Below are 56552 nucleotides of genomic sequence, written 5' to 3'. Positions count from 1 at the left end.
GAAGGCTGGGCACCCTTCCTGATCGGCATTGGGGCCTTCCTTGGCTGCGGCCTGATCGTGCTTGTTGTCGCCCAACGCCTGCCTGACATGCCCGGCGAAGGCGAAGCAATATCGGTCGGCGGCTTCCTTTCGCGGGCGCCGCTGCTGCTGTTTGCGGTTTTCACCGCCGCCGCCTTCGAGCAGATCCTGCTCTCCCTGCTTGCCGTCTATGGCGCGGCACTCGGCAGTACCGAAAGCCGCATCGCTTCGCTGATCACCTGTTTCGTTGCCGGCAATGCCGCGCTGCAGATCCTGCTCGGGCGCGTGGCGGAACGGTTCGGCGCAACGCGGACCATGTTGTTCTGCGTCCTCACTTGTCTTTCAGGCTGCCTGCTGCTGGCGTCAACCTTCACCACCTGGCTCATCTGGCCGCTCGTTTTCATCTGGGGCGGCGTCTCGTTCGGGCTCTACACCATGTCGCTGATCCAGCTCGGCGAGCGTTTCAACGGTCAAGCCCTGATCGCCGGCAATGCGGCCTTCGCCTTCGCATGGGGCATCGGCGGCATGGCGGGCTCGCCCGCGGCCGGACTGGCAATGCAGCTGGTCGGACATCAGGGGTTGCCGTCGTCCCTCGCCCTACTCAGTTGTGTCCTGGCGATTTCTCTGTTGGCCGCGAGACGGCGTGAGCAATAAAGGACCTCGCGTGCCTTCGATAAGTCCCTCCGGCCGCGAGATCCCTACTCTTGAATTTCGCCCGCTACTAAATATATAACATGTTATATAACATTCTATGGAATTGGAGAGATTGAATGGTCGAAGATGTGGTGCGAACGCTTGGCTTTTTGTGCCTGGGCAGCCGGTTGCGTCGCATCGGCGAGAGACTGCAAGCCGATACGCAGCAGGTCATCGACGAGGCCGGCGTCGGCATCCAGGCAGGTCAGTATCCATTCCTCGCAGCGATCGACCGGGCCGGGCCGCTGACGATCGGCGAGCTTGCGCAGGCGGTGGGCATCACCCAGCCCGGCGCGACGCGGACCATCGGGCAGCTTCTCGAACTCGGCTTCGTCGATATGCAGCCGGCGCCGGACGATCAGCGCCGCAGATTGGTGTCGCTATCCGACAAGGGACAGGAACTCGTCGATCATTCGAAGGCAACCATCTGGCCGCGCGTTGCGGCTGCGGTTGCGGATCTCTGCGGCGACCTCGACGGACCGATCCTCGAGCAACTCGCCGCCATCGAAGACGGGCTTGCGGCACTGCCGCTCATACGCCGGAGCACGGTTACAGGTCCGCACGCCCTTTCCAACGCGCAATAGGGAGAGAAAGACGATGAATCACGTGCTTGACCGGCCGATCTGGAGCGCGCTCAAAACCACGCATGCCGCTCTTGCCGAAGGCAACAGCTACGCACGGCGATACCCGCCCTCCATCGTCCCCTTCGCTGCCTCTGCCGACGATAGCCCTGAGAGCCTCGATGCCCTGGAGAAGCTGCCGTCGGCGGAAGAGAAGATGTTTCTCGTCGAGGCCGGGCCGATCGGCATTCCAGCGGGTCTTGCCGTCGTCATGGAGGCGCCGGTGACCCAAATGGTTGCCGAGCGGCCTCATGAGAGGATTTCGGATTCCCGCATTGAGCCGCTGACCGAGGCCGACGCCGCCGACATGCTTGATCTGGCGAGCTTGACCAGACCCGGGCCGTTCACCCTGCGCGCCCAGAGCCTCGGCAGCTTCTGGGGGATCAGGCATGAGGGCCGTCTGGTGGCGATGGCCGGGCAGCGTATGCGGCAGACCGGTTTCATCGAATTGAGTGGGCTTTGCACCCATCCCGAATTCCAAGGGCGTGGCCTCGGCACCCTGCTGTTCCGTTTCGTTGCCGGCGAAATCGCTTCCAGCGGCGACACGGCCTATCTGCATGTCTATGCGGGGAACACCTCCGCCATTTCCCTCTACAAGGCGCAAGGCTTCACGCTTCGCTCGGAGATGAACATGCGGGTGGTCAAACGCCGCGCCTGAGCTGCTGCTCAACGGCCGGGACGGTGTCTCCTCCCCGGCACCGTCCAATTTAAGGGGCTTCGGTTCGAGACACTACCTTACGACCGCCGGCAGCACTTCGAATTTCCAGAATTTTTCCGGGCTGAAATAGGTTGTGGCGAATTCGCGGATAGTTGAGGCCGTAACCTCGTCGTAGCCGCTGAGATTGCCGCGTATGCGGTCCAAACGACGCGGATCCGTCTGGGCGCCGCGCAGATATTCAATCCAGTATTCGTTGCCCTGCCGCTGGTGCTTCAACGTCTCGATGATGGGTTCGCGAGCGCGTGCGAGCTCGTCGGCGGAGACATCATGCGACCTGAGATCATTGGCGATCTCGTCGACAAGTGCATAGAAGCGCGCGAGCTTTGTCGGATCCGTCTCGACATAGAAATAGGCGTAGCCATAGCCGGGAATTTCCCTCGACAGATTAACGTCGCCCTCCAGCGCGTAGCTTGCCCCTTCTGCAATGCGAAACTGGTCGGTCAGCCTATTCTGGAAAATCTGGGTGACAACATTGGCTGTGAAGGAGCGCGGGAGATCGGAGAGCAAATCGCCGATGGGAGCCCCGACGACGGCGGCGGCGCTATCTGCCCTTCCCTTATGGGTCTGCAGAACGGGCTTCTCGGTGGCCGCCGGAAAACGCACGTTACCCCAATCATTGCTCGCCGCCGCCTCCGGGCGTGGCGGCAAAGCGCCGAATGTTTCAGCTGTCAGCCGGATGGCGTCGTCCACCGTCACATCGCCGACGATGGTGATATCGATCGGGCCATTGGACACCACCGGCCGGAACAGCGCCTCGAAATCGCCCGGCTTGGCGGCGGACAACTGGGCGCGATCGGGAAAGGTCCAGCGCGGGTCGCCGGAGTGGACGAGACCTCCGAGGTTACGGCTGACAACGCCGCCAGGGGTGGCCTCATACTGATCGAGGCCGCTCAAATAGGCCTGCTGCACCCGCTTGAACGCCTCGGGGCGGTATGCGGGATCGGAGGTGTATGCCGACATGAGTTGCAATTGCGTCGCCAGATCCTCAGTCCGCGTACGACCGTCGAACTTCAAGGAGCTGTCGCCTACCGAGACGTCGAGGCCGACGATGTTGGCGGTCAGCGCCTTCTGGATATCCTGGTAGTCCATGGCCTTCACGCCGGACAGCGCGACCGCCGGCGATGCCCAGATCGGGAGGGGACGGTCATGCGGCAAGTCCAGCCGGCCGCGGCCGATATCCTCGCGCACCAGCACTTCATTGGCGCGCAGCTTGGTTGGCTTGACGGTAAGCCGTACGCCGTTGGAAAAGCGCACCATGGTCAGGCCGAGATCTTCGACGGCGCGGCGTTCGACCACAGCGCCCGGCGCGCCGAAATGGGTGTAGGGCCAGGCGACATCGGCTGCACTGGACGGCGCCGAGACGGCAATCGCCTTGGAAGCGTGATAGACCTGCCGGAGCGCGTCGGCTCCGCCCTGCGGCGATTGGGCGGTCTGGAGCACGATCTGCGGACCATTGCCGGAGAAAGCACGCTGCAGGGCCTGATTGACCTCGGCCGCGGTGACGCCGTTCGTCACCCTCTCGAACAGCGAGAGGTCGTCGGCAGGCGACGTGAAGACCTGATTGTCATCGATGCTGCCAGCCAGCGCGGAAGCGATGTCGGTGGTCGTGCGCGTCGCGGCTCCGGCGGCAGCAGCCTTCAGGGCCGAGCGATATTCGAGGATTTCGCGATCGATCTCAGCCTGGGCAACGCCGAACTGTTGAATACGACGCTGTTCCTGGTCAATGGCCCCGAGTGCCGCCTGCCATTTGTCCGGTTCGGAATTCGCCGTGACCAGGACGACGTGAGCGGAATCGAGGAGATCCTGGGAGCCGACGCCGGCGCTGATGAAAGGCGCGTCCGCCTTGCTGGCGATGGTGCTGACCCGGCGTTTGAGCACCATCAGACCGAGATCTTCAATAAGCTGGGTGCGGCGCTTGCCCAAGGTGTCGGGCGCCGCGTCATAGGGACGCGTCCAGGCGATCTGGACGCTGGTCATGCCGCCGGGAACGACGACGACGTCCGCGCTTTCGCCTTTCGTCCGCAGCGCGCCGGTATCCTGACTTGCAGGCGTCGGTCCTATGGCCTTCCAGTCGCCGAAGCGCTGCCGGATTTCGATTTCCATGGCAGCGGGGTCGATATCGCCCACCACGATCAGCGTCGCCCGATCGGGCCGGTAATTGGCCCGATAGTAATCGCGGACGAGGTCCACAGGCGCATTGCTGATAATATCGGCTTTACCGATCGGCGGGCGCATGGTCACGCGCCGGCCGGCGAGCAATGAATTCATGATTGCGAGCCCCGCGCGGTACTGCGGTGTATCGCGCAGCCGCTCTTCCGACAGGATGACGCCGCGCTCGCGATCGAGGGCGCCGGCATCGAGGGTCAGCTCGCTCGCCGTTTCTCGCATCAGCATCAGGCCCGTGGAAAGCGTCTCTGGATCGACCTCGGGTAAATCGAGTGCATAGACAGTCTCGTCATAAGAGGTATGGGCGTTGGTGTCCGGTCCAAAGGCCAGGCCCTTGCGCTGCAGGATACGGATCATCTCCCCTTCGGCGACATGCGTCGAACCCTTGAAGGCCATGTGCTCGAGAACATGCGCCAGGCCCTGCTGGTCGTCGTTTTCCTCCAGTGAGCCGGAGCCGATGCGAAAGCGGATCGCTGCCTGTCCTGATGGCGTGGCGTTGCGCATGATTGCAAAGCGCATGCCATTGGCGAGCAGGCCGAAATGGACATTGGAATCGGCTTGAATGTCGCTTTGCGTTTGCGGCCAGGGGGTGGACGGCGTGTCGGCATAGGCCGGCGATGCGAAAATTGCGACAAGGGAGACCGTCGCGAGAAACCGCCAAGCGGCGGCGCATTCCATTTGATTGGGAGACATTCTTATCCAGGCGATGAGCATGAAGAGAGGAAACGACTTTGACCCGACCATTCCATAAGTTGCATATTGCTTCAACTTCCATGTGTGAATGGATAAGACGCAGATAATTCGGGTTAGAGCTCGCGGGAGCTCCATAGAAATCTTAGAATTATTGTATAGGCTGTTGATATTTAAATCTTATGATCTTGCTTCCGTCGTCATTCCCGATGAATTCCCCACACCTCGTCAATTGTCAGATCACTGTCATCGAGCCCGACTAAAAGATTGCGCTTCGACGCTGTGACCAGGAGGGCGCATTCGATGGCGACATTGCAGCAAGTCGCATTCCGGGCAGGATGTTCGCTGGCGACGGCAAGCCGGGTTCTCAATCGCAACGGACCGGCCAGCGATCTGATGGTGCGCAAGGCGCCGTGCCGCCGCCGAACTCGGTTATCGCTCGGCCGGCCATGCTGTCGGGCGCCTCGGGCGCAGGCCGGTAATCGGCGTCTTGATCCCGAGCATCACCAATCCGGTCTTTGCCTCGTCGCTGTCGAGCATCCAGAACCGCATGCTGGTCGCCGGCCATGGGGTATTGATCGCCCAGTCGAATTACGATCCGGCACGCGAGGCCGATGCCGTCGCCGCACTTCTGAATGACCGGCCGACAGGGCTGATCCTCACCGTCTGCGACCCCTCGACGAGCGAGGCGCTGCTCCCCAAGCTGCCGCCGACCGTGCTTCTCAACAACCTGCCGACGGCTCAGTTTCCGGCGGCCGTCACCGCCGATAATCGCGGCGCCGGCCGGGAGATCACGACGTTCCTGATCGGCATGGGCCACCGCCACATTCTCTTTCTCTCCGGCAATTTCGCCGCCTCCGATCGTGCTCGTCTTCGCTACCAGGGCTACCTCGACGCCATGGCCGAGAACGGCCTGACGCCGCTCGACGCTATTCAGATCTCCTTCGTCGGCGGCTATGACCAGCTCGATCTCAGTGCGGCGATGACCTCGCTTTCGCCGACGGCGATCATCGCCTCCAACGATCTTCTGGCGCTCGGCGTCATCGGCGCGCTGAAGCGCGAGGGGCTTTCGATGCCGGGGGATGTTTCGGTCGCCGGCTTCGACGGCATCGCCATCGGCCGGCTGATCGATCCGCCGCTGACAACCATCGAAATGCCGGATGCCAGCATGGGCGCGACGGCCGCCTCGCTGCTGCTCGACATGGCAGAGAATGCCGCCCCTGCCCGCCACCTCGACGTCGCCTATACGCTGCGCCGCGGCGGCACGGTGCGCGCCATCTGAACCACCCTGATATAAAGGGCCGCCGCGCGCTCGGCGTGGCGGCTCCTTCTTCTGACGCGGAAAACGATCAGCTGCGCGGCAGCATGCCTTCGACATCGGCGGCTGCATCGTCGAGCGCTTCCTTCGGCTCGGCCGACTGGTCGACGATGCGCGAAAGATTGTCGACGATCGTCTGGGTGACCTTGACACCGTTGGAGCCGGGGAAGGCATACCAGGGGATCATGACCGGCATCTGGCTGAGGCCCGCCTGGAACAGCGGGTTCTGCTTGTAGAAATCGCCGAGATATTCGGGCGACTTGGCGGCAAGCTCGTTGTTCGGGACATAACCGGTGCCGGGCACGACGACCGAGGCGCCGTAAGGGCCGGCGGCGAACTTGGCGAACTTCCAGGCGGCGTCCTGCTTGGCGGCGTCATGGGTCAGGATGACGACGGCATTACCGCCTGTGGGAAGGCGGCCGTTCACCGGATCGATCAGCGGGATCTTGGCGGTGCGCAGATCGAATTTGTTGCCGACATTCTTGATCGTGTTGCGCAGAGCGCCTGTGGTCTGGAATTCGAAACCGACCTTGCCGGCGGCGAAAGCCTGTTCGCCGGCGGGCTTGGTGAAGACGGGCATGCCGCCCTCGGTGACCAGACGATGCAGGACCTCGACGGCCTTCTGACCTTCCGGACCGTTGAAGGCGACCTTGCTTTCGTCATCGCTCAGCATCTTGCCGCCGGCGCCGAAGAGCAGCGCCGAAAACATCCAGTCGTCGCCCTGCCAGCGGAAATCGATGCCGTCGACGCCGTTGCCGAGCGCCTTGATCTTGCCGCCGAGCGCAATGACCTCATCCCAGGTCTTCGGCGGATTGTCGGGATCGCCGCCGGCCGCCTTCACGAGATCGGCGTTGTAATACATGATCGGGTTGGAGGTCGCGAAAGCGAGGCCAACCTGCTTGCCCTTGACCTGGGCGAGCTTGAGGATCGTGTCGGAGAAGCCCTGCTCGGCCATGTTGCCGTCCTTCTTGACGAGCGGGCCGAGGTCGACGGCGACATCGCGTTCGTCGAGCATGCGCAGGCGGTTCAGGCCGATGAAGGTGATATCGGGCATTTCGCTGGTGCCGGCCTGGCGAAGGATCGTCTGGATGCCTTCTTCATAGGTGGCCGAGGGGCTGGCGAACTGGATCTTGATATCGGGGTTCTCAGCCATGAACTTCTTCGAGATCGTGTCCATCACGTCCTTGAAGAAACCCGGCATCGGGTAGTGAACCGTCAGCGTCGTCTCGGCATGCGCGGGAAGCGCGATTGCCATCGATACGGCCGCTGCGGCGAGAAGCTGGGTGATATGTTTCATCGCTCGTTCTCCTGGTTGAAGCCGGTCAGCCTTTGAGACCGGTCATGGTGATGCCCTCGACGAAACGCTTCTGCGCAAGCAGGAAGGCGGCGACGAGAGGAAGGGTAATGATCAGGGTCGCCGCCATCAGCGCGCCGTAGTCGTCGCCGGCCTCGGCGGCGCGGAAATACATCAGGCCGAGCGGCGGCGTGGCATAGTCCTGCTTGCTGATGACGATCAGCGGCCAGTAGAGATCGTTCCAATGGGCGACGACCGAGAAGATCGCGAAGGCGGTGACCGCCGGCCAGGCATTCGGCACGATGACGCGGGCGACGATGCCGAGCTCCGACATGCCGTCGAGACGGGCGGCATGGATGAGATCGTCGGGCATGGCACGGAAGAACTGCAGGAACATGAAGATCGCGAAGACCGAAATCGTAAAAGGCGCGACCAGGGCGGCATAGCTGTTGAGCAGCGCGGCGCGGTCGAAGGCGACATAAAGCGGCAGCGCGGTCGCATGGATCGGCACGAGAAGTCCGAGCATGACCAGCACCATCATGGCCCGCGCCGCGCCGAAACGCAGCTTCGCCATGGCATAGGCGCAGGGGATGGCCACCAGCACCTGAAAGAAGAAGATCAGCCCGCAGACGACAACGCCGTTCCACAGGAGCCGCGCCATCGGCACCCGGCTCAAGGCCTTGGCGAAATTCTCGGCATAGGCGAGATGCGCCGGGATGAGCGACAGCGACGAGGTAAAGATGTCGCTCTGCGTCTTGCCCGCCGCCGAGATCATGAAGACGTAGGGCGACAGGAAGATGATTGCGCCCAGCGAAAGCAGCGTCAGGCGGATGATCCTGCCAAGGGAAAATGCGCTCGTCATGTGTAATGCACCCGGCGATCGAGAATGCGGTATTGCAGGAACATCAGCACCACGAGGATCAGCAGGAAGACTACGGTCATCGCCGAGGCGTAACCGACGCGTAGGTAGACGAAACCCTCCTGGTAGATCGTGAAGAGCAGCACTTCAGACGCCTTGTTCGGGCCGCCCTCGGTCAGCGTTTTGACAGTCTCGAAGACCTTGACCGCATTGGTGATGCTAATGGTGATGACGAATAGCGTCGTCGGCCCGAGCATCGGCCAGGTGACCAGCAGGAAGCGATCGAAGGCGGATCTGGCGCCGTCCACTTCGGCCGCTGCGTAAAGCTCCCGCGGGATCGCCGTCAGACCGGCCAGAAACAGCACCATGTTGAAGCCGGCCGATTGCCAGACGCCGATGATCGACAGGCTGTAAAGCACGGTGCCGGAGCTGCCGAGCCAGTTCGGGCCGGCCAGACCGACGAGTGACAGCAGCGCGTTGAGTGGGCCGATCGTCGGGTGGAACATATATTGCCAGACGGTCGCCATGGCGACGATCAGCGAGGCGACCGGCAGGAAATAGGCGGTGCGGAAGAAGCTGCGGGCCGCGGTCTCGCTCTCGATCAGCATGGCGATGCCGAGGCCGAGCAGGATCGAGACCGGCGCCACGATCGCCGTATAGACCGTCGTATTCCAGAGCGATTTGCGAAATGTGCGGTCGGTGATCAGATACGCGTAATTCTCGAATCCGACGAAACGGAACTTGCCGTAACCGAGTTCGAAATCGGTAAAGCCGAGCACAACGACAGCCGCGACGGGCAACAGCACGAAGAGAAAAAGCAGGATCATCGCCGGCAGCACCAGCACCCAGGCGATGCGGGCCTCGCTGCGGCGATGAGCAAGGGCGGAATTATCGGGGATGGCCAGGGAGGCGATACTAGCCATGCGCCCTCTCCCGCTGGGCATCGGAAGCGCCAGCGAGCCCGGCATCCGCAGCGCTGAGCAGGGCATCAGCGTTGCTGAGCCCGGCATCAGCAGAGCTGAGCCCGGCATCGCCGCCGGCGACGAAGCCGGCCAGCCGGCTGCCGTCCTCGGCAAAGATCAGCGTCCGGCCGGGCGACAATCGCAGTCCCACGGCATCGCCGGCCGCAAGCCCGGAGGCTTCGGACGGCTGTACCTTGGCGATGACGGTCTCACCGATCGCGTCGAGCCGGCAATGGAGGATAACCTCGGACCCCAGGAATTCGACGCGTTCGATCCGGGCGGCAAGGCCGTCATGCCGGCTCTTGGCGAGAAAGACGAATTCGGGGCGAATGGCGAGCGTGACCGGCATCTTCCCGGCGGGTGCATTTTCAAGCGTCAGCCGCAGGCCGCCGCAGAGAACGACGCCGCCTTCGGCAAAGGCCGGAAGCAGGTTGATGCGCGGCTGGCCGATGAAGCGGGCGACCTCGATATGGGCGGGATCGTCGTAGATGAGCTGAGGACTTGCGATCTGCAGCAATCGGCCGCCCATCATCACCGCGACGCGATCCGCCATCGACAGTGCTTCCGCCTGGTCATGGGTGACATAGAGCGTCGGCACGCCGGCGCGGCGATGCAGGTCGACGATTTCGCCGCGGGCGTGGACACGCAGGTTGGCGTCGAGGTTGGACAGCGGCTCATCCATCAGGAAGATGCTCGGCTGGCGCACCATGGCCCGAGCGAGCGCCACGCGCTGGCGCTGGCCGCCCGACATCTGGCCGGGTTTGCGGTCGAGCAGATGGTCGATCTTCAGCGAGGTCGCCATATCGCGGACGTCGCGGGCGATCGCCGCACGGATGGCGCGCTGGCCGGGTATCAGCGATCCGATGAAAGGCAGCCGCTGCATCCTTGAGAGCCGGCGCATCGACAGCGGCACGGCGATATTCTGAGACGCCGTCAGATGCGGATAGAGCGCGTAGGACTGAAAGACCATGGCGATGTTGCGCTCGGCGGCCGCCACACCGGACATATCTTTACCGCCGATCAGGATCTCGCCGCTATCGGCGTGGTCGAGGCCGGCAAGGACGCGCAAGAGCGTGCTCTTGCCGCAGCCGGAGGGGCCGACCAGGGCGATGAATTCACCGGCCCCGACATCGAGGCTGACGCCGTTGAGGATCTGGTTGCCGCCGAAGGCCTTGGTGATGCCGCGAAGCGAGAGCGCGCTCATTCGACAGCCTCGCGCGGCTTGACCGCCTGCGGATAGACCTCGAGCACGACATCGTCGAGCACATGCGCGGTCATCCCGGGAACGGCGACGATCTGGCTTTCGACCGATGTATCGAACTCGTGGACGACGGCGCCGATCAGGCGCTCGCCCGGCATCTCGCGCTCCATCTTGTCGATGATGAAGGCAGCCGACGGGCCCCAGGTCAGCTGGGTGCTGTCGAAACGACCCTGCCAGGCCCAGTGAAGGTGCCCGCTGGCAAACAGCGCCACGTCATGGGCTGCTATCAGATCATAAAGCCGCCGGCGCTGAGCCGGGCGAACGCTCCAGTAGCCGGTATCGCCTTCGTCGGGTGCATCGACGAACAGCGGCTTGTGCGCGAAGAGAGCCACGCGCCGCCCTGCCCGGTCTTCGAGCGCCTTGGCGAGCCATTCGAACTGCGCCTCTTCCTCCTCATCCTCATGACCGAGAAGCAGCGAATTCAGGCCTATGAAGCGCCAGCCGGCCGCATCCTCCAGCCAGCGATCGTCACCGGCAAGGCTGCGCCAACGGGCCAGCCGCTCGGCGTTGACCGGCTGGTCGGACCCCTTGAGATGGCCGACATCGTGATTGCCGGGCACGATCAGCATCGGGATCGACACTTGCCGCATCAGATCCATCGAGAAGGTGATGTCCTCGTCCTTGTCGGCGCCGTCGACGGTGAGATCACCGGTATGGACGATCAGATCGGCGCCGGTCGCTTCGATCCAGCTCAGAAGCGGCGCCCAATTGCCGTTGAAATGCGGCTTGTTCGGGCTGAAATGGGTGTCGGTGATCTGAATGATTTTCATGAGGGCGCGTCTCCGAGACCTGGGAAGCGCGTCACGGACGCTCCCTTCTCGGACCCTCTCTAGAAGGCTCGCATGTCAATCAGACATCCGCGGTTTTCAGCTGTTTTTCAGTTTTGACATCAATCCGTCATGCAGGCGCAGACCGCCCCCGAGAATGGGGGCGGCCAGCGGCAGGGTCTGCGGCGATCAGTGCCTCGGCGCGGTGGCGGGAATAGACGAAACCGTTGCCGAAACGGGGTCGCTTGCCGGAAAGCTATCTTCCAGGCCTTCGTTCAGCTCCTCTTCCAGCGTTTCGCTGTCATGGGTCGAACGCGCACTCGGCTGGCCTTTCAAACCCTTGCTGCCTTCGTCGAAGTTGCCGTTGCTCAAGGCGTCGTAACGGTTGATGCTGCCGTCTGCGCCGCGGCCCGGAAAGGCGGTCAGCTGAACCATCATCACCTTGGCGTGGTCGAGCACCGTCGAGGCGTCGAGCTCGCCATGGGAGTTATCGATTTTGACGGAAACCGATTCGCCGCCCTCGCCCAGGAATTCGACGGTGAAGAAGTCGCCGGACTGTGTCACGCGTGTATCGATCAACTGCATGGAAACCTCCTGTGTTCATGCCGGATCAACGGCGGGCGGCATCAGGAGTTCCAGCGACGATACCATTTCAATCGGAGTGCATCTTGCGCCGGAGGTGCAGCGGCTGAGCCTCGGCCGGAATTTATGGTTAATTTATTAATAATTCAGCTTCTATAATTGGAACCACGCGGCCTTTCCGCGTGTTGATGCTCCGCCGTGGAGGAACCCCGATGATCCTGAAAATCTTTGCTCCTGAGATCGACGTCGATTGCCCTGATACCGGCACCTATGCCGATGGAATCTTCGCCGAAAACCGTATCGACCTTTCCTCCCGCCGCAGCGGCGGCCGCCGCTCGTCACATGAGCGCGATTACGGCTCCGACAGGAAACTGGAGAACCTGCCGCTCGGCTTCGCATGACATTCTGCACGATTAGCGTTCGCCATGCTGGGTGAGCGTCGGGGCTGGGTGAACTTTGTCATCGCCCTCCTGCTGTTCGGCACGCCGGGTGAATTAGTCGCGGCCGGCATTCTCAAAGCAGTCCTGCTCGCGCGGACTTTCGCCGGCGATGCGAACTAGCGCAAATCGGTCGGGAAGCCAAGCTTGACGGTCGTTCCGTGCCCGAGAGAGGAATAGATGGATGCCTCTCCGCCGCTCTGACGGACGAAGCCGTAAACCATGGCCAGACCAAGCCCTGCTCCGCCATGTCCGCCTCGTGTGGTGAAATAGGGTTCGAAAGCTTTGTCTACGACCTCTGGGCTCATGCCTATACCGCTGTCGGTCACCGAGATCAGCAATTTGTCTTCCTTTGCCGTTGCACCGATAGCGATGACGCCTCCCGTCGGCATCGCTGCCGAAGCGTTGAGACAGAGGTTCAGAACGGACTGCTCCAAGAGGGCCGCGTCGAGCGATACGACCGGCAGTCCGGCATCCAGGTCCAGCTTGATATGGCACTTTGCGCCGATGGCGATCTCCAGGATATCGGCCATTCCACGAAGGAGGCTGGCGACATCCACGGGGCTTGGATAGAACGGCTGCTGGCTGCCGATCGACAGCATGCTGCCGGCCAGCGACCGTCCTCGCTCGGCAGCCTTGCGAATTCGCGCAATGTTGCGTTTTTGCCGATCGTTGAAGCCGGTTTCACGCTCGAGAAGGCCGAGGCTGCCGGTGATGATGCCGATCATGTTGCCCACTTCGTGGCTCACCTGATGCGTCATGCGCATGATGCCGTCCAGTCGCTGAACCTTTGCCGCTTCTGCCTCCTGCCGATCCATCAGCGTGACGTCGCGTGCTAGAAGAACGATGCCGCCCTCCGGCTGTCGTGACATGGAGATCTCGATCACCCGCTGGTCGCCGGTGCGATGGCGGACGACTGCGCGTTCCGACAGAGTGCCGCGCTCCGGATCGGAGGGCAGCAGGGCGGGATCGATCTCCGGCACCGGCTCGACAAACCGGCGCAGCGGCAATTTGCGCGCGGAACCCGAATGGCCGAACAGTTCGATGATCCGCCTGTTCATGGTGATCGGTCGCCCGATCCTGTCGAAAAGCGCAATCCCCTCGTTCATATTGCGAAAGGTTGAACGGATGGTGCGAGCGGCGGCTTCTGCCGTGCGTCTCAATCGAGACACACGATCCACGCTGTCCTTGAAGGCGCGGAAGGCGTCCAGCAGACGCACAAGCTCGGTTTCATTTCCACGGTAGGCTGGCGGACCCACTTCGTTCTCGCCCTTGGCGAGCGCATTCATGCCGTTCGACAGCGCCACGATGCCCCGTGACACACGCATGACCGACCGAATGGAGAAAATCGCCATGATGAGCACGAGCAGGAAAGCCAAGCCTACGGTTACCAGAAGCCGGCTCAAAGCATCGGAGGTCGAAAGCAGATCGTCGTTCAGCTGGCGTGCAACTGCATCACTTTGCGTCTCCGTTGCATGGGAGAGGTCGCGGGAGACGGCATGCAGCTTTGCGACCGCCGCCCGGATGGCGAACATGTTCAAGAGATATCGTGTCTGAGCTTCGAACACGCGCTCATACGGCTGAAGCTCGGCGGCCTCGGTTTTCCCCTGCGCGGCCGTCGTATCCGCCACGTATCGTCTGCGAAGTTCACCGAGCTGGAAAAGACTGTCGGAGGTGGAAGCCGCTTGCACGATTCCATTCACTTGACGGCGCAGATCCTGATCGACGATGCCTTTCCCGGTCGCGACCTCCCCCAGCGCCACGGCAGCTTCAGCCTTGTGATTCTGGGCGGCGTCGGCATCCCTGGCAAGCACAAGCGTCTGTGTCCTGATAAGATCGAGAAGCTCAATCATCCTCGGGCTCGCAAAGCCGCGGGCAGCCTCGCTTGCTCCGTGAGGCGCGGCCGTCTTCAGCAGGCTGTCGACCTGCAGCACGACAGCGCGGCTCTCGCTCGCCACCCGGTATGGCGAGGTCGAGTTCATCAGGAAGGGCGCGCTCGACACCAGATCGGAGACTTGCCGGGAAACGAGCGAGGCCTTGGCGAGGCTCGTGAAGGCCTGCAGGCCGTAAGCTGCCATTTCGTCACGGGCGCGCTGCAGCCCGTAGATCGCGATCGCCGACAGGCTGAACACCAGGAAGCAGATAAAGGCAATCGCGAACGGCAAGCGAAAGGCAATCGACGACAGAAAGGAGCGGCAGATCACGCGGACGGCTCGCCGTCGCCGGTGTGCAGGACATAGCCCTTTCCGCGTCGTGTCTTGATATGGCGCGGGAGGTCGGGATTGCGTTCGATTTTCCGCCGGAGCCGCAGAACCAGGACGTCGACGTTGCGGTCGATGTAGCGATCGCTTTCCGAGCCAAGCCGCTCGAGGATCTGCGCCCGGCTCACCGGCTGGTTGGGGGTCTGCGCAAGGATTTCAAGCAGGGCGAATTCGGCCGTCGTCAGCGTTTTGCTGCGGTCGGCGAGGCAGACGGCTTGCCGGCCCATCAGGTCGATGGCCCAATCGCCAAGCAGCAGAGAGGGACGTTCGTGCTCCCGCTCACTCTCCTTTTCCTGTTTCAGTGAGGGCACGGTTCGCCGCAAGACAGCTTTGATGCGGGCCGTCAGTTCGATCGGTTCGAACGGCTTGACGACATAGTCATCCGCAGCGGTTTCCAGGCCGAGAACACGATCGGCGGCACTGCCGGCTGCCGTCACCATGACGATACCGATATTGGCATCCGACCGCAGTTTTTGGGCGAAAGCCCGGCCGGATGTCCGCGGCAGGTTATGGTCGACCAGCACCAGATGCATCTGCTCTCGTGCCAGAATATCGGTCGCCTCTTCGGCGGATCCCGCGCAGGTCGGAATCCACCCCTCGGCCTCGACGAGATCGGAGATAAGTTCCGCCATATCCGGATCGTCCTCGACGATCAGAATTCGAACCTTCTGATTCAGCACCGCGTGATCCTCCCGGCGCCATCATAGGCATGCCGCCGCCAATGTTCAAAGACACTCTGATGATGAGGTTTGTCACATTTGTAATGAATGTAACGTCGCTCCGCCCGGCGATGAAAAATCGGTAACCATTCTTCGATTGCGGTGACGCGAAGATCTGACATGCTGGCTGTGGATATTGGAACGGGAGGTTCCAAGGGAGGCTTGCGTGAGGATATTGACCGCTTTTGCTGCGGGCATGGCTTTCTGGCTGTGCGGCGCAAGCCAAGGCATGAGCGAGGCGCGATTGAACGTCCTGTGCGGCGTCGACGAAGCCTGGTGCATGGCCATGGAAAAAGCGTTCGAAGCCCGCGCGGGTATCGATATTTCGATGGTTCGCAAGAGCACCGGTGACATACTCGATCAGATCCGGGCCGAAAAATCACATCCGACAGTGGATGTCTGGTGGGGTGGAACCGGTGATGCCCATCTACAGGCTGCCTCAGAGGATCTGCTCGATCGATACCAGCCCGACCATGAACACGATATGCTGCCTTGGGCGCAGAACTTCTTTGCTATGTCCGGCTCCCGTTCGGCCGCCATATATGCGGGGGCTTTGGGTTTCGCCTACAATTCCGACCTGCTCGCAGCGCTGAAGCTTCCGGCCCCGACCTGCTGGCAGGACCTGACGAAAGAGGCCTATCGCGGCCATATCCAGTCCGGCAATCCGAATTCCTCCGGAACCGCTTTCACAATGCTGGCCACACTCGTGCAGCTCCTCGGCGAAGAGGAGGCGTTCCGTTACATGGCCGCGCTCAACCGCAACATCGTCGAGTATACCAGGTCCGGCTCGGCGCCGGTAAAGGCTGCGGCCCGCGGTGAAATCCTGATCGGCATCTCGTTCATGCATGACGCGGTAACCCTGAAGGAAGCGGGCGCGCCGCTGGTCATCGTCGCTCCCTGTGAAGGAACGGGCTACGAAATCGGTGCGGTCAGCATCGTCAAGGGTAGCCGCAATGCCAGGGCCGCCCAGGCATTCGTCGATTTCACGCTTAGTCCCGAAGGCCAGGCGACAGGCGCTGCGGCCGGCCAGAACCAGGTTCCGTCGAACGCCAAAGCGGCTCTGCCGCCGGCTGCGCCCGACATCACCATGATCAAGATGGTGGATTATGACTTTGCAACATTCGGCTTGTCGGATGAGCGAAGTCGGCTGTTGACCCGCTTCGACACCGAGATCTCCCCGACCCAATAGGCCGGTATCCGACTTTCATCCGAACTCGACAACACGGTGCGATCGACGCGCCGCGACGGGCAGCGCTTGTGCCGCTGACCCAACACCCTCTCAGACGCAAGCAACAGGAGGATACCCATGCGACTGACAGTTCTTTCCACGCTTCTCTTTGCCGGAACGGCGCTGGCTGCCGGTTCGGTCCAGGCCGTCGGCGAGCTTAACCTCATCTGCTCGGCCGATGTCGTCATCTGCGAGCAGATGCAGGGCGACTTCGAAAAGGCTCACGACATCAAGGTCAATATGGTGCGTCTGTCGTCGGGCGAGACCTATGCCAAGATACGCGCCGAGGCTCGCAACCCGAAGACCGACATCTGGTGGGCCGGCACGGGGGATCCGCATGTCCAGGCAGCATCGGAAAACCTGACGCTGGAATACAAGTCGCCGATGCTCGACCAGTTGCAGGATTGGGCAAAGAAGCAGGCGGAGAGCACCGGCTTCAAGACGGTCGGCGTCTACGCCGGTGCGCTCGGCTGGGGTTACAACACCGAGATCTTCAAGACCAAGGGTTACAAGGAGCCCCGCTGCTGGGCCGATCTCCTGGCGCCGGAATTGAAGGGCGAAATCCAGATCGCCAATCCGAACTCCTCGGGCACTGCCTATACGGCTCTCGCTTCGCTGGTGCAGATCATGGGTGAAGACCAGGCCATCGACTATCTGAAAAAACTGAACGCCAATGTCTCGCAATACACCAAGTCCGGATCGGCTCCGGTCAAGGCGGCGGCGCGGGGCGAAACCGCCCTCGGTATCGTCTTCATGCATGACGCCGTCGCCCAGACCGCCGAAGGCTTTCCGGTCAAATCGGTCGCGCCATGCGAGGGCACCGGCTATGAAATCGGCTCCATGTCGATCATCAAAGGCGCCCGCAATCTCGACAACGCCAAGGTCTGGTACGACTGGGCGCTGCGGCCCGAAGTGCAATCGCGCATGAAGGATGCCAAGTCGTTCCAGCTGCCGTCGAACAAATCGGCGGAGGTGCCGAAGGAGGCGCCGAAGTTCGAGGACATCAAGCTGATCGACTACGACTTCAAGACCTATGGCGATCCGGCAAAGCGCAAGGCCCTGCTGGAGCGCTGGGACCGGGAAGTCGGCGCCATTGCCAACTGAAGATCGATAAGTGGCGCGGCATCCCGGACGGATCCGGGGTGCCGCTCCATTCTCCCATTTCATCAACGTGAAATAAGCGAGGTATGCCATGAGACGTGGCAATCGCCGATTGGACATCGTCCTTGGCCTGGGGGCGGCTGCCCTGATCCTGGTCCCGTGGTATCGCATCGAGGGCGGCTTCTTCGGATTCAAGTGGCTGTCTGCCTTCCCGTTCTCCGCCGATACGGCGCCCGGGCTGCTGCAAATCCTGCAGCATGGACGAACCTGGCTTGCCGGCGTGGTCCTGCTGTTTTTGCTCGGCTGTTTGGCGCGCCTGGTGCGCGATCCGATGCGGCGCGGAAGCTTGCTCGCCTCGCTCGGCGCCGTCGGCCTCGTCTTCCTGTCTCTGCAGGGATTGGCGATCGGCTTTTCCGGCTGGACCTGGGCAATCAGTGAAAACCTATTCGGCATATTATCCGAGGGACAGCCGTCGATGGGTGCCGGCGCGGTCCTCTTGGCGCTTGTCTTCGTTCTCCTCTTTGCGTTCGGACTGGCCGAACGCGGGGTGATGAAGGGGGATGCCTTCATCGTCGGCTCGATTTGCATTCTCGCGTTTCTGGTCACCGTCTTCGTTTTCTACCCTATCGGCAGCATGTTCATCGCTTCGGTGCAGGACTTCGATGGCTCCTTCAATCCGGATGGCCTTATACGCAACATTCAGGACCCCGGCATTTGGAGCCTGGGCTGCATAGCGGGCGAAGAACGTTGCGGTGTTGCCTGGCGCACACTCCTTCTCGCCGTCATGACAGCTTCCGGCTCGACCCTGCTCGGCCTCGGCTTTGCGCTGGTGGCGACGCGCACGCGTTTTCCTTTCAAAAAGGGATTGCGCCTGCTGACGGTGCTGCCGATCATCACGCCGCCCTTCGTCATCGGCCTGGCGCTGACGCTGCTGTTCGGCCGCGCCGGCGTTATCACCGAGGCCTTGTCCAGCCTGTTGGGTATCGAGCCAGGCCGCTGGCTCTATGGGCTCACCGGCATCTGGATCGCCCAGGTGCTCTCCTTTACGCCGATCGCCTTCCTCGTTCTTATCGGCGTCGTCGAAGGCGTCAGCCCCTCGATGGAGGAGGCATCGCAGACCCTGCGTGCCGGTCGCTGGCGCACGTTCTGGCGCGTCTCCCTGCCGCTGATGAAGCCGGGTCTCGCCAACGCCTTCCTGATCGGGTTCATCGAGAGCATGGCCGATTTCGGCAATCCGCTCGTGCTCGGCGGCACGCATGGCGTACTTTCGACGGAAATCTTCTTTGCCGTCGTCGGATCGCAGAACGATCCGTCGCGCGCGGCCGTTCTTGCCATCGTGCTCCTCTGCTTCACGCTCTCGGCATTCCTCACTCAGCGTCTCTGGCTATCGGGCAAGAGCTTTGCCACGGTCACCGGCAAGGGCGACAGCGGCGCTCATATCGCATTACCGCGCGGCCTTTCCATTGCCGTGCATGCGGTGGTCGTTCCGTGGATGATTTTCACCGTCGTCGTTTATGGAATGATCCTGATCGGCGGCTTCGTGAAAACCTGGGGCCTCGACAACTCGCTGACGCTCGACCATTACGCTCGCGCCTTCTCGATCGGTTTCGACAACGGCGCAATTGCGTGGACCGGCGTGGCGTGGAACTCCTTCTGGACGACGATGGAAATCGCGCTCGTCTCCGCGCCCCTGACCGCTGCGGTGGGCCTGCTCACGGCCTATATCATCGTACGGCAGAAATTCGTCGGGCGGAACGTCTTCGAATTCGCGCTGATGATGAGCTTCGCCATCCCCGGAACGGTCATCGGCGTCAGCTACATCATGGCTTTCAACCTGCCTCCGATCGAGATGACCGGCTCGGCGCTGATCCTCATCCTCTGCTTCGTCTTCCGCAACATGCCGGTCGGCGTACGCGGCGGGATCGCGGCGATGAGCCAGCTCGACAAGAGCCTGGACGAGGCGTCGCTGACTTTGCGTGCGGACAGTTTCCGCACGATCCGCAAGGTGATCCTGCCGCTGCTGCGGCCAGCCATCACCGCTGCCCTGGTCTACTCTTTCGTTCGCGCCATAACCTCGATCAGCGCCGTCATCTTCCTCGTCAGCGCGGAATACAACATGGCCACGTCCTATATCGTCGGCCTCGTCGAGAATGGCGAGTACGGCGTGGCGATCGCCTATTCATCCATGCTGATCGTGGTGATGAGCATTGTCATCGCCGGCTTCCAGCTCGTCGTCGGCGAGCGCCGCCTACGCCGCGAAAATCGCGTCGCCGGCACCAGCTCAGCTCCCTCTGTTCCTCTCGGTCAGGAGAAAACCGCATGATCACCGTCAAACCCGGTTCCGTCACCTTCCAGAATGTCCGCAAGTCTTTCGGTGCATTCACGGCCATTCCGGACCTTTCCCTCTCCATCGAGCCGGGCACGCTGGTGACCTTGCTCGGCCCATCCGGCTGCGGCAAAACCACCACGCTGCGCATGCTGGCCGGGCTCGAGCATCTGACATCCGGACGTATTCTGATCGGCGGCGCCGACGTTACCATGCTGCCCGCCAATGAGCGCGACGTGTCGATGGTGTTTCAGTCCTATGCCCTGTTTCCGCATATGACGTCGCTGGAAAATGTCGCTTACGGTCTGCAGTCGTCGGGCCTCGGCAAGAAGGAAGCGCGGGAAAAGGCCGAGGAAGGATTGAAGCTCGTCGGCCTTGCGGGCATGGGCCATCGCCTGCCGGCCGAGCTTTCCGGCGGCCAGCAGCAACGCGTCGCGGTTGCCCGCGCGCTTGTGCTCGAGCCGCAGGTGCTGCTGCTCGACGAACCGCTCTCCAACCTCGATGCACGCCTGCGCCGCCGGGTGCGCACGGAGATCCGCGAACTGCAGCAACGGCTCTGCTTCACCGCCGTTTATGTCACCCATGACCAGGATGAGGCTCTGGCGGTGTCCGACCGCATCATCGTCATGAAGGATGGCGAGATCGCCCAGTCCGGGACGCCGCGCGAGCTCTATGAAGCGCCGGCATCGTCCTTCATCGCCGATTTCATGGGCGAGGCCAATGTCATCCCTTGCGAGGTGATCGCCGTCGAAGGGACGGAGGCGCTTATCCGCGTGGCCGGCGTGGACCATCGTTTGCCAAGCCGCAGCGCAAAGCCCGGCATGGCAAAACTCGCCGTCAGGCCCGGATCGATTACCATAGCGGCAGCCGGCCAGCGGGGGCTGCCGGGACGCGTACTCCATAGTGCCTATCTCGGCGGACATGTCGAATATGAGATCGAAACCGATGTCGGAACGCTCTTCATCATCGACCATGCCGTCGAAAGAAACCTGCCGCCTGCGAGCGATGTCACACTCGGGTTCGAGAACCGTGGCATTGCGCTGATCAATGCCTGAAACATTTGGGCCTGAAACATCTGGGCCTGAAACATTTGGGCCTGAGACATTTGGAATGCGAATAAAGGATAGCAATATGACGATGCATGACACTGATCTGGAGCGGCGCTTCACCCTGGCCAAATCCCTTGCTGCGGAGGCTGGTGCTTTGGCGTTCGACTATTTCAATAAGCGCGAGACTCTTGTGATCGAGACCAAGCGCGATCTTCAGGATGTCGTGTCGATCGCGGATCGGAACGTCGAGACCTTCCTCCGTGAGCGGGTTGCGGCAGCAATTCCCGAGGACGGTTTCCTCGGCGAGGAGTTCGGCCATCAAGCGGGACGTTCCGGCTACACCTGGGTTGTCGATCCAATCGACGGCACGGCGCCCTTCGTCAATGGCATGCCCACTTGGTGCGTTTCTGTCGCTGTCCTCTACCAGGGCGTCCCGGTCGTCGGCGTGATCCAAGCGCCTTGCGCGAACGAGCTTTATGCCGCAGCCCTTGGCCTTGGCGCGAGCTTGAATGGCGAGATGCTTTTGCTCGATCCCTCCCGCACGATACAGAACGCCATGACCGGTATTGGCTGCAATACGCACGTCGCTCCGGAGGTTGTCGGCTCCATCATAACGGCGTTGCTCGCCAGCGGCGGCACGTTCATTCGCAACGGCTCCGGAGCGCTGATGCTTGCCTATGTGGCTGCAGGGCGTCTCGTCGGCTATTATGAGCCTCACATGCGGGCTTGGGACTGCTTGGCGGGTTATTGCCTGGTGAAAGAAGCTGGAGGCCAGTATCTGCCCTTCCCGACCGAGGGCGAAGATTTGTTCAAGGGGCATCCCGTCCTGGCCAGCAATGTTTCCGCATATCCGGAATTGTTGGCGATTCACAATCTGCGCGACGGCAATAGAACCGCACTATAGAGCAGGCTTACGTGGCGGCGAGCGCACGGCTGACAACGGCGGATGGTTGCGCCTACAACTGATTGTCATAATCTGCCATGAACACGCTCAGGCGGGTGAAGAATCAGCAAATTCAACAATCCCCAATTGCCATGAAGACTCCGAAAAAACGCAGCAAGCCTCGACCAGACAAGTCTCAGCCATTGCTGCGGCAGCTCGCCGCCGTTCCTGCCAAGCTGTTTTCGGGTGCATTCCGCCAACAGTACGGCGCGATTTGCTTCCGCTACGCCGATGACAGACCGGGGATCGAAATCCTGGTGATAACATCGCGCGAGAGTGCGCGTTGGGTCATTCCGAAAGGGTGGCCGATGAAGGGGAAGAAGCCGTTTGAAGCAGCGGCGATCGAAGCCTGGGAGGAAGCAGGTGTGCGCGGAGCGGTATGGAAGAAGCCGATCGGCCGCTACACCTATCTGAAAGAGCTCGACGATGGCGACATAGCCCCCTGCATCGTCGACTTGTTTCAAGTCGAAGTCATCGAGGTCAGCGATGGCTTCAAGGAGCAAGGACAGCGTATTCTCGAATGGGTCAGCCCCGATGAAGCGGCACGACGCGTTCGCGAGATCGAACTCAAGTCGCTGCTCGTCGAATTTGAAGTCCGCGGTCGCAAAAAGCGCGCCCCTCGCTGACGGCAGTCAGCCTCCATCGCAAGGTAACTTGCATGATGATAGTCACTGCTATAGTGACTATCATCATGCAACGGACTAGCTTCAGTGAGTTCAAATGCCCGGCGGCGCGCGCGCTCGACAGCGTCGGCGACTGGTGGAGCATTCTGATCCTGCGCGATGCCTTCCAGGGGCTGTCGCGCTTCGATGAATTCCAGAAAAGCCTCGGCGTGGCGCCAAACATCCTGACGCGGCGGCTCAAACACCTGACGGATCAGGGGCTGTTCGAACGACGGCTCTACCAGCAGCGCCCTGCCCGCTACGAATATCTGCTGACGGAGAAGGGCCGCGATTTCTTTCCGGTGCTGATGGCGCTGTTTTCCTGGGGAAGCCGCCACATTCCGGAAGAGGATCTCGCCTTTCTTCTCAGCGATGCCGCCTCCGGCAGAGCGCGCGAGACCATGCTGGTCGACGCGCAGACCGGTGAACAAGTGACACCCGAAAACACCAGCCTGCTTGCAGGCCCTGCAGCCGATGACGAGGTGCGTGCGCGGATCTCCCGCATGCGCGCCTGGTATCTCGGCATCGACGCATAGAAAGGACAATAAAATGGACCGCATCGTTGTCACCGGCATGGGACTTGTCTCGCCACTCGGCACTGGCGTCGAGCCCGCCTGGAAACGCCTTGTCGGCGGCGCCTCGGGTCTGAGGGTACTGCCCGAGGATGTCGTCGGCGAACTCTCGGCCAAGGTCGGCGGTGTCGTTCCCGGCATCACCGAAGATGTCGAGGCCGGCTTCGACCCCGACCGCTACATCACACCCAAGGATCAGAAGAAGATGGACCGCTTCATCCATTTCGCCATGGCGGCGACGGAAGAAGCGGTGAAGCAGGCCGGCTGGATGCCGACCGACGAAGGAAAACGCGAACGCACGGCAACGATCATCGCCTCGGGCGTCGGCGGCTTTCCGGCCATTGCTGAAGCAGTGCGGATCGGTGAGGCGCGCGGCGTGCGGCGACTGTCGCCCTTCACCGTGCCCTCCTTCCTCGTCAATCTCGCGGCCGGCCAGGTCAGCATCCGCTACGGCTTCAAGGGGCCGCTCGGCGCGCCGGTGACGGCGTGTGCGGCCAGCGTCCAGGCGATCGGCGATGCGGCACGGCTGATCCGCTCCGGCGAGGCGGATGTGGCGATCTGCGGCGGCGCTGAGGCCTGCATCGACAAGGTGAGCCTTGGCGGCTTTGCCGCTGCGCGTGCCCTTTCCACCGGCTTCAACGAGACGCCCGAGCTGGCCTCGCGCCCCTTCGACACGGCGCGCGACGGTTTCGTCATGGGCGAAGGCGCCGGCATCCTGGTGATCGAAACGCTGGAGCATGCGCTTGCCCGCGGGGCGACGCCACTTGCCGAACTTGTCGGCTACGGCACGGCGGCGGATGCCTACCACATGACCGCAGGCCCCGAAGACGGCGACGGCGCCCGCCGGGCAATGGAGGCCGCGCTCAGGCAGGCGAAGATCCCCGCTTCCGAGGTCAAACACCTGAATGCGCACGCAACTTCGACACCGGTCGGTGACAAAGGCGAGATCGCAGCGATCGGCACCGTCTTCGGCCGCGATGGCGCCATCGCCGTCAGCGCGACGAAATCGGCGACCGGCCATCTGCTCGGGGCCGCCGGCGGGCTGGAGGCGATCTTCACCATCCTGGCGCTGCGCGACCAGATCGCGCCACCAACCCGCAACCTCGATGAAGCCGATCCTGATGCCGACGGCATCGATATCCTCGGCAAGACGGCGCGGACGCTGGCGATGGACTATGCCATCACCAACGGTTTCGGTTTTGGCGGGGTGAATGCCAGCGCCCTCTTCCGGCGCTGGTCGTAAAGTCCGCTTTCCTTGCGCCGGAAATGGCCTACACTTCCACTCCATCGGGGAGCATTCCCCGATAGAGCTGGAGATCAACCCATGCGCGCCTTCTTCGCAGTTGTCATTCTGTGTGCCGCGTCCCTCCTCTCCACCGTCTCGGCCCGCGCCGAAGATCCGATCGACACGACGCGGACGATGATCGAGGACCAGATCAAAGCCTTCCTCAAGGACGATGCCGAGACCGCCTATTCCTTCGCCGCGCCCGGTATCAAGGCAATGTATCCCGACAAGAACCTGTTCTTCTCCATGGTCAAGAAGAGCTACGAGCCGGTCTATCACCCCGGCAACTACGCCTTCGGCCGCAGCCGCTCGATCGACAACGGCGCGCTGATCTACCACGAGGTGCTGATATCAGGCCGCGACGGCAAGGACTGGACGGCGATCTACCAGATGACCCGCCAGCCGGATGGCAGCTACGGGATCAACGGTGTGCAGATCATGCCGGATGCGGACAGCAAAGGCATCTAGATGATTGAGTATATTTTTTCAGATTAAAGTTGTGCTCTGCATCCCCAGCACCTAGAGAACTGATGTTTTTCTGCCAGGGGTGAACCTCAATGCCTATTTCCTTCACGCGGTCGCTCGCAACGCTCATCATCGGCCTTTCCACCGTGCCAGGTGCGGCGCAGGCGGAATCCTTTTCTAAGCTCGCACAGCAGGACTACGCCATCGGTAAACTCACCAAAGGAAAGGCCGGCGGCTACGGCTGGGTCGTCTCGAACGGCAGCAAGCAGTTCTTCTGCCGGCTGGATGCCAGCCTGGCCTATGTGAGCAAGAAGGAGATGGTGAGCATCCTTTCAAGCGGACGGCTGGTCAAGCTGGACCGTGCCGCGTTTGAGGCATCGATCGGTGGCCCTGATCCGTACATACCGCAATGGAGCGATCTTCAGGCTGGCCGCGTCAAACCGGCCGATGTCGGAAGTTGCACCCCCACCCGCTGATTGACCGAGCGCACCAAGGTGGAGGACGAAGCGGTTTTCAGCGATCGCCTTGCGGATCCTGCGTCAGTTCCGGATGAGCGGTGTGCCGATCATGCCGGATGCTAACAGCAACGGCATCTGACGCCCTGTTCTTGGCTGGATCAACACTGCAGCACTTTGATTCGTTGCACTAACTATTTTGAAATCGTGCTGGAGTAAAAAACCGCCAGCGGGGGATTGGCAGGTTGAATACTGGCAAGCGATTTTTCACGGCTCTTGAAGCGTTGCGGGGAATCGCGGCCATCATGGTCATGTTCCTGCATACTGGCGGCACGCTCGGTCCGATACCGGTCAATATCAGCTATCTCGCCGTGGACCTCTTCTTTCTTTTGAGCGGCGTCGTTCTTGCTAATTCATACAAAAGGCAACTGGCAACGGGACAGATTTCGCCTGCTGGATTTTTGCTGCAACGTATCATTCGGCTTTATCCTGTTTATCTGCTTTCTCTTCCTGTCGGCCTTGTCAGCTATGCAATTCAATTCGGCTTCGATTACCTTACCCTCGCCGGCCTTCTGCTGAGGGCGATCCTGTTCATTCCAAACGCAGGCACGGGCGGCGCCTTTCCGTTAAACGGGCCGAGTTGGTCGCTCTTCTTCGAACTCTGGGCTGGAGTGCTGTTTTCCGTTCTTCTGGTACGACTATCGTCCAGAATCTTGCTCGCCATCGCCCTCGGAGCAGCGGGTATCACCTTGTACGGAGCCCTTGGAGGCAATTTCGACATTGGCCATCAGGCGGGCTACTTCGGATTTGGCTTCTCGAGAATTTTGTTCTCGTTCTCGCTCGGGATCTGCCTTCACAGGTTATACGAGCTTCGGACGCCGAATGCGGCCAATAGAGGCAACACCATCGGCATTCTCCTTTGTGGCTGCCTGATTGTGATCACGAATATACCCGCGAGCGCATTCTACGGCTTTCCCTATTTTGATCTTTTAATATGCCTGACGATTTTCCCGGCCATTGTCTGGGTCGCAATGCGCACGAGGCAGACCGGCGTTGTCGAGCTGGCATTCCGCTGGCTGGGGATCGTTTCCTACCCGATTTATATCCTGCACGCGCCCATCTTCGAGTTGCTGCATCTACTGCGGCAAAAGGGCTTTGACCTCCCGGCCTCCCCGGGCGCCGGTATGGTCGTCGTGATCGCGATTTTCATCATGGCCGGCATCGTCGCCATTCACTTCGACGAGCCAGTGCGCAAAAAGCTCAAAATAATGGTTGCGCCGAGACCAGCATCTGAGGTTCCCGCGGGAGCGAGCTAGTCTTACACCGGGTCGAGATCGCCCCTCGCCCATTCCGCCATCGTCTCCGCCATGAAATCGGCGAAGCGGCCTTCGGCGATCGCCTTGCGAATGCCCTGCATCAGTTCCTGGTAATAGGCCAGATTGTGCCAGGAGAGCAGCATGCCGCCGAGCGCCTCGTTGGCGCGGACGAGATGGTGCAGATAGGCGCGGGAATAATCGCGCGAGGCCGGGCAGTTCGACTGTTCGTCGAGCGGACGCATATCCTCGGCATGACGGGCATTGCGGATATTGACCTTGCCGCGGCGGGTGAAGGCGAGGCCGTGCCGGCCGGACCGGGTCGGCATGACGCAGTCGAACATGTCGATGCCGCGGGCGACCGATTTCAGGATATCGTCGGGCGTGCCGACGCCCATGAGGTAGCGCGGCTTTTCCACCGGAAGCACGGGCAGCGTCGTTTCCAGCATCCGCAGCATGACGTCCTGCGGCTCGCCGACGGCAAGGCCGCCGACCGCATAGCCCTTGAGGTCGAGCTGGCTCAGCGCCTCGGCCGAGCGGATGCGCAGCGCCGGGATATCGCCGCCCTGGACGATGCCGAACATCGCCTTGCCCGGCTGCTCGCCGAAGGCGACCCGGCAGCGCTCGGCCCAGCGCAGCGACATTTCCATGGCGCGCTCGATCTCCTTCGGCTCGGCCGGCAGCGCCACGCATTCGTCGAGCTGCATCTGGATATCGGAGCCGAGCAGTCCCTGGATTTCGATGGAACGCTCCGGCGACATATGGTGCAGGCTGCCGTCGACATGCGACTTGAAGGTGACGCCCTGCTCGTCGAGTTTGCGCAGGCCGGAGAGCGACATGACCTGGAAGCCGCCGGAATCCGTCAGGATCGGATGTTCCCAGCGAATGAGCTTGTGCAGGCCGCCGAGGCGGGCGACGCGCTCGGCGGTCGGGCGCAGCATCAGGTGATAGGTGTTGCCGAGAATGATATCGGCGCCGCTCTCACGCACCTGATCGAGATACATTGCCTTGACGGTGCCGACCGTGCCGACCGGCATGAAGGCCGGCGTACGGATCTCGCCGCGCGGCATGGAGATTACGCCGAGGCGGGCGCCGGCATCGGTCTTGTCAAGGGTGAATTGGAAGTTCTCGGTCATCTGTCTTTCCGGAAAAGAAGGCTCGCGTCGCCGTAGGAGTAGAAGCGGTAGCCCGTCGAAATGGCGTGTTCATAGGCCGCGTGCATAGTTTCGAAGCCTGAAAAGGCCGAGACCAGCATGAACAGCGTCGAGCGCGGCAGGTGGAAATTGGTCATCAGCATGTCGACCGCCTTGAAACGGTAGCCGGGCGTAATGAAGATACCGGTGGCGCCGGCCCAAGGCTTGATCTCTCCGTTTTCCCCCGCCGCACTTTCGATCAGCCGCAGCGAGGTCGTGCCGACGCAGACGATACGCCCGCCCCTTGCCTTGACGGCATTAAGCCGGGCGGCGATTTCGCCGCTGACATAGCCGCTTTCAAGATGCATCTTGTGATCGTCGGTATCCTCGGCCTTGACGGGCAGGAAGGTGCCGGCACCGACATGCAGGGTGACGAAATGGCGTTCAATGCCGGCCTTATCCAACGCTTCGAACAGCGCAGGCGTGAAATGCAGACCGGCGGTCGGCGCGGCGACAGCGCCTTCCTCGCGGGCATAAATCGTCTGGTAGTCGGCGCGGTCGCGCTCGTCCTCCGGGCGTTTGGCGGCGATATAGGGCGGCAGCGGAATATGGCCGACGGCGGCGATCGCCTCGTCGAGCGCCGGGCCGGACAGATCGAAGGCGAGTGTCACTTCGCCCGCTTCCCCCTTTTCCTCCACCGTCGCATCGAGCGAGCCGATCATGCAGCTTTCGCCGGAATGGCCAAAGGCTATGCGGTCGCCCTCCTTGATGCGTTTGCCGGGCTTGGCAAAGGCCTTCCAGCGGCTGGGGCCGATGCGCATATGCAGCGTTGCCGACATCTGCTGGCCGCCGGCGCCGTCCCTATGACGGATACCTTCGAGCTGGGCGGGAATGACCTTGGTATCGTTGAAGACCAGCGCGTCGCCGGCCCGCAGAAACGACGGCAGATCGCAGACGTGATGATCCGAGAGCGCGCTTTCCGCATTGGGATCGACGACGAGCAGGCGCGCGCTGTCGCGCGGCTCGGCAGGCCGCAACGCAATGCGTTCATCCGGCAGGTCGAAATCGAAAAGGTCTACGCGCATCGGGGTACTTTCAGGCAAAGCGAAACCCGCCCCGCGCTTTCGCGCAAGGGCGGGTTTCAGCAGAAATCACAATCAGACGTCGGCGGCAACCCGCATCGAGACGATCGAGTCCGGATCGGAAACCGGTTCGCCGCGCTTGATCTTGTCGACATTGTCCATGCCTTCGATCACCTGGCCCCAGACGGAATACTGCTTGTTCAGCCACGGCGCGTCAGTGAAGCAGATGAAGAACTGCGAGTTGGCCGAGTTCGGGTTCTGCGAACGGGCCATCGAGCAGGTGCCGCGAACATGCGAGGTCGCGGAGAATTCAGCCTTCAGGTCCGGCTTGGAGGAGCCGCCCATGCCGGCGCGGCCGGGATTGAAGGTTTCGGAACCCTTCTTGCCATATTCGACATCGCCCGTCTGGGCCATGAAATCCTGAATGACGCGATGGAAGACGACGCCGTCATAGGCCTTCTCGCGGGCCAGTTCCTTGATGCGGGCGACGTGCTCCGGGGCGACCTGCGGCAGCAGCTGAATGACAACCTTGCCCTTGGTGGTTTCCAGAATGATGGTGTTTTCGGGATCCTTGATCTCGGCCATTGCCTTCTCCTCTTGTTTGTCTCGTAACTTACTTCTTGCCCAGAGTGACCTTGATCATCCGGTCGGGATTTTTGACTTCGCCGTTCTGGCCTTCGCCGCGCTTGATCTTGTCGACGTTTTCCATGCCGGAAACGACCTTGCCGACGACGGTATACTGGCCGTTCAGGAAGGAACCGTCGGCGAACATGATGAAGAACTGCGAATTGGCGGAATTCGGATCCTGCGAGCGGGCCATGCCGACTGTGCCCCGCACGAACGGGGTCTTGGAGAACTCAGCCGGAATATCGGGCAGATCGGAGGAGCCGGTGCCGGCAAGGCTGGCATCAAAGCCCTTTTCCATGTTGCCGTATTTGACGTCGCCGGTCTGGGCCATGAAGCCCTCGATGACGCGGTGGAAGGCGACATTGTCGTATTCGCCCTTCTTGACCAGCGCCTCGATCTGGGCAACGTGCTTCGGCGCGACATCAGGCATCAACTGGATGACGACAGAGCCGTTCTTCAGCTGGATGGTGAGATCGTGGTCGGCCGCCTGGGCGAAGGCATCCCCCGCGAAGGAGGCCAGATACAGCACGCCGGCAAATGCGAGATAAAAGAGTTTCATATGGGCTCCGTTGCGGCGGGTTCCGCCTGGTCTTTGCGCTTGCGAGAGTTCTTACTTGCTAGTTCGGGCGCTTGGATGTGAGGGCTTGCAAGACGGCGGCCGGCACGAAAGCGCTGACATCGCCGCCCATGGCGGCGATTTGGCGGACCAATGTGGCGGTAATGGGCCGCGAAGCCGTGCCCGCTGGCAAAAAGATGGTCTGGATGTCGGGCGCCATCGCCCTGTTCATGCCGGCCATCTGCATTTCGTAATCGAGGTCGGTACCGTCGCGCAGGCCGCGGATCAAAAGCGTTGCGCCATGGGCACGGGCGGCATCGACGACCAGATTGTCGAAGGCGACGACGGTGATGTCGCCGGTCTTGCCGGGCAGCGCTTGCGCCAGGGAAAGGCGGATCAGCTCGGCTCTCTCGTCGAACGAAAAGAGCGGTGCCTTGCCGGGATGGATGCCGATCGCGACGATCACCTTTTCGGCGACGTTCAGGGCCTGGACCAGAACATCCACATGTCCGTTGGTGATCGGGTCGAAGGACCCAGGATAAAAAGCTGTCGTCATCTGGCTCAGCCGTTGGTTTGACGCCTTTTGTCATGGATGCTGCCTTGCCGCAAGTGATTTGCCCCGCCGTTTCCCACGGCTGAACGGCGAATGAACATGCCATTCAAGGCTGTTTCAGACAGAAGCTGCTTAACTCGGATCATCAAGGCAGCCGATGCCATTCCGGCATCCTGCGTTCCCCGAAAGACCATGTCCATGCTGATCGTGCTTGTTGCGCTTGCCGTCCTTTTCTCTCTCGCCGCCGAAATGGCATATGGCTTTTTCGCCGATCGCTACGAGGTGAGCTGGGTGCGGCCGGAGCTTGCCGAACATGCAGCGATCGTGCGCGCCCAGGGCCGGCTGCGCGAACAAAACCGGGTCTCGAATCTGAACGCCAGATGAACGAGACATTCAAGGAGGCTTCAGATCGCCATTGCTAAACACCCCCTCAACATCCGACGGAACCATTTTCAAACGGATGCGTTCACTCAACCGACCCATAGATGCGATTAGCGCGGCAGGAAGGACTAAAGATGCCCGGCAAGATTACGATGATTAACGTGCTCTGGATGGTAATGGTCACGGGCATGCTGACCGCAACTGTCGCTCTCTATGATCAGAAGGCCGATACGTCCAAGGTTTATGGTCCCTATGCTTCGGCCCGCACGGCCGTACTGGGCCAGTACTGAGGGGCGAGAACGCAACTCCCCAGGAAAGGAATGCCTATGTTCACGATCTTGACAGTACTCACCGCCCTCATCAGCGTGATGTTCATCGTGTCTGTGGCCTCGACGATTTCAGCGCTCCGGCGCGAAGACGCAGAGGTGAAAGCGCTGAACGAAAAACATAGCGCATTCTGACATTCCTCCCTTCCCCACCCAAGAGCGGCACCCTTCCGCCGCCTCGGGTTCTTCAAAGCCGGATGCACCCAGCGTCCGGCTTTTTTCTTGGGGATAAGCCAGGCTAAGCCCAAAAGAAAAGGGCGGCCCGAAGCCGCCCTTTCACTTGATCATTCCTCGGCAGGCCCGGCCGGATCGCCATCGGCAACCGGCGTTTCGCCGACTGAACCTTCCTCAGCAACAGGAGCACCTTCGGCGGTCTCGACGGCTTCCTCCGTCTCGTCCTCTTCCGGCTCGCTGATGCGTTCGACCGAAACGACCTTCTCGTCCTTGGCCGTCGAGAAGATAGTGACGCCCTTGGTGGCGCGGCTGGCGATGCGGATGCCGCCGACCGGTACGCGGATCAACTGGCCGCCGTCCGAGACCAGCATGATCTGGTCGCCGTCATCGACCGGGAAGGCAGCAACCAATTCGCCGATTTCGCCGGTTTTCGACGTGTCGGTGGCGCGGATGCCCTTGCCGCCGCGGCCGGAGATGCGGAAGTCATAAGACGACGAGCGCTTGCCGAAGCCCTTCTCGGAGACGGTGAGCACGAACTGCTCGCGTGCCTTCAGCTCTTCATAACGCTCATCGGAGAGCTGTCCCTCCTCGGTGACTTCCTCGCCGACGAGAGCGATATCCTCTTCATCGACGCCCGTCGCGCGGCGTTCGGCGGCAGAGCGCTTCAGATAGGCGGCGCGCTCCCACGGCTCGGCATCGACATGGCCGACGATCGTCATCGAGATGATGCGATCGCCCTCGCCGAGATTGATGCCGCGCACGCCGATCGAGTTGCGGCCGGCGAAGACGCGAACGTCGTCGACGGAGAAGCGGATGCACTGGCCGAGCGCGGTCGTCAGCAGCACGTCGTCACGTTCCGTACAGGTCTCGACGGAGAGGATTTCATCGCCCTCCTCCTCGAGCTTCATGGCGATCTTGCCGTTGCGGTTGACCTGGACAAAATCCGACAGCTTGTTGCGGCGAACCGTGCCGCGCGTCGTCGAGAACATGACGTCGAGATTATCCCAGCTCGCCTCGTCCTCGGGCAAGGGCAGGATGGTGGTGATGCGCTCGCCGGGTTCGAGCGGCAGCATGTTGATCAGCGCCTTGCCGCGCGAGGTCGGTGTGCCGATCGGCAGACGCCAGACCTTCTCCTTGTAGACGATGCCGCGCGAAGAGAAGAACAGAACCGGCGTATGGGTATTGACCACGAATAGCCGGCTAACGAAATCCTCGTCGCGGGTGGTCATGCCGGAGCGGCCCTTGCCGCCACGGCGCTGGGCGCGGTAGGTGGTCAGCGGTACCCGCTTGATATAACCGAGATGCGAGACGGTGACGACCATGTCCTCGCGGGCGATGAGATCCTCATCGTCCATTTCGAGGCCGCCATCGACGATCTCGGTGCGTCGCGGTGTGCCGAATTCGTCGCGCACGGCGGTGAGCTCATCCTTGACGATGGTCTGGATGCGGACACGCGAGGACAGAATATCGAGATAATCCCGGATTTCCTCGCCGATCTTGTTGAGTTCGTCGCCGATTTCGTCACGGCCAAGGGCCGTGAGGCGGGCAAGACGCAGTTCGAGAATGGCGCGGGCCTGCTCTTCCGACAGGTTGTACGTCATGTCGTCGTTGATGCGATGGCGCGGATCGTCGATCAGACGGATCAGGCTTTCGACATCTGCCGCCGGCCAGCGGCGGGTCATCAGCTCTTCGCGGGCCGACTGCGGATCGGGCGCCTGGCGGATAACGCGGATGACTTCGTCGATATTGGCCACCGCAATCGCGAGGCCGACCAACACATGGGCACGCTCGCGCGCCTTGCGCAGCAGGAATTTCGTTCTCCGGCTAACGACTTCTTCGCGGAAGGAGACGAAGGCGCGCAGCATGTCGAGCAGCGTCAGCTGCTCCGGCTTGCCGCCGTTCAGCGCCACCATGTTGCAGCCGAAAGAGGTCTGCAACGGCGTATAACGATAGAGCTGGTTGAGGATAACCTCGGCATTGGCGTCGCGCTTCAGCTCGATGACGACGCGATAGCCCTGGCGGTCGGACTCGTCGCGCAGGTCGGAGATGCCCTCGATGCGCTTTTCGCGCACCAGTTCGGCCATCTTCTCGATCATCGTCGCCTTGTTCACCTGATAGGGGATTTCGGTGATGATGATCTGCTCGCGGTCGCCGCGCATCGGCTCGATCGCTGCGACGCCGCGCATGATGACCGAGCCGCGGCCGGTCTCGTAAGCCGAGCGGATGCCGGCGCGACCGAGGATTTTGGCGCCTGTCGGGAAATCCGGGCCGGGAATGATCTGCATCAGCTCCGGCAACTCGATCGCCGGATCGTTGATCAGCGCAATGCAGCCGTCGATCACTTCGGAAAGATTGTGCGGCGGAATATTGGTTGCCATGCCGACGGCGATGCCGCCGGCGCCGTTGACGAGCAGGTTCGGGAATTTCGCGGGAACCACGACCGGCTCGGAGAGCGTGCCGTCGTAGTTGTCGCGGAAGTCCACGGTTTCCTTATCGAGATCGTCGAGCAGCGAATGGGCCGCCTTTTCGAGCCGGCATTCGGTGTAGCGTTCGGCCGCCGGCGGATCGCCGTCGACGGAGCCGAAATTGCCCTGACCGTCGATCAGCGGCAGCCGCAGCGACCAGGGCTGCGCCATGCGGGCGAGCGCATCATAGATCGCGGCATTGCCGTGCGGATGGTATTTACCCATCACGTCACCGGTGACGCGGGCGCATTTGACGTATTTCTTGTTCCAGTCGATGCCGAGCTCGGACATGCCGTAGAGGATGCGCCGGTGCACGGGCTTCAGGCCGTCGCGCACGTCGGGCAGCGCGCGGCTGACGATGACGCTCATGGCGTAATCGAGATACGACCGCTGCATTTCCTCCATGATGGAGATGGGCTCGATGCCTGGCGGGAGCTTCCCGCCGCCGGGGGGTGTTTGCTCAGTCAAAACAGATCACGATCTCTTCTAGAATCACTTGAAGATTTATAGCGGAAAGCCTGTTCCCGCGCCAATTTCCGAGCGCGTTTTGAACAGGCTTTTGCGGCCGAAAAAGGGTAAAGCACGGGACTTGTGCGATCGGACCGGACAAATCCGCCGCGGGCCGCCGCAGCATATTTGCCAAATCCAAATCCCCGCTTCACAATCGCACAAAATCACGCACCCATATGGGCTTTCGGAGAGACGATGGCAAGCGCCGACCAATTGATCAACGCCTTCACGACGCTTCTCGTCACCATCGATCCGCCAGGCCTCGCACCGATCTTTCTCGGGCTGACGACGGGCATGAGCCGCGCCGAGCGCACGCAGGTGGCGCTACGCGGTTCGACCATCGCCTTCATCATCCTCGCGGTCTTCGCCTTGTTCGGCGCCGGCGTGCTCGGCGTGCTCGGCATCTCGATCGGCGCCTTCCGCATCGCCGGCGGCCTGCTGCTCTTCTGGATCGCCTTCGAAATGGTGTTCGAGCGGCGGCAGGAGCGCAAGGAGAAGGCCTCCGAGGCCGCCGTCACCAAGGATCACATCGAGAATATCGCGGTCTTTCCCCTCGCCCTGCCCCTGATCGCCGGTCCCGGTGCGATCTCGGCGACGATCCTACTTGCCGGCACGCTGCCGACCTCGGTTGAAAAAGCCCAGCTGATCGCCGTCATCGCCGCCAATCTGCTGCTGACCTTCCTGATGCTGCTGATCGCCGAAAGGCTCGACCGTTTCCTCGGCGTCACCGGCCGGGCGATCCTGACGCGGCTGCTCGGCGTCATCCTCGCCGCCCTGGCGGTGCAATTCGTCGTCGACGGCGCGAAGGCGGCACTCAATCTGATCAGCGCGACGCCGCATTGAAACGGCGGCATCTACCGCGAGACCAAGGAAAAGAGCATGACGCCGTCATGGACGTCATGCTCTCAAATAATTCATAAAGCCAGGAACGGTCGATCAGAACGGGATGTCGTCGTCCAAATCCCGCGAGAAATTGCCGCCACCGCCGCGGCTCGGCGATGAGGAGGGAGCAGGCGCGCCGTAGTCGTCGCCGTAATCGTTGCCGCCACCGCTACTGCCGCGGCCGCCGCCGAAGCCGGAGCTCGCGCCGCCGCCGTCGCCGCGGCCGTCGAGCATGGTCAGCGTCGAGCTGAAGCCCTGCAGCACCACTTCCGTCGAATAGCGGTCCTGGCCCTGCTGATCCTGCCATTTGCGGGTCTGCAGCTGACCTTCGATATAGAGCTTGGCGCCCTTCTTCACATATTGCTCGACGACCTTGCAGAGGCCTTCGTTGAAGACGACGACAGTGTGCCATTCGGTCTTTTCCCGGCGTTCGCCGGAATTGCGGTCACGCCAGGTCTCCGAGGTCGCAATACGGAGATTGGCGATCGGCCGGCCATCCTGAGTCCGGCGGATTTCGGGGTCTGCACCCACGTTTCCAACCAGAATTACCTTGTTCACGCTACCAGCCATGCTTCTCACCCTGCCTGCCGCCCTGCCCGGCGGCGTTTCAATCGATCGGCGCACCTTAAACCATCACGGACCGCCGATGCGCATGGGCGGCATTTAATCCACATGTTTATCCATCAGAAAGCCGCATGCATTCATCAGGAATTTTGTTCTTTATTTGTTCTAGTTTATCCGTATGATCCTGTCAACAGAATCGAAAACCTTGAACCTTCCCGGATATTCAGCCTCGACTCGCCCGCCGGCATCACTAAATAAGGGCTGTTATCCAGAAAACCAAAGCAGAGACGATGAGCGAACTGAAGACGATCTCCATCCGCGGCGCGCGCGAGCACAATCTGAAGAGCATCGATCTCGATCTGCCGCGCAACAAGCTGATCGTCATGACCGGTCTTTCGGGCTCGGGCAAATCCTCGCTCGCCTTCGACACGATCTACGCCGAGGGCCAGCGGCGTTATGTCGAGAGCCTTTCGGCCTATGCCCGGCAGTTCCTCGAAATGATGCAGAAGCCCGATGTCGACCAGATCGACGGGCTGTCGCCGGCCATTTCGATCGAGCAGAAGACCACCTCGCGCAACCCGCGCTCGACGGTCGGCACCGTCACCGAGATCTATGACTATATGCGCCTGCTCTTTGCCCGTGTCGGCGTTCCCTATTCGCCGGCGACGGGCCTGCCGATCGAAAGCCAGACGGTCAGCCAGATGGTCGATCGCATCCTCGCTTTCGGCGAAGGCACCCGTCTTTATATTCTCGCCCCGCTCGTGCGCGGGCGCAAGGGCGAATACAAGAAGGAACTGGCGGAGCTGATGAAGAAGGGCTTCCAGCGCGTCAAGGTGGACGGCCAGTTCTACGAGATCGCCGAGGCGCCGGTTCTCGACAAGAAATACAAGCACGACATCGACGTCGTGGTCGACCGCATCGTCGTGCGCTCCGATGTCTCGGCGCGCCTGGCCGACAGCCTGGAGACCTGCCTGAAGCTCGCGGACGGGCTGGCAGTCGCCGAATTCGCCGACAAGCCGCTGCCGCCGGAAGAGACCTCGGCCGGCGGCTCGGCCAACAAGTCACTGAACGAAACGCATGAGCGCGTGCTGTTTTCGGAGAAGTTCGCCTGCCCGGTCTCGGGCTTCACCATCCCGGAGATCGAACCCCGGCTGTTTTCCTTCAACAATCCCTTCGGCGCCTGCCCGACCTGCGACGGCCTCGGCGCCCAGCAGAAGATCGACCCCGACCTGATCGTGCCCGAGCCAGAGCGGACACTGCGCGACGGGGCGATCGCGCCCTGGGCCAAGTCGACCTCGCCTTACTACAACCAGACGCTGGAAGCGCTCGGCAAACATTACGGCTTCAAGCTCGGCACCCGCTGGAACGATCTTTCCGACGAGGTCAAGAACGTCATTCTCAACGGCACCGACGACAAGATCGAATTCCACTACGCCGACGGCGCGCGCTCCTATACGACCCACAAGAACTTCGAGGGCATCATCACCAATCTCGAGCGCCGCTGGAAGGAGACGGATTCCGCCTGGGCGCGCGAAGATATCGAGCGTTTCATGTCGGCCGCCCCCTGCCCTTCCTGCAACGGCTATCGCCTGAAACCCGAAGCGCTCGCCGTGAAGATCAACAGGCTGCATATCGGCGAAGTCACCGAGATGTCGATCCGCATCGCCCGCGACTGGTTCGAGACGCTGCCGGCCAGCTTCAACGCCAAGCAGAACGAGATCGCCGTGCGCATCCTCAAGGAAATCCGCGACCGGCTGCGCTTCCTCAACGATGTCGGCCTGGAATATCTCAGCCTGTCGCGCAACTCAGGCACGCTGTCGGGCGGAGAGAGCCAGCGCATTCGCCTCGCATCGCAGATCGGCTCGGGCTTGACGGGCGTGCTTTACGTGCTCGACGAGCCGTCGATCGGCCTGCATCAGCGCGACAATGCCCGATTGCTCGACACGCTGAAGCACCTGCGTGACATCGGCAATACGGTCATCGTCGTCGAGCATGACGAGGATGCGATCCTGACGGCTGACGACGTCGTCGACATCGGCCCGGCGGCCGGCATCCATGGCGGCCAGGTCATCGCCCATGGCACGCCGCAGGATATCATGGACAACCCGAAGTCGCTGACCGGCAAATATCTCTCGGGCGAACTCGGCGTGCCGGTTCCAGACGAGCGCCGCAAGCCGAAGAAAGGCCGCGAGATCAAAGTCGTCGGCGCGCGCGGCAACAATTTGAAGAATGTCACGGCCGCGATCCCGCTCGGCGTCTTCACAGCGGTGACCGGGGTCTCCGGCGGCGGCAAGTCCACCTTCCTGATCGAGACGCTGTATAAATCGGCGGCGCGCCGCGTCATGGGTGCGCGCGAAATCCCCGCCGATCATGACCGGATCGACGGCTTCGAGCATATCGACAAGGTGATCGACATCGACCAGTCGCCGATCGGCCGCACGCCGCGCTCGAACCCGGCGACCTATACCGGCGCCTTCACGCCGATCCGCGACTGGTTCGCCGGCCTGCCGGAAGCCAAGGCGCGCGGCTATCAGCCGGGCCGCTTCTCCTTCAACGTCAAGGGCGGACGCTGCGAAGCCTGCCAGGGCGACGGCGTCATCAAGATCGAGATGCACTTCCTGCCCGACGTCTACGTCACCTGCGACGTCTGCCACGGCAAGCGCTACAACAGAGAGACGCTCGACGTCACCTTCAAGCAGAAGTCGATCGCCGACGTGCTCGACATGACGGTAGAGGAAGGCGTCGATTTCTTCGCGGCAGTGCCGGCGGTGCGTGACAAGCTGCAATCGCTGAAGGATGTCGGCCTCGGTTATATCAAGGTCGGCCAGCAGGCCAACACGCTTTCCGGCGGCGAGGCGCAGCGCGTCAAGCTTGCCAAGGAGCTGTCGAAGCGCTCGACCGGGCGTACGCTCTATATTCTCGACGAACCAACGACCGGACTGCATTTCCACGACGTCGCCAAGCTGCTCGAAATGCTGCACGAGCTGGTCAATCAGGGCAATTCGGTTGTGGTGATCGAGCACAATCTCGAAGTCATCAAGACGGCCGACTGGGTGCTCGATTTCGGCCCCGAGGGCGGCGATGGCGGCGGCGAAATCGTCGCAACCGGCACCCCCGAAGCAATCGTCAAGGAGAAGCGTTCCTATACCGGACACTTCCTCAAGGAATTGCTGGAACGGCGGCCGGCCAAGAGGGCGGCTGCGGCGGAATGACGATGAGGCTGGCGTCACGTGACGATCTCCAAACGATCACGACGCTGACGGCAGCCGCCTATCTGCCCTATACCGAACTCTTCGGCTCGCCACCGATCCCGGTGACGGAAGACTACACGCCACGGATCGAACGCGGCGAGGTGTGGCTGCGCGATATCGGCGGCGAAATCGCAGGGCTCACGGTCGTCGAGCGACATTCGGATCACCTCATGCTGTTCAGCATCGCGGTCTCGCCGGCCTTTCAGCGTGCCGGCCACGGGCTGGCGATGCTCGAATGGCTGGAGGGCAAGGCGCGGGAATGGGCACTGCCAGAGATCCGGCTCTATACCAATGCTCGGATGGAACGGAATATAGCGCTTTATCGCGCCTTCGGATTTCAGGAAACGGGTCGCCGGCCGAACCCGTATCGGCCAGGATGGTCCCTCGTCGACATGACGAAAGAGATTTATGCGGCCTGAGTGGCTGCCAAAAGGGGAGGACGACATGACGAAATCCGGCATTATCCGCACCGGCATCGGCGGCTGGACCTTCGAGCCCTGGCGCGGGCATTTCTTTCCCGATGATCTCAAGCAGAAGGACGAGCTGCATTATGCCAGCCGCCAGCTGAAGGTCATCGAGGTCAATGGCACCTATTACAGCACCCAGAAGCCGGCCGTCTTTGCCAAATGGGCAGCCGACGTGCCCGACGGTTTTATCTTTTCGCTGAAGGCGACGCGGTTCGTCACCAATCGGCGGGTGCTCGCCGAGGCCGGGGAATCGATGGAGCGGTTCCTGTCATCTGGAATCGGTGAGCTCGGCGATCATCTCGGGCCGCTGCTCTGGCAATTCGCGCCGACGAAGAAGTTCGATCCGGAAGATTTCGAGGCCTTCCTGAAGCTGCTGCCGGCAAAACAGGACGGGCTTTCGCTTCGCCACGTTGTCGAGGTCCGGCACGATTCCTTCAAGGTGCCGGAATTCGTCGCCCTGCTTGCCAAATACGGCGTGGCACCGGTCTGCGCCGAACATTTCGAATATCCGATGATCGCCGACGTCACGGCCGATTTCGTCTATGCCAGACTGCAGAAGGGATCGGACGATATTGCGACCTGCTATCCCGACAAGGACTTGAAGGCCTGGGCGGACCGGCTCGCGACCTGGGCGGAAGGCAAGGTACCCGACGATCTGCCGCTGATCGATAAAGGCCGCACGGTCAAGGTCGAGCCGCGCGACGTCTTCGCCTTCATGATCCATGAGGGCAAGGTGAATGCGCCGCATGGGGCGATCGCCCTACAGAAATTGCTCGAGAAATAGATTGAGCTACAACGGCAGTACCGCCGCTGCGAGATCCTCCGCCGTCAGCCCTTTGCCGGCGCGGCGGGCGGCCTCTCCATGCAGCCAGACGCCGGCGGCCGCCGCCTCGAAGGCCGGCAGGCCCTGGGCGAGCAATCCGCCGATGATGCCGGCGAGCACATCGCCGGACCCGGCGGTCGCAAGCCAGGCCGGCGCATTGGTATTGATGAGCGCGCGGCCGTCCGGCGAGGCGATGGTGGTATCGGCGCCTTTATAGACGATCGCGGCATTGGCGCGGCGGGCGGCGGCGAGCGCCTTGTCGACCTTGCCCAGCGCATCGTCGCCGCCGATATCGGGAAACAGGCGCGAAAATTCGCCCTCATGCGGCGTCAGCACCAGGCGCGGCTCGCCTCGGAAAAGATCGAAAAGCCGTTGCGGATCGTCCTTGAATGAGGAGATGCCGTCGGCATCGAGCACCAGCCGGCGTTCGGTAAGCGTCGAGACGAAGGCGCGCGCTCGGGCGCCGATGCCGAAACCGGGACCGAGGACGAAGGTCTGCAGCCGCCGGTCCGAGAGCCAGTCTTCGAGTTCGGCGGCATCGTCGATCGCATGCAGCATCACGGCTGTGAGATGCGCGGCATTGGCGGCCATTGCTGCAAGGGGCGCTGCAATCGTTACCAGCCCGGCGCCGGCCTTCAGGCCGGAGGCCGCCGACATGCGCGCGGCACCCGTCTTGTCGGCCTCGCCTGAGAAGACGACCAGATGGCCGCGCTTGTATTTATGCGTCTCCAACTGCTCCGGCGGCAGTACGGCCTTCCAGGCATCCGGCGTGTTCTCGGCGATGAGACCGCCTGCCTCGGCCCTGATGATGCGGGCGGGAATGCCGATATCGAAGACCGCCAGCTCGCCGCATAGCTCCCTGCCCGGCATCAGCAGATGGCCGGGCTTGCGCGTCATGAAGGTGATGGTGTTGCGCGCGCGGAAGGCCGCGCCCAGCACCTTGCCGGTGCGGCCGTCGACGCCGGAGGGCAGGTCGATCGCAAGCACGGGGATATCGGCCTCTGCGACGTGCTCGATCACTGTGCCGACAGCGGCCGGCACCGCGCGACCGAGCCCGGCCCCGAACAGGCCGTCGACGACGACATCGCCGCTTTCGGGCCGATAGAGCTCAAGCCCCTGCCCCTGAAGCGCGCAGCCGGCCCGAGCACGGGCGGCGTCACCCTTCAGCCTGGAGGGATCACCGAGCTGGAAGAGCGCCACCGTCGCTCCGCCTTCCTGCAGATGCCTTGCCGCGACATAGGCGTCGCCACCATTGTTGCCCGGGCCGCAGAGCACGACGAAACGCAAAGCAGCCGGATGAAGCCTGAGCGCGGCAGCGGCGACCGCAGCCCCTGCCCGTTCCATCAGACCGAAGGAGTCGATGCCGGACGCGGCCGCGGCCGTATCGACGGCTGCCATTTCGGCTGGCGTAAGGAGAAGGTCGGAGAGATGTTTGCTCATCAGCCTATTCAATTCAAAAAACGCTCAAAAAACAACCGCATGAACCATCAAGCGAAAGCCCTTATTTTATGCATTTGCCTATCTTTTCACCGAATCGAGATCTGCTTTGGCAATCGCTGGAAAATCTGACTTTCGCGGTTTTCGATCTGATTTTAGGCAGGAGACGATGTTTTTTCACTTCTCCATCACCAAAACCATATCGAATGCCCCGCAAACGCGCCGGTTTTGACAGAATCGGCGTATTTTTTCGAAAAGACGGATTTCAAACTGGCACGATATCTGCATCATATCCGGCGAGCGGGAAACATCCTGCCATAACGGGAGAAGCGGAGAGCATTTTCTCATGAAAAAGATCGAAGCGATCATTAAGCCTTTCAAGCTGGACGAAGTGAAGGAAGCCCTTCAGGAAGTCGGCCTGCAGGGTATCACAGTCACGGAAGCCAAGGGCTTCGGTCGTCAGAAGGGCCACACGGAACTCTACCGCGGAGCCGAATACGTCGTGGATTTCCTGCCGAAGGTGAAAGTCGAGGTCGTGCTGGCCGACGAAAACGCGGAGGCGGTCATCGACGCGATCCGCAAGGCGGCGCAGACCGGCCGCATCGGCGACGGAAAGATCTTCGTCTCCAATGTCGAAGAGGTTATCCGCATCCGCACCGGCGAGACCGGCATCGATGCCATCTGACCACTTTGCCTACCGCGCAAAGTCCGATACCGTCACCGCGCCCACCTATTGTCATTGCAAATTGGAGGAAGGTATTTAATGGCGACCGCAAGCGAAATTCTGAAGCAGATCCAGGAAAACGACGTGAAGTTCGTTGATCTGCGTTTCACCGACCCGAAGGGCAAGCTGCAGCATGTGACGATGGACGTTGCCTGCGTCGACGAAGACATGTTCGCCGATGGCGTGATGTTCGACGGCTCCTCGATCGGTGGCTGGAAGGCCATCAACGAGTCCGACATGGTGCTGATGCCCGATACCGAAACGGTGCATATGGACCCGTTCTTCGCCCAGTCGACCATGGTCATCGTCTGCGACATCCTCGATCCGGTTTCCGGCGAGGCCTATAACCGCGATCCGCGCGGCACCGCCAAGAAGGCCGAAGCCTATCTCAAGGCCTCCGGCATCGGCGACACGATCTTCGTCGGCCCGGAAGCCGAATTCTTCGTCTTCGACGACGTCAAGTACAAAGCAGATCCGTACAATACCGGCTTCAAGCTCGATTCGACCGAACTGCCGTCGAACGACGACACCGATTACGAAACCGGCAACCTCGGCCATCGCCCGCGCGTCAAGGGCGGCTATTTCCCGGTTCCGCCGGTTGATAGCGCCCAGGACATGCGTTCGGAAATGCTGACGGTTCTCTCCGAAATGGGCGTCGTCGTCGAAAAGCATCACCATGAAGTGGCGGCCGCCCAGCACGAACTCGGCATCAAGTTCGACACGCTGGTGCGTAACGCCGACAAGATGCAGATCTACAAATACGTCGTGCACCAGGTGGCGAACGCCTACGGCAAGACCGCGACCTTCATGCCGAAGCCGATCTTCGGCGACAACGGCTCGGGCATGCACGTGCACCAGTCGATCTGGAAGGGCGGCAAGCCGACCTTTGCCGGCGACGAATATGCCGGCCTCTCCGAGAGCTGCCTTTACTATATCGGCGGCATCATCAAGCACGCCAAGGCGATCAACGCCTTCACCAACCCGTCGACGAACTCCTACAAGCGTCTCGTTCCGGGTTATGAAGCGCCGGTGCTGCTCGCCTATTCGGCTCGCAACCGCTCGGCCTCCTGCCGCATTCCTTTCGGCTCGAACCCGAAGGCCAAGCGCGTCGAAGTCCGCTTCCCGGATCCGACCGCAAACCCCTACCTCGCCTTCGCCGCCATGCTGATGGCTGGCCTCGACGGCATCAAGAACAAGATCCATCCCGGCAAGGCCATGGACAAGGATCTCTACGACCTGCCGCCGAAGGAATTGAAGAAGATTCCGACCGTCTGCGGCTCGTTGCGCGAGGCGCTGGAAAGCCTCGACAAGGACCGGAAGTTCCTGACGGCCGGCGGCGTCTTCGACGACGACCAGATCGATGCCTTCATCGAGTTGAAGATGGCAGAGGTGATGCGTTTCGAAATGACGCCGCACCCGGTCGAATACGACATGTACTATTCGGCCTGATCAATCGAAGACCGAAAGCCCCGGCTTGCTGGGGCTTTCGCCTCCCACGTCACGAACGGCAGACGGCGAGGATATGACGTTCATGTGACGAACTGGCTCAAAAATCTTGATTTATGAGCCACCAATCACCAAATTCGGTGATGAAAGGAAGTCGTACCATGAAAGAAAGAATAGCAAAGTTCAGTATCGGCGAAGTGGTCCGGCACAAGGTTTTTCCGTTTCGCGGCGTCATCTTCGACGTGGATCCGGAGTTCGCCAATACGGAGGAATGGTGGAATTCCATTCCCGCCGAGGTGCGCCCCAGCAAGGATCAACCCTTCTACCACCTGCTCGCCGAAAATGACGAGAGCGAGTATGTCGCTTATGTCTCCGAGCAGAACCTGGTGAACGACGAAAGCGGCACGCCGCTTCGCAATCCGCAGATCTATCAGATTTTCGATCAAGCCCCGTCAGGGCAGTTCAAACCCAAGATGAGCTTCGCCCACTAGATCAGACGTGCCGATCCATGAAACAAGGCCTCGCCTCTCCCAGCGAGGCCTTTTTCTTTTGGCTTGCGCGGAAAGCCCCTTATCCGGCTGCCGCCACCTTCTCCCTGTTCTGACGGGGAAAAAGGGAATATGCCGCGAACTCTCCGTCCCTCGCTAACGTCTCGCAAGGCACGCCCCCCTTTCACGGCACGAACATACAAGCGAGGCCTAAAGCCCAGCGAGGCAAGCGGTTTATCCATAAAAAAACCCGGCCTGAAGCCGGGTTTCCAATTCAATATGGCGGCAGGATTACTGCGCCTTGGCTGCCTTCTGGGCGTCTTCCAGCTTCTTGCGGGCTTCGTCAGCCTTCTTCTGCATGCCTTCCTGCAGGCTGCGCTGGCTTTCAGCAAGCTTGTTTTCGGTAACCGGTTCGCCGTCATAAGCGCCGGTGAAGCCTTCGAGCGAGATCTTGATCGGGTTCGGGGCGCGGCGGAAGTTGATCGAAGTAAAGATCACGTCGCTGCCCTTCTTGAGGCTGGCGATCATCGCATCGGTCAGCGGGATTTCGGCGGTGCATTTGTCCGGCAGGCAGACGGCGTAATCGAGCTTCTGGCCCTTGCCACCATCGATCTGCATCATGATTCCAGGAGGAATCAGGCGCGCGGTGGGAACGGAGACCTGCAGAATCTTGCGGTTGATCTTGCCGGTGACCGAGATCAGGCCGACGGCCGTGACGAGCTGGCCGCCATTGGCGAGGATCAGGTTCTGGACGACACAGATGTCGTTGTCTTCCTGCTTGGTGCAGGTCTTGTACCAGCCGAGCTTGGGGGCGCCGACGCCCTGGGCCGGACCTGGAGCCGCCGCATCCTGGGCGAAGGAGGAGACCGGAGCCGAAGCGGCGCCGAACATCACTGCCAGAACGGACAGTGCTGCCCGCATTTTCTTTTCAGACTTGAACATCATAACGAATTCCGTCTCCTGATATCCGTTCGGGGCAACGACGTGCCGCCCCAACCATCGGGTCGTTCGGCACTCACCTCATAGAAAAATGAGGCAAATGCATGACCCCGAAACTTCGGGTTCACCTGTTACATCGCAGCGTTCAAGATATCCAGCATTTCTTTGGCAATTCGAGCAGCTATTTCATCGCCGGCGCCAAAGAAATCGCGTCCGCGTGTTGGAATCGGTCGACCCCATGCTAATCTCCGGCGTGAATCGTGCCCATTTTTCGCGGATTTCAAGGATTGCCGAATGCTCCGGATCGTCGTCCCCCTCGTCCTCTCGCTGCTCTGCGGCACCGTCGCTGCCGAACCGCTGCACGGCATCGCGATGCATGGCGAGCCGGCCCTGCCGCCGGACTACAAGAACTTCCCTTACGTCAATCCCGACGTCAAGAAGGGCGGCAAGATCACCTATGGCGTCGTCGGCACCTTCGACAACCTCAACCCGTTCATTCTGAAGAGCATGCGCACGACGGCACGCGGCATGTGGGACCCGGACTACGGCAACCTCGTCTACGAATCGCTGATGCAGCGCTCCAGGGACGAGCCCTTCACGCTTTACGGCCTGCTTGCCCAGACCGTCGAATGGGACGACGACAGGAGCTTCATTCAGTTCAACCTCAATCCGAAGGCAAAATGGTCCGACGGCCAGCCGGTAACGCCCGAGGATGTGATGTTCAGCTTCGAGCTGTTGCGTGACAAAGGCCGCGTCCCTTTCGCCAACCGCCTCAAGGTCGTCGCCAAGATGGAGAAGGTCGGCGAACACAGCGTGCGCTTTACCTTCAATGACAAGGCCGACCGAGAGACGCCTTTGATTTTCGGCCTTTTCCCGGTGCTGCCGAAACATGCGATCGATCCCGAAACCTTTGATCGCACATCGCTGACGCCGCCGGTCGGTTCCGGCCCCTATAAGGTGAAGGTGGTGAAGCCCGGCGAAAGCATCACCTATGAGCGCGACCCGAATTACTGGGGCAAGGACATTCCTGCCAAGGTCGGCACCGACAATTACGATCAGATCACGGTCCAGTATTATCTGCAGGACACGACGTTGTTCGAAGCCTTCAAAAAGGGCGATGTCGACATCTATCCCGACGGTAATCCCGGTCACTGGGCCAATGCCTATAATTTCCCCGCGGTCACCTCCGGGGCTATCATCAAGGACGTGTTCACGCCGAAACTGCCGAGCGGCATGCTCGGCTTCGTCTTCAACACGCGGCGGCCGATCTTTGCCGATCCGAAAGTGCGTGGAGGCCTGTCGCTGGTGTTCGATTTCGAATGGGCGAACAAAAACCTCTATTCCGGCGCCTACAAGCGCACTCAAAGCTTCTGGCAGAATTCCGAGCTTTCGAGCTTCGGCGTGCCCGCCAATGCCGCGGAGCTTGCGCTACTCGGACCGATCAAGGACAAAATCGCCTCCGACATTCTCGACGGTACCTACAAGCTGCCGGTCACCGACGGCTCCGGCCGCGATCGCAACGTGCTGAAGCAGGCGGTCGGGCTGTTGAGGGAGAGCGGCTATACGATTCAGGGCGGCAAGATGGCCGATGCCTCGGGGCGGCAACTCGCTTTTGAAATCATGACGCAGAATGCCGACCAGGAGAAGCTCGCCGTCGCTTACCAGCGTTCGCTGCAGGCGATCGGCATCGCGGCGTCGATCCGCACGGTCGATGATTCGCAATATCAGAGCCGCACGAACAGCTTCGATTACGACATGATCATGAAGTCCTTTACCTCGTCGCTGTCGCCTGGAAACGAGCAGCTCGGCCGCTGGTCTTCGGCTGCCCGCACGCGCGAGGGCTCGGACAGCTTTGCCGGCGCCAATGATGCCGATCTCGACACGCTGATCGATCATCTGCTGAGGGCGCGCTCGGCGGAAGAATTCACCGCGGCGGTTCGCTCCTACGACCGCCTGCTGCTGTCGAGCCACTACGTGCTGCCGCTCTATCACATGGACCAGCAGTGGGTGGCGCGCAGCAAGCGCATCGGCCATCCCGACACGGTACCGCTTTATGGCTATCAGCTGCCGATATGGTGGGATACAAGCGCCCAATAGAAGCGGCCGAAGGCCTCGGCCCGATGTCTCCACGGAGACGCGCAGATATGCAGATATAAGGAAGATCATCATGGAGCGTATCACCATCGACGTCGTCTCGGATGTCGTCTGCCCCTGGTGCTATCTTGGCAAGGCACGGCTGGAACTCGCCATTGCCGAGGTGCAGGACGAAGTCGGCGTCGATATCAACTGGCGGCCCTATCGGCTCAATCCCGATTACCCTAAGGAAGGCGTCGACCAGAAGAAGGCGCTGGCCGAGAAGCTCGGCGGCGAGGAGCGCGTGGCGCAGGCCCACAAGATGCTGACCGATCTCGGCCGCGAGGTCGGCATCGCCTTTGATTTCGAGGCGATCAAGATCGGCCCGAACACGCTCGACGCCCATCGGCTGATCCACTGGGCGATGATCGAAGGCCGCGAAAAGCAGGACGCGGTCGTCGCAGCCCTGTTCAAAGCGAATTTCGAAGAAGGCTGCAATGTCGGCGACCACGCGGTGCTGCTCGATATCGCCGAAAAGACCGGCCTGGACCGCTCGGTCATCGCCTCGCTGCTCGCCTCCGATGCCGATCGTGATCTGATCGTCGCCGAAATCAACGCAGCGCAGGAAATGGGCGTCAACGGCGTGCCGTTCTTCATCTTCGACCAACAATATGCCGTCAGCGGCGCCCAGACGCCGGATGTGCTGGCGAATGCGCTGCGCGATATCGCCAAGGCGAAAGCCGAGGCGCGATCGGGACTCAACTGAGGCGCCGATGCGCATCGAGATCGAAGAGCCGCGACAGAGTTGGGTCGAGGAAGACTGATCGGCTGGTCAGAACCGCCAGCCGACTGAACAGTATCAGCCTTCATCCCAGAACCGGAATGCAACGCACCTCGGTCTTCACTGAGTTGGCGATGAAGCATTCGTCGTGGGCGCGATGATGCAGCGCCTCGAGCTCGCTCAGCGAGGGCTGCTTGTCGCCACTGAAGACAACACGGGGCTTCAGTGTCACGACAGTCATGGCAAGCCGGCCTTCGGCATTCTTCTCCATGAGGCCCTCGGCGGCATCGGTGTAGCTGTCGACGCAGAAGCGCAGTTTGGCGGCGATCGACAGGAACCAGAGCATGTGGCAGCTGGAGAGCGAGGCGACAAAAGCTTCCTCCGGATCGACGGCGTCTTCGGCGGAATAAGGAAGCGGAACGACATGTGAGGACGAGGACGCCCTCACCTCGATGCCGCCGTCGAAGGTCCAGCGGTGGGAGCGGCTGTAGCGGTTGTCGGTGAAGGTTTCGCCGTTGCGCTCCCAGACGATCGTTGCGCCGTATGTCGCCATGCCTGCCTCCCTCTTCCGGTCTCTTTGACTTTACGCATTCTCGGCAAAAGCGCTTCGCGCTTTGCCTGGCAAAACCGCTGCACACTTTTGCTGGAACTGCTTCTATTTCGCCATCTCGGCCAGTTGCGTCATGATAACAGCGGCGCCCTGCAGGCGCTTTTCCGGTGTCGGCAGGTCGCGGGTCAGGAACAGGCTGTGATCGGGGCGGATCTTCGCCATCGTGCCCTGCTTGCCGATATAACCGACGAGATTTGCCGGGTTCGGGAATTCCTTGTTGCGGAACTGCACGACGACGCCCTTCGGGCCGGCATCGAGCTTTTCGACATTGGCGGTGCGGCAGAGCGACTTGATGTAGACGATCTTCAGGAGATGCTGGACTTCGATCGGCATCGGGCCGAAGCGGTCGATCATCTCGGCGCCGAAGCCGTCGATCTCCTTGAGTTCGGTGAGTTCGCCGAGACGGCGGTAAAGCGCCATGCGCAGATGCAGATCGGGAACGTAATCCTCCGGGATCATCACCGTCGTGCCGACCGAGATTTGCGGCGACCAGCCGGTATCGTGGATCTCGTCGACGCCCTTCACCTCGGCGACCGCCTCTTCCAGCATCTGCTGATAGAGCTCGAAGCCGACTTCCTTGATGTGACCCGACTGTTCCTCACCGAGCAGGTTGCCGGCGCCGCGGATATCGAGATCGTGGCTCGCCAGCTGGAAGCCGGCGCCGAGCGTATCCAGCGACTGCAGCACCTTCAGCCGGCGGTCGGCCGTTGCCGTCAGCACCTTGTTCACAGGCAGGGTGAAGAGGGCAAAAGCGCGCACCTTCGAGCGGCCGACGCGGCCGCGCAGCTGATAGAGCTGGGCAAGGCCGAACATATCGGCGCGATGGACGATCAGCGTGTTGGCTGTCGGCACGTCGAGGCCGGATTCGACGATGGTGGTGGACAGCAGCACGTCGTAACGGCCTTCATAAAAGGCGTTCATGATTTCTTCGAGTTCGCCGGCCGGCATCTGGCCATGAGCGACGGCAACCTTCAGCTCCGGCACGTCGGACTGCAGGAAGGCATGCACATCGGCGAGGTCGGCAAGCCTCGGGCAGACATAGAAACTCTGGCCGCCGCGATAGTGCTCGCGCATCAGCGTCTCGCGGATGACCAGGCTGTCGAAGGGCGAGATGAAGGTGCGCACCGCCATGCGATCGACCGGCGGCGTGGTGATCAGCGACAGTTCGCGCACGCCGGTCATGGCAAGCTGCAGCGTGCGCGGGATCGGCGTCGCCGAAAGCGTCAGCACGTGCACGTCGCTCTTCAGCTCCTTCAGCCGCTCCTTATGCTTGACGCCGAAATGCTGCTCCTCGTCGATGACGAGCAGGCCGAGATTGGCGAATTGGATGCCGGCGCCGAGCAGCGCATGCGTGCCGACGACGATATCGGTCTTGCCTTCGGAGACTTCCTTCTTGGTCAGCGCCAGTTCCTTGGCGCCGACAAGCCGCGAGGCTTGCTGGATGCGCACCGGCAGGCCGCGAAAACGCTCGGAGAAAGTCTTGAAATGCTGGCGCGCGAGCAAGGTCGTCGGCACGACGACGGCAACCTGGACGCCGTTCATCGCGGCGACGAAGGCGGCGCGCAAGGCCACTTCGGTCTTGCCGAAGCCGACGTCGCCGCAGACGAGACGATCCATCGGCCGGCCGGCGCCGAGATCGGAGCGCACCGCATCGATGGCGTTATCCTGGTCCTCGGTCTCGTCATAGGGGAAGCGGGCGGAGAACTCGTCGTAAAGCCCGTCCGGCGTCGTCAGAACAGGCGCGTGGCGCGTCAGACGCTCGGCGGCGATGCGGATCAGCGCGTCCGCCATATCGAGCAACCGCTTCTTGAGCTTGGCCTTGCGCATCTGCCAGGCGCCGCCGCCGAGCTTGTCGAGCTGAGCCTCGGTGCCCTCGCCGCCGTAGCGGGAGAGAAGATCGATGTTTTCGACCGGCAGGAAGAGCTTGGCCTCATCGGCATATTGCAGTTCGAGGCAGGCATGCGGGGCGCCTGCCGCCTCGATGGTCTTGAGGCCGATAAAGCGGCCGATGCCGTGTTCGGCATGGACGACGATCGAGCCCTCGTCGAGGCCAGCGACCTCGGCGATGAAATCGGCGGTACGCTTGCGGCGCTTGGAGCGGCGCACCATGCGGTCGCCGAGAATATCCTGTTCGCCGATGACGACGAGATCGCCGGCCTCGAAGCCGGATTCGAGATTGAGCACGGCGGCAGCGGCCTCGCCTTTGCCCAGCGCCCCGAGATCCTTCAGCGCCTCGACCGGCTTCACCTTTTCCAGGCCATGCTCGTTCAGCACCTGCAGTAGCCGCTCCAGCGAACCTTCGGTCCAGGCGGTGACCAGCACTTTCGCCCCGCCGGCGCGGCGGTCGGCGATATGCTTGACGACGACGTCGAAGATATTGACGCGCTCGGCATCGCCGCCGCCCTCGGCATTCGAGCGAGCCCAGCGCTGGCCCTGGCGGGCTTCGATATTGACGACCCGCCTCGCCTCGCCCTCGATTTCATTGAAAGGGCTGACACGGATCGCGCCGAGCGCGTCGAGCGTCTTGGCGAAAAGCTTGCTGTCCAGGTAGAGCTGCCCCGGCGCCACCGGCTTGTAGGGTGTGCCCTGCGCCATCTGGCCCTTGGCCGGCTGGCCGGAATTCAGGCGGGCGTCGAAATAATCGAGGACAAGCTTGGAGCGTTCTTCCGCCGCCTCCCGCACCGTATGGTCGGTGACGACTCGGAAGCCGCTGAGATAATCGAAAACGGTATCGAGCTTCTCGTAGAAGAACGGCAGCCAATGCTCCATGCCGGGGTAACGGCGGCCTTCGGAGACGGCGAGATAGAGCGCGTCATCACGTGTCGTCGCGCCGAAAGCCGACAGGTAATTCTTGCGGAAGCGGCTGATCGTATCCGGCGTCAGCGTCACCTCGCTCATCGGGTTGAGATCGAGTGAGCGCACCTGACCGGTCGTGCGTTGGCTCGCCGGATCGAAGCTGCGGATCGATTCCAGCGTATCGCCGAAGAAATCGAGGCGGACCGGCTCTTCCGATCCCGGCACGAAGACGTCGAGAATGCCACCGCGCACGGCATATTCGCCGACTTCGCGAACGGTCGCGACGCGGTCGAAACCGTTGCGCTCCAGACGTCCGGCGAGATCGTCCATGCGCAGCTGGTTGCCGGGCCGGGCCGAAAAGCTCAGGCTTTCGATGACATCGTGGGGCGCCACTTTCTGCAGCATGGCATTGGCGGTGACGAGCACGATGGCCGCATGCGGCTTTTTCCGGTGAGCGATGAGGCCGCCGAGTGCGGCAAGCCGACGGGCCGAGGTATCGGCGCTCGGCGAGACGCGGTCATAGGGCAGACAGTCCCAGGCCGGCAGGGTGAGAACCGGAATGTCGGGGGCGACGAAGCCGAGCATCTGCTCGAGATCGGCCATGCGGTGGCCGTCGGACATGACATAGGCGACCGGTTCCCCCGCGCGGGCGAGCTCGGCGAGCAGCAGCGGTTCGAGGCCGGCAGGCACATTGCCGATCGTCAGCGGCTCGGCAATGGCCGCAAGCTTCTTCGCATCGAAACCAGGGATCATTCCGGCGTCCTGAGGGGCTTGTCGAAATCGGGCGTGTAGGCGGCAAGGCGGGCAAACATCGGTGTCTGGAAACGCTCGGGCACCGGCCAGGTTCCCATGATCCAGCGAACAAGATCATTGTCCTCTTCGGCCATGATCGTCTCGAACTCGTCGAGCTCGGCTTCCGAAAGCGTCGCGATCTCGGCTTCGGCGAACTGGCCGAAGACCAGATCCATCTCGCGGATGCCGCGATGCCAGCAGCGGAAAAGGATGCGGCGGCGGCGCGGGTCGAGACCGGCACTCGTGAGCGTGACACCTGTCATGGCATTACCTTCCTGTTGATGCGCCTCTATAGACCCTGGAAAGCGGCTTGTCAGCCTTGCCAAGGCCGCATTGTTCATCGCATTTTGACCGTATGCGCCCCGCCATTCTCGATCCGCTGTTTTCCCCCATTTCGGGCCTTCCGGGCGTCGGCCCGAAGATCGCCGAACTGCTGGTCAAGCTGCTCGGTCGCGAGACGCCGGAGGATTGCCGGGTCATCGATCTCCTCTTCCACGCACCCTTCTCGCTGATCGACCGGCGCAACCAGCCGGGAATCGCTCGCGCGCCGCAGGGCGCGATCGTGACGATCACCGCCCGTGTCGACCGCCACCAGGTGCCGCCGCGCGGCAAGAGCAATGTGCCCTACCGCGTCTTCCTGCATGACGAGACCGGCGAACTGACGCTGGTCTTCTTCCGCGGACAGGCGGCATGGCTGGAAAAGCAGCTGCCGATCGATGCGGAGGTGACGGTTAGCGGCAAGGTCGACTGGTTCAACGGCCGCGCCTCGATGGTGCATCCGGACTATATCGTCAGGGCCGACGAGGCGGAGAACCTGCCGCTGGTCGAGCCGATCTATCCGCTGACGGCGGGGCTTTCGCCGAAGACATTGCGTAAGATCATCGACGCCGCCCTGCCGCGGTTTCCCGAGCTGCCGGAATGGATCGATCTCGCCTTGACGCAGAAACAGGGCCTGCCGTCGATCCGCGACAGCTTCCATATGCTGCACGAGCCGCGCGATCCCGCCGATATCGACCCACAAGCCCCAGCGCGGCGGCGGCTCGCCTATGACGAGTTCCTCGCCGGCCAGCTGTCGCTGAGCCTGGTGCGCCAGCGGCTGCGCAAGGTCGCGGGCCAGCCGGTGCAGGCGACAGGTGCGGTCAGCGGCAAGATCCTGAAGACCCTGCCCTTCTCACCCACATCAAGCCAGAACGAGGCGATCGCCGACATTCTGAAGGATATGGCGGGCACCGAGCGCATGCTGCGGCTGCTGCAGGGCGATGTCGGTTCCGGCAAGACGCTGGTGGCGCTGATGTCGATGGCGGCGGTGATCGAGAGCGGCGGCCAGGCGGTGCTGATGGCGCCGACCGAAATCCTGGCGCGCCAGCACCACGCGACGATCTCGAAATTCGCCGCCTCCGCCGGGCTCGGCATCGAGGTGTTGACCGGGCGCACCAAGGGACGTGAAAGGGAGGAGATCCTGGAGCGCATCGCCTCGGGTGCGGCGCAGATCATCATCGGCACGCATGCGCTGTTCCAGGATACTGTATCTTACGCCAAGCTGATGCTGGCCGTCGTCGACGAACAGCATCGTTTCGGCGTGCATCAGCGCCTCAGGCTGACGGCCAAGGGCATCTCGCCGCACATGCTTGTGATGACGGCGACGCCGATCCCGCGCACCCTGGTGCTCGCCGCCTTCGGCGACATGGACGTTTCCAAGCTCACCGAGAAACCGGCCGGCCGCAAACCGATCCAGACGATCACCGTGCCGATGGAGCGCACCGGCGAAATTGTCGGCCGGCTGCAAAGCGCCCTTGCCGAGGGCAAGAAGGCCTACTGGATCTGCCCGCTGGTCGAAGAATCCGAAGAGCTCGACCTGATGTCGGCCGAGGAGCGGCATGCGACACTTGTTGCCGCGCTCGGCCCCGATATCGGCCTCATCCACGGCCGCATGAGCGGGCCGGAGAAGGATGCGGCGATGATGGCGTTCAAGAACGGCGAGACCCGGCTGCTCGTCGCCACCACCGTCGTCGAAGTCGGCGTCGACGTACCGGATGCGACGATCATGGTGATCGAACATGCCGAACGCTTCGGCCTGGCGCAATTGCACCAGCTGCGCGGCCGCGTCGGGCGCGGCGACGAGGCCTCGACCTGCATCCTCCTCTACAAGGGGCCGCTCGGCGAGACCGGCCATGCCCGGCTTTCGATCATGCGCGAGACCGAAGACGGCTTTCGCATCGCCGAGGAGGATTTGAAACTGCGCGGCGAAGGCGAACTGCTCGGCACCCGCCAGTCCGGCACGCCGGGTTTTCGCATCGCCAGCCTCGAGGCACATGCCGACCTGCTGGAAATCGCCCGCAAGGATGCGGCCTATCTCATCGAGCGCGATCCGGAGCTGACCAGTGACAGAGGACAGGCGATCCGCACGCTGCTCTACCTGTTCCGCCGCGACGAGGCGATCCGGTTCTTAAGAGCAGGATAAAGCGCGCCGCGGCGCTTTAATCTTCTTTCCATGCATATCGTTATCCCAAAACGCCAAACACTTTTGGGCGATATGCATCAATCCGCCTTGGAAACCGCCACAGGCTTCGGCCGCGGCAGATGCTTCTGCTTCGGCTCGGATGGCATGTGTCCGGGTGCGACGAGACCGCCCGAAATCAGGAATTTGGCGGCGTCTTCCGGGCTCATATCGAGCAGGACGATCTTTTCGCGCGGCACGAAGACGAGGAAGCCCGCCGTCGGCACCGGCGTCGGCGGCAGGAAGACGGCGACCATATCCTGGCCCATGGCGTTGAATTTCGAGGCGATTTCGCCTTTTGCGTCGGTGGCGATGAAGACCAGGGCCCAGAGGCCCGGGCTCGGATATTCGATGAGGCCCACCTTCTTGAAGGAATTCGCCTGCTCCTTCAGCACGGTTTCGAAAATCTGCTTCACACTTTTATAGATCGTGCGCACCAGCGGCATGCGCTGGACGATCGATTCGCCGAAACGGACGATGCTTTGGCCGATGAGGTTCTTGCCGAGGAAGCCGACGACGGTGATCAGCACGACGGCGATCAGCAGGCCGAAACCGGGAATGGCGAAATTGAGATAGCTTTCCGGATTCCAGCGCGCCGGAATATAGGGCCTGACCCAGCTGTCCGACCAATGGATGAAGGTCCAGGTCAGCCAGATGGTAATCGCGATCGGCGCGCAGATGATCAGGCCTGCGAGAAAATTATTCCTCAGCCGGGTCGCGACCGGCATTCTGGGGGCGTTGTCGGCCATCGTTTCCTGATGAACTCCATCTCAGTCCTGGACGGGCCGGAACGCCGGCCCTTCCCCCTTGTCCGCACACCAAAATTGCCAGAATTCGGGGCGTCGCACAATATGTTTCGGCGCGAAGGTCCCGCCCCTCCAGGCTTATTCCACGGTCACGGATTTCGCCAGATTGCGGGGCTGATCGACATCCGTGCCCATGAACACGGCCGTGTGATAGGCGAGCAGCTGGATCGGCAGCGAGAAGATCATCGGCGCGATGATTTCATCGACGACAGGCAGGGTAATCGTCGCCATGGTCGGCAGCTTCGAGGCCGCGGCACCGGCTTCGTCGGTGATGAAGATGATGCGGCCGCCGCGGGCTGCGACCTCCTGCATGTTGGAGACGGTCTTTTCGAAGAAACGATCATAGGGGGCAATGACGATAACCGGCATGTTCTCGTCGATCAGCGCGATCGGCCCGTGCTTCAATTCGCCGGCGGCATAACCTTCGGCGTGGATATAGGAAATTTCCTTAAGCTTCAGCGCCCCTTCCATGGCGAGCGGGAAGCTGGTGCCGCGGCCGAGATAGAGCACGTCCTTGCACTTCGACAATTCCCGCGACAGGCTTTCCATCTGCGGCTGGATGAGGTTCAGCACCCGGCTCATGATGCGCGGCATTTCGGCGAGAT

The 56552-nt window shown here is 61.8% G+C and carries 53 protein-coding genes and 1 pseudogene (1 of these 54 running past the window's edge); 30 read left to right on the top strand and 24 right to left on the bottom strand.

Going from position 1 to position 56552, the window contains the following annotated elements; all coding sequences use genetic code 11:
• The 3 genes from CO655_RS25370 to CO655_RS25360 form a co-directional block, all read left to right on the top strand.
• Window positions 1–672 carry the 3' portion of an MFS transporter gene (locus CO655_RS25370; protein ID WP_097667273.1) on the top strand. Its footprint begins 498 nt before the window's first position, so the window shows 672 of its 1170 coding nt (coding positions 499–1170); its start codon lies off the left edge, out of view; the stop codon is at window positions 670–672.
• A gap of 116 nt (window positions 673–788) precedes the next feature.
• Window positions 789–1295, top strand: coding sequence for a MarR family transcriptional regulator (locus CO655_RS25365; RefSeq protein WP_097607966.1), 507 nt, complete (start codon window positions 789–791; stop codon window positions 1293–1295).
• A gap of 13 nt (window positions 1296–1308) precedes the next feature.
• Entirely contained in the window at window positions 1309–1989 is a 681-nt protein-coding gene (locus CO655_RS25360) for a GNAT family N-acetyltransferase (RefSeq protein ID WP_010029396.1), read from the top strand.
• 72 nt (window positions 1990–2061) lie between these two features.
• Here CO655_RS25360 and CO655_RS25355 read toward each other — a convergent pair whose 3' ends face one another.
• Entirely contained in the window at window positions 2062–4908 is a 2847-nt protein-coding gene (locus CO655_RS25355; RefSeq protein ID WP_245423912.1) for an insulinase family protein, read from the bottom strand.
• Between the two features lie 300 nt (window positions 4909–5208).
• Between CO655_RS25355 and CO655_RS25350 the strand changes: the two are divergent.
• Window positions 5209–6187, top strand: a pseudogene (locus CO655_RS25350) (substrate-binding domain-containing protein).
• Between the two features lie 67 nt (window positions 6188–6254).
• On the opposite strand, the gene CO655_RS25345 reads toward CO655_RS25350, so the two are convergent.
• From CO655_RS25345 to CO655_RS25320, 6 genes are all read right to left on the bottom strand, one after another.
• Window positions 6255–7520: an ABC transporter substrate-binding protein gene (locus CO655_RS25345; RefSeq protein WP_097667271.1), complete on the bottom strand. Its 1266-nt coding sequence runs from the start codon at window positions 7518–7520 to the stop codon at window positions 6255–6257.
• Window positions 7521–7545: 25 nt separating this feature from the next.
• The gene (locus CO655_RS25340) at window positions 7546–8379 is read right to left on the bottom strand and encodes a carbohydrate ABC transporter permease (protein WP_077993657.1); all 834 of its coding nucleotides are present in this window, start codon (window positions 8377–8379) and stop codon (window positions 7546–7548) included.
• Entirely contained in the window at window positions 8376–9299 is a 924-nt protein-coding gene (locus CO655_RS25335; RefSeq protein ID WP_097667270.1) for a sugar ABC transporter permease, read from the bottom strand. The genes CO655_RS25340 and CO655_RS25335 overlap by 4 nt, the downstream gene beginning before the upstream one ends.
• Complete coding sequence (locus tag CO655_RS25330; RefSeq protein ID WP_097667269.1) at window positions 9292–10542, bottom strand: ABC transporter ATP-binding protein; 1251 nt, start codon at window positions 10540–10542, stop codon at window positions 9292–9294. Before CO655_RS25330 ends, CO655_RS25335 begins: the two co-directional genes overlap by 8 nt.
• On the bottom strand, window positions 10539–11369 hold the full coding sequence (locus CO655_RS25325) for a metallophosphoesterase (RefSeq protein WP_097667268.1): 831 nt from the start codon (window positions 11367–11369) through the stop codon (window positions 10539–10541). Before CO655_RS25325 ends, CO655_RS25330 begins: the two co-directional genes overlap by 4 nt.
• A gap of 186 nt (window positions 11370–11555) precedes the next feature.
• The gene (locus tag CO655_RS25320; protein WP_010035230.1) at window positions 11556–11951 is read right to left on the bottom strand and encodes a hypothetical protein; all 396 of its coding nucleotides are present in this window, start codon (window positions 11949–11951) and stop codon (window positions 11556–11558) included.
• Between the two features lie 209 nt (window positions 11952–12160).
• Here CO655_RS25320 and CO655_RS25315 point away from each other — a divergent pair, with 209 nt between their 5' ends.
• Window positions 12161–12349 (top strand): hypothetical protein, encoded by a 189-nt coding sequence (locus tag CO655_RS25315; RefSeq protein WP_010035239.1) that lies wholly within the window; start codon window positions 12161–12163, stop codon window positions 12347–12349.
• A gap of 24 nt (window positions 12350–12373) precedes the next feature.
• Window positions 12374–12508, top strand: coding sequence for a hypothetical protein (locus tag CO655_RS34695; RefSeq protein WP_010035242.1), 135 nt, complete (start codon window positions 12374–12376; stop codon window positions 12506–12508).
• Here CO655_RS34695 and CO655_RS25310 read toward each other — a convergent pair.
• Window positions 12505–14589: an ATP-binding protein gene (locus CO655_RS25310; protein WP_010035244.1), complete on the bottom strand. Its 2085-nt coding sequence runs from the start codon at window positions 14587–14589 to the stop codon at window positions 12505–12507. The two genes, CO655_RS34695 and CO655_RS25310, sit on opposite strands and share 4 nt — an antisense overlap.
• The gene (locus CO655_RS25305; protein ID WP_097607972.1) at window positions 14586–15326 is read right to left on the bottom strand and encodes a response regulator transcription factor; all 741 of its coding nucleotides are present in this window, start codon (window positions 15324–15326) and stop codon (window positions 14586–14588) included. Before CO655_RS25305 ends, CO655_RS25310 begins: the two co-directional genes overlap by 4 nt.
• 235 nt (window positions 15327–15561) lie before the next feature.
• On the opposite strand from CO655_RS25305, the gene CO655_RS25300 reads away from it, so the two are divergent.
• The 11 genes from CO655_RS25300 to CO655_RS25250 all read left to right on the top strand — a co-directional run bounded on the left by CO655_RS25300 (window position 15562) and on the right by CO655_RS25250 (window position 26767).
• Window positions 15562–16554: an ABC transporter substrate-binding protein gene (locus tag CO655_RS25300; protein WP_097607973.1), complete on the top strand. Its 993-nt coding sequence runs from the start codon at window positions 15562–15564 to the stop codon at window positions 16552–16554.
• Window positions 16555–16671: 117 nt separating this feature from the next.
• Window positions 16672–17697, top strand: coding sequence for an ABC transporter substrate-binding protein (locus CO655_RS25295; RefSeq protein WP_097607974.1), 1026 nt, complete (start codon window positions 16672–16674; stop codon window positions 17695–17697).
• Between the two features lie 88 nt (window positions 17698–17785).
• Complete coding sequence (locus CO655_RS25290) at window positions 17786–20017, top strand: iron ABC transporter permease (RefSeq protein ID WP_097607975.1); 2232 nt, start codon at window positions 17786–17788, stop codon at window positions 20015–20017.
• Window positions 20014–21075 (top strand): ABC transporter ATP-binding protein, encoded by a 1062-nt coding sequence (locus CO655_RS25285; protein ID WP_097667267.1) that lies wholly within the window; start codon window positions 20014–20016, stop codon window positions 21073–21075. Before CO655_RS25290 ends, CO655_RS25285 begins: the two co-directional genes overlap by 4 nt.
• Before the next feature lie 76 nt (window positions 21076–21151).
• A complete protein-coding gene (locus CO655_RS25280; protein WP_097667266.1) occupies window positions 21152–21973 on the top strand; it encodes an inositol monophosphatase family protein in 822 nt (273 codons plus the stop codon).
• Between the two features lie 131 nt (window positions 21974–22104).
• On the top strand, window positions 22105–22638 hold the full coding sequence (locus tag CO655_RS25275) for an NUDIX hydrolase (RefSeq protein ID WP_097607977.1): 534 nt from the start codon (window positions 22105–22107) through the stop codon (window positions 22636–22638).
• Window positions 22639–22703: 65 nt separating this feature from the next.
• Window positions 22704–23210, top strand: a complete 507-nt coding sequence (locus CO655_RS25270; protein WP_097607978.1) for a helix-turn-helix domain-containing protein — start codon at window positions 22704–22706, stop codon at window positions 23208–23210.
• Between the two features lie 13 nt (window positions 23211–23223).
• Window positions 23224–24489, top strand: coding sequence for a beta-ketoacyl-ACP synthase II (gene fabF / locus CO655_RS25265; protein ID WP_097667265.1), 1266 nt, complete (start codon window positions 23224–23226; stop codon window positions 24487–24489).
• A gap of 81 nt (window positions 24490–24570) precedes the next feature.
• Window positions 24571–24999, top strand: a complete 429-nt coding sequence (locus CO655_RS25260; RefSeq protein ID WP_097607979.1) for a DUF4864 domain-containing protein — start codon at window positions 24571–24573, stop codon at window positions 24997–24999.
• Window positions 25000–25088: 89 nt separating this feature from the next.
• Entirely contained in the window at window positions 25089–25472 is a 384-nt protein-coding gene (locus CO655_RS25255) for a hypothetical protein (RefSeq protein WP_010029078.1), read from the top strand.
• Window positions 25473–25696: 224 nt separating this feature from the next.
• Window positions 25697–26767 carry an acyltransferase gene (locus tag CO655_RS25250; RefSeq protein ID WP_097667264.1) on the top strand — a complete coding sequence of 357 codons (1071 nt, stop codon included), beginning with the start codon at window positions 25697–25699 and terminating at the stop codon, window positions 26765–26767.
• A gap of 2 nt (window positions 26768–26769) precedes the next feature.
• Here CO655_RS25250 and tgt read toward each other — a convergent pair whose 3' ends face one another.
• From tgt to CO655_RS33955, 6 genes are all read right to left on the bottom strand, one after another.
• Window positions 26770–27900, bottom strand: a complete 1131-nt coding sequence (gene tgt / locus CO655_RS25245; RefSeq protein ID WP_097607981.1) for a tRNA guanosine(34) transglycosylase Tgt — start codon at window positions 27898–27900, stop codon at window positions 26770–26772.
• On the bottom strand, window positions 27897–28982 hold the full coding sequence (queA, locus tag CO655_RS25240) for a tRNA preQ1(34) S-adenosylmethionine ribosyltransferase-isomerase QueA (protein ID WP_097667263.1): 1086 nt from the start codon (window positions 28980–28982) through the stop codon (window positions 27897–27899). The genes tgt and queA overlap by 4 nt, the downstream gene beginning before the upstream one ends.
• Window positions 28983–29054: 72 nt before the next feature.
• Window positions 29055–29564: a peptidylprolyl isomerase gene (locus tag CO655_RS25235; protein ID WP_010029525.1), complete on the bottom strand. Its 510-nt coding sequence runs from the start codon at window positions 29562–29564 to the stop codon at window positions 29055–29057.
• 28 nt (window positions 29565–29592) lie between these two features.
• Window positions 29593–30165 carry a peptidylprolyl isomerase gene (locus CO655_RS25230; protein WP_097667262.1) on the bottom strand — a complete coding sequence of 191 codons (573 nt, stop codon included), beginning with the start codon at window positions 30163–30165 and terminating at the stop codon, window positions 29593–29595.
• Between the two features lie 58 nt (window positions 30166–30223).
• Window positions 30224–30718 (bottom strand): pantetheine-phosphate adenylyltransferase, encoded by a 495-nt coding sequence (gene coaD / locus CO655_RS25225; RefSeq protein WP_097667261.1) that lies wholly within the window; start codon window positions 30716–30718, stop codon window positions 30224–30226.
• 5 nt (window positions 30719–30723) lie between these two features.
• A complete protein-coding gene (locus tag CO655_RS33955; protein WP_176539299.1) occupies window positions 30724–30879 on the bottom strand; it encodes a hypothetical protein in 156 nt (51 codons plus the stop codon).
• Between CO655_RS33955 and CO655_RS25220 the strand changes: the two genes are divergently transcribed.
• From CO655_RS25220 to CO655_RS34690, 3 genes are all read left to right on the top strand, one after another.
• Complete coding sequence (locus tag CO655_RS25220; RefSeq protein ID WP_097667260.1) at window positions 30809–31099, top strand: hypothetical protein; 291 nt, start codon at window positions 30809–30811, stop codon at window positions 31097–31099. The two genes, CO655_RS33955 and CO655_RS25220, sit on opposite strands and share 71 nt — an antisense overlap.
• Window positions 31100–31230: 131 nt before the next feature.
• Window positions 31231–31386 (top strand): hypothetical protein, encoded by a 156-nt coding sequence (locus CO655_RS33950; protein WP_003573160.1) that lies wholly within the window; start codon window positions 31231–31233, stop codon window positions 31384–31386.
• A 36-nt stretch (window positions 31387–31422) separates the two neighbouring features.
• Window positions 31423–31557, top strand: a complete 135-nt coding sequence (locus CO655_RS34690; RefSeq protein ID WP_010032175.1) for a hypothetical protein — start codon at window positions 31423–31425, stop codon at window positions 31555–31557.
• Window positions 31558–31706: 149 nt separating this feature from the next.
• Here the strand turns inward: CO655_RS34690 and gyrA are convergent, their stop codons facing one another.
• On the bottom strand, window positions 31707–34529 hold the full coding sequence (gene gyrA / locus CO655_RS25215) for a DNA gyrase subunit A (protein WP_097667259.1): 2823 nt from the start codon (window positions 34527–34529) through the stop codon (window positions 31707–31709).
• A gap of 237 nt (window positions 34530–34766) precedes the next feature.
• On the opposite strand from gyrA, the gene CO655_RS25210 reads away from it, so the two are divergent.
• Complete coding sequence (locus tag CO655_RS25210) at window positions 34767–35414, top strand: MarC family protein (RefSeq protein ID WP_097607985.1); 648 nt, start codon at window positions 34767–34769, stop codon at window positions 35412–35414.
• 93 nt (window positions 35415–35507) lie between these two features.
• Here the strand turns inward: CO655_RS25210 and CO655_RS25205 are convergent, their stop codons facing one another.
• The gene (locus CO655_RS25205) at window positions 35508–36023 is read right to left on the bottom strand and encodes a single-stranded DNA-binding protein (protein ID WP_097607986.1); all 516 of its coding nucleotides are present in this window, start codon (window positions 36021–36023) and stop codon (window positions 35508–35510) included.
• A 284-nt stretch (window positions 36024–36307) separates the two neighbouring features.
• Between CO655_RS25205 and uvrA the strand changes: the two genes are divergently transcribed.
• From uvrA to CO655_RS25190, 3 genes are read left to right on the top strand one after another with little or no spacing between them, the layout of a single operon-like run.
• Window positions 36308–39229: an excinuclease ABC subunit UvrA gene (gene uvrA, locus CO655_RS25200; RefSeq protein WP_097667258.1), complete on the top strand. Its 2922-nt coding sequence runs from the start codon at window positions 36308–36310 to the stop codon at window positions 39227–39229.
• Complete coding sequence (locus tag CO655_RS25195; protein ID WP_097607988.1) at window positions 39226–39687, top strand: GNAT family N-acetyltransferase; 462 nt, start codon at window positions 39226–39228, stop codon at window positions 39685–39687. The genes uvrA and CO655_RS25195 overlap by 4 nt, the downstream gene beginning before the upstream one ends.
• 25 nt (window positions 39688–39712) lie before the next feature.
• The gene (locus CO655_RS25190) at window positions 39713–40519 is read left to right on the top strand and encodes a DUF72 domain-containing protein (RefSeq protein ID WP_097607989.1); all 807 of its coding nucleotides are present in this window, start codon (window positions 39713–39715) and stop codon (window positions 40517–40519) included.
• A gap of 6 nt (window positions 40520–40525) precedes the next feature.
• Here CO655_RS25190 and CO655_RS25185 read toward each other — a convergent pair whose 3' ends face one another.
• Window positions 40526–41998, bottom strand: coding sequence for an NAD(P)H-hydrate dehydratase (locus tag CO655_RS25185; RefSeq protein WP_097607990.1), 1473 nt, complete (start codon window positions 41996–41998; stop codon window positions 40526–40528).
• A gap of 343 nt (window positions 41999–42341) precedes the next feature.
• Here CO655_RS25185 and CO655_RS25180 point away from each other — a divergent pair, with 343 nt between their 5' ends.
• The 3 genes from CO655_RS25180 to hspQ all read left to right on the top strand — a co-directional run bounded on the left by CO655_RS25180 (window position 42342) and on the right by hspQ (window position 44656).
• Window positions 42342–42680 (top strand): P-II family nitrogen regulator, encoded by a 339-nt coding sequence (locus CO655_RS25180; RefSeq protein ID WP_003539626.1) that lies wholly within the window; start codon window positions 42342–42344, stop codon window positions 42678–42680.
• 78 nt (window positions 42681–42758) lie between these two features.
• Window positions 42759–44168 (top strand): type I glutamate--ammonia ligase, encoded by a 1410-nt coding sequence (gene glnA, locus CO655_RS25175; protein ID WP_004671872.1) that lies wholly within the window; start codon window positions 42759–42761, stop codon window positions 44166–44168.
• A 158-nt stretch (window positions 44169–44326) separates the two neighbouring features.
• The gene (gene hspQ, locus CO655_RS25170) at window positions 44327–44656 is read left to right on the top strand and encodes a heat shock protein HspQ (protein ID WP_008526562.1); all 330 of its coding nucleotides are present in this window, start codon (window positions 44327–44329) and stop codon (window positions 44654–44656) included.
• A 288-nt stretch (window positions 44657–44944) separates the two neighbouring features.
• Here the strand turns inward: hspQ and CO655_RS25165 are convergent, their stop codons facing one another.
• Window positions 44945–45598: an invasion associated locus B family protein gene (locus CO655_RS25165; protein WP_010030460.1), complete on the bottom strand. Its 654-nt coding sequence runs from the start codon at window positions 45596–45598 to the stop codon at window positions 44945–44947.
• A 288-nt stretch (window positions 45599–45886) separates the two neighbouring features.
• Between CO655_RS25165 and CO655_RS25160 the strand changes: the two genes are divergently transcribed.
• Both CO655_RS25160 and CO655_RS25155 read left to right on the top strand, forming a co-directional pair.
• Entirely contained in the window at window positions 45887–47689 is a 1803-nt protein-coding gene (locus CO655_RS25160; protein WP_097607992.1) for an extracellular solute-binding protein, read from the top strand.
• Between the two features lie 70 nt (window positions 47690–47759).
• Window positions 47760–48431 (top strand): DsbA family oxidoreductase, encoded by a 672-nt coding sequence (locus CO655_RS25155; RefSeq protein ID WP_097667257.1) that lies wholly within the window; start codon window positions 47760–47762, stop codon window positions 48429–48431.
• 100 nt (window positions 48432–48531) lie between these two features.
• Here CO655_RS25155 and CO655_RS25150 read toward each other — a convergent pair whose 3' ends face one another.
• The 3 genes from CO655_RS25150 to CO655_RS25140 all read right to left on the bottom strand — a co-directional run bounded on the left by CO655_RS25150 (window position 48532) and on the right by CO655_RS25140 (window position 52907).
• Window positions 48532–48999, bottom strand: a complete 468-nt coding sequence (locus CO655_RS25150) for an OsmC family protein (RefSeq protein WP_097667256.1) — start codon at window positions 48997–48999, stop codon at window positions 48532–48534.
• 102 nt (window positions 49000–49101) lie between these two features.
• Complete coding sequence (gene mfd, locus CO655_RS25145) at window positions 49102–52605, bottom strand: transcription-repair coupling factor (protein WP_097667255.1); 3504 nt, start codon at window positions 52603–52605, stop codon at window positions 49102–49104.
• Window positions 52602–52907 carry a succinate dehydrogenase assembly factor 2 gene (locus CO655_RS25140; protein WP_003579224.1) on the bottom strand — a complete coding sequence of 102 codons (306 nt, stop codon included), beginning with the start codon at window positions 52905–52907 and terminating at the stop codon, window positions 52602–52604. Before CO655_RS25140 ends, mfd begins: the two co-directional genes overlap by 4 nt.
• A 92-nt stretch (window positions 52908–52999) precedes the next feature.
• Here CO655_RS25140 and recG point away from each other — a divergent pair, with 92 nt between their 5' ends.
• Window positions 53000–55105, top strand: coding sequence for an ATP-dependent DNA helicase RecG (recG, locus tag CO655_RS25135; protein WP_097667254.1), 2106 nt, complete (start codon window positions 53000–53002; stop codon window positions 55103–55105).
• Between the two features lie 77 nt (window positions 55106–55182).
• On the opposite strand, the gene CO655_RS25130 is transcribed toward recG, so the two are convergent.
• Window positions 55183–55890 (bottom strand): DUF502 domain-containing protein, encoded by a 708-nt coding sequence (locus tag CO655_RS25130; RefSeq protein WP_085859497.1) that lies wholly within the window; start codon window positions 55888–55890, stop codon window positions 55183–55185.
• 135 nt (window positions 55891–56025) lie between these two features.
• A partial coding sequence (locus CO655_RS25125) for an SIS domain-containing protein (RefSeq protein ID WP_141514361.1) occupies window positions 56026–56552 on the bottom strand: 527 nt, incomplete at its 5' end.

It is taken from the genome of Rhizobium sp. M1 (assembly GCF_002531805.1).
Lineage (GTDB): Bacteria > Pseudomonadota > Alphaproteobacteria > Rhizobiales > Rhizobiaceae > Rhizobium > Rhizobium etli_C.
This window is presented reverse-complemented; position numbering and strand designations above follow the sequence as displayed.

What these genes read in the sequence shown, in the direction of transcription:
- CO655_RS25365 (WP_097607966.1), top strand. Translation starts at nt 789, where the DNA reads ATGGTCGAAGATGTGGTGCGAACGCTTGGCTTTTTGTGCCTGGGCAGC.
- CO655_RS25360 (WP_010029396.1), top strand. Translation starts at nt 1,309, where the DNA reads ATGAATCACGTGCTTGACCGGCCGATCTGGAGCGCGCTCAAAACCACG.
- CO655_RS25355 (WP_245423912.1), bottom strand. Translation starts at nt 4,908, where the DNA reads ATGTCTCCCAATCAAATGGAATGCGCCGCCGCTTGGCGGTTTCTCGCG.
- CO655_RS25345 (WP_097667271.1), bottom strand. Translation starts at nt 7,520, where the DNA reads ATGAAACATATCACCCAGCTTCTCGCCGCAGCGGCCGTATCGATGGCA.
- CO655_RS25340 (WP_077993657.1), bottom strand. Translation starts at nt 8,379, where the DNA reads ATGACGAGCGCATTTTCCCTTGGCAGGATCATCCGCCTGACGCTGCTT.
- CO655_RS25335 (WP_097667270.1), bottom strand. Translation starts at nt 9,299, where the DNA reads ATGGCTAGTATCGCCTCCCTGGCCATCCCCGATAATTCCGCCCTTGCT.
- CO655_RS25330 (WP_097667269.1), bottom strand. Translation starts at nt 10,542, where the DNA reads ATGAGCGCGCTCTCGCTTCGCGGCATCACCAAGGCCTTCGGCGGCAAC.
- CO655_RS25325 (WP_097667268.1), bottom strand. Translation starts at nt 11,369, where the DNA reads ATGAAAATCATTCAGATCACCGACACCCATTTCAGCCCGAACAAGCCG.
- CO655_RS25320 (WP_010035230.1), bottom strand. Translation starts at nt 11,951, where the DNA reads ATGCAGTTGATCGATACACGCGTGACACAGTCCGGCGACTTCTTCACC.
- CO655_RS25315 (WP_010035239.1), top strand. Translation starts at nt 12,161, where the DNA reads ATGATCCTGAAAATCTTTGCTCCTGAGATCGACGTCGATTGCCCTGAT.
- CO655_RS34695 (WP_010035242.1), top strand. Translation starts at nt 12,374, where the DNA reads ATGCTGGGTGAGCGTCGGGGCTGGGTGAACTTTGTCATCGCCCTCCTG.
- CO655_RS25300 (WP_097607973.1), top strand. Translation starts at nt 15,562, where the DNA reads ATGGCTTTCTGGCTGTGCGGCGCAAGCCAAGGCATGAGCGAGGCGCGA.
- CO655_RS25295 (WP_097607974.1), top strand. Translation starts at nt 16,672, where the DNA reads ATGCGACTGACAGTTCTTTCCACGCTTCTCTTTGCCGGAACGGCGCTG.
- CO655_RS25290 (WP_097607975.1), top strand. Translation starts at nt 17,786, where the DNA reads ATGAGACGTGGCAATCGCCGATTGGACATCGTCCTTGGCCTGGGGGCG.
- CO655_RS25285 (WP_097667267.1), top strand. Translation starts at nt 20,014, where the DNA reads ATGATCACCGTCAAACCCGGTTCCGTCACCTTCCAGAATGTCCGCAAG.
- CO655_RS25280 (WP_097667266.1), top strand. Translation starts at nt 21,152, where the DNA reads ATGACGATGCATGACACTGATCTGGAGCGGCGCTTCACCCTGGCCAAA.
- CO655_RS25275 (WP_097607977.1), top strand. Translation starts at nt 22,105, where the DNA reads ATGAAGACTCCGAAAAAACGCAGCAAGCCTCGACCAGACAAGTCTCAG.
- CO655_RS25270 (WP_097607978.1), top strand. Translation starts at nt 22,704, where the DNA reads ATGCAACGGACTAGCTTCAGTGAGTTCAAATGCCCGGCGGCGCGCGCG.
- fabF (WP_097667265.1), top strand. Translation starts at nt 23,224, where the DNA reads ATGGACCGCATCGTTGTCACCGGCATGGGACTTGTCTCGCCACTCGGC.
- CO655_RS25260 (WP_097607979.1), top strand. Translation starts at nt 24,571, where the DNA reads ATGCGCGCCTTCTTCGCAGTTGTCATTCTGTGTGCCGCGTCCCTCCTC.
- CO655_RS25255 (WP_010029078.1), top strand. Translation starts at nt 25,089, where the DNA reads ATGCCTATTTCCTTCACGCGGTCGCTCGCAACGCTCATCATCGGCCTT.
- tgt (WP_097607981.1), bottom strand. Translation starts at nt 27,900, where the DNA reads ATGACCGAGAACTTCCAATTCACCCTTGACAAGACCGATGCCGGCGCC.
- queA (WP_097667263.1), bottom strand. Translation starts at nt 28,982, where the DNA reads ATGCGCGTAGACCTTTTCGATTTCGACCTGCCGGATGAACGCATTGCG.
- CO655_RS25235 (WP_010029525.1), bottom strand. Translation starts at nt 29,564, where the DNA reads ATGGCCGAGATCAAGGATCCCGAAAACACCATCATTCTGGAAACCACC.
- CO655_RS25230 (WP_097667262.1), bottom strand. Translation starts at nt 30,165, where the DNA reads ATGAAACTCTTTTATCTCGCATTTGCCGGCGTGCTGTATCTGGCCTCC.
- coaD (WP_097667261.1), bottom strand. Translation starts at nt 30,718, where the DNA reads ATGACGACAGCTTTTTATCCTGGGTCCTTCGACCCGATCACCAACGGA.
- CO655_RS25220 (WP_097667260.1), top strand. Translation starts at nt 30,809, where the DNA reads ATGAACATGCCATTCAAGGCTGTTTCAGACAGAAGCTGCTTAACTCGG.
- CO655_RS33955 (WP_176539299.1), bottom strand. Translation starts at nt 30,879, where the DNA reads ATGGCATCGGCTGCCTTGATGATCCGAGTTAAGCAGCTTCTGTCTGAA.
- CO655_RS33950 (WP_003573160.1), top strand. Translation starts at nt 31,231, where the DNA reads ATGCCCGGCAAGATTACGATGATTAACGTGCTCTGGATGGTAATGGTC.
- CO655_RS34690 (WP_010032175.1), top strand. Translation starts at nt 31,423, where the DNA reads ATGTTCACGATCTTGACAGTACTCACCGCCCTCATCAGCGTGATGTTC.
- CO655_RS25210 (WP_097607985.1), top strand. Translation starts at nt 34,767, where the DNA reads ATGGCAAGCGCCGACCAATTGATCAACGCCTTCACGACGCTTCTCGTC.
- CO655_RS25205 (WP_097607986.1), bottom strand. Translation starts at nt 36,023, where the DNA reads ATGGCTGGTAGCGTGAACAAGGTAATTCTGGTTGGAAACGTGGGTGCA.
- uvrA (WP_097667258.1), top strand. Translation starts at nt 36,308, where the DNA reads ATGAGCGAACTGAAGACGATCTCCATCCGCGGCGCGCGCGAGCACAAT.
- CO655_RS25195 (WP_097607988.1), top strand. Translation starts at nt 39,226, where the DNA reads ATGACGATGAGGCTGGCGTCACGTGACGATCTCCAAACGATCACGACG.
- CO655_RS25190 (WP_097607989.1), top strand. Translation starts at nt 39,713, where the DNA reads ATGACGAAATCCGGCATTATCCGCACCGGCATCGGCGGCTGGACCTTC.
- CO655_RS25185 (WP_097607990.1), bottom strand. Translation starts at nt 41,998, where the DNA reads ATGAGCAAACATCTCTCCGACCTTCTCCTTACGCCAGCCGAAATGGCA.
- CO655_RS25180 (WP_003539626.1), top strand. Translation starts at nt 42,342, where the DNA reads ATGAAAAAGATCGAAGCGATCATTAAGCCTTTCAAGCTGGACGAAGTG.
- glnA (WP_004671872.1), top strand. Translation starts at nt 42,759, where the DNA reads ATGGCGACCGCAAGCGAAATTCTGAAGCAGATCCAGGAAAACGACGTG.
- hspQ (WP_008526562.1), top strand. Translation starts at nt 44,327, where the DNA reads ATGAAAGAAAGAATAGCAAAGTTCAGTATCGGCGAAGTGGTCCGGCAC.
- CO655_RS25165 (WP_010030460.1), bottom strand. Translation starts at nt 45,598, where the DNA reads ATGATGTTCAAGTCTGAAAAGAAAATGCGGGCAGCACTGTCCGTTCTG.
- CO655_RS25160 (WP_097607992.1), top strand. Translation starts at nt 45,887, where the DNA reads ATGCTCCGGATCGTCGTCCCCCTCGTCCTCTCGCTGCTCTGCGGCACC.
- CO655_RS25155 (WP_097667257.1), top strand. Translation starts at nt 47,760, where the DNA reads ATGGAGCGTATCACCATCGACGTCGTCTCGGATGTCGTCTGCCCCTGG.
- CO655_RS25150 (WP_097667256.1), bottom strand. Translation starts at nt 48,999, where the DNA reads ATGGCGACATACGGCGCAACGATCGTCTGGGAGCGCAACGGCGAAACC.
- mfd (WP_097667255.1), bottom strand. Translation starts at nt 52,605, where the DNA reads ATGATCCCTGGTTTCGATGCGAAGAAGCTTGCGGCCATTGCCGAGCCG.
- CO655_RS25140 (WP_003579224.1), bottom strand. Translation starts at nt 52,907, where the DNA reads ATGACAGGTGTCACGCTCACGAGTGCCGGTCTCGACCCGCGCCGCCGC.
- recG (WP_097667254.1), top strand. Translation starts at nt 53,000, where the DNA reads ATGCGCCCCGCCATTCTCGATCCGCTGTTTTCCCCCATTTCGGGCCTT.
- CO655_RS25130 (WP_085859497.1), bottom strand. Translation starts at nt 55,890, where the DNA reads ATGGCCGACAACGCCCCCAGAATGCCGGTCGCGACCCGGCTGAGGAAT.